This is a genomic window from Curtobacterium sp. PhB25, assembly GCF_004365375.1.
Taxonomy (GTDB): domain Bacteria; phylum Actinomycetota; class Actinomycetes; order Actinomycetales; family Microbacteriaceae; genus Curtobacterium.
On sequence record NZ_SODR01000001.1, the window covers coordinates 811,549 to 868,562 of the forward strand.

General features: G+C 72.6%; 52 protein-coding genes and 1 tRNA gene (1 of these 53 running past the window's edge). 32 read left to right on the forward strand and 21 right to left on the reverse strand.

The genetic code is table 11. The features are described from left to right. Positions 1–274 precede the first annotated feature (274 nt). From EDF51_RS03705 to EDF51_RS03715, 3 genes are all read left to right on the forward strand, one after another. A tRNA-Arg gene (locus EDF51_RS03705) sits at positions 275–346 on the forward strand. A gap of 253 nt (positions 347–599) precedes the next feature. Beyond that, positions 600–4,484 carry a Pls/PosA family non-ribosomal peptide synthetase gene (locus EDF51_RS03710; RefSeq protein ID WP_134193870.1) on the forward strand — a complete coding sequence of 1,295 codons (3,885 nt, stop codon included), beginning with the start codon at positions 600–602 and terminating at the stop codon, positions 4,482–4,484. 26 nt (positions 4,485–4,510) lie between these two features. Beyond that, positions 4,511–5,839, forward strand: coding sequence for a M1 family metallopeptidase (locus EDF51_RS03715; protein WP_235035812.1), 1,329 nt, complete (start codon positions 4,511–4,513; stop codon positions 5,837–5,839). Here EDF51_RS03715 and EDF51_RS03720 read toward each other — a convergent pair. Next, entirely contained in the window at positions 5,836–6,105 is a 270-nt protein-coding gene (locus tag EDF51_RS03720; protein WP_132100267.1) for a helix-turn-helix domain-containing protein, read from the reverse strand. The genes EDF51_RS03715 and EDF51_RS03720 overlap by 4 nt on opposite strands. 32 nt (positions 6,106–6,137) lie before the next feature. Between EDF51_RS03720 and map the strand changes: the two genes are divergently transcribed. Further along, complete coding sequence (gene map, locus EDF51_RS03725) at positions 6,138–6,905, forward strand: type I methionyl aminopeptidase (protein ID WP_134193872.1); 768 nt, start codon at positions 6,138–6,140, stop codon at positions 6,903–6,905. On the opposite strand, the gene EDF51_RS03730 is transcribed toward map, so the two are convergent. Both EDF51_RS03730 and EDF51_RS03735 read right to left on the reverse strand, forming a co-directional pair. Continuing rightward, positions 6,889–7,473 (reverse strand): 4'-phosphopantetheinyl transferase superfamily protein, encoded by a 585-nt coding sequence (locus tag EDF51_RS03730; protein WP_132100265.1) that lies wholly within the window; start codon positions 7,471–7,473, stop codon positions 6,889–6,891. The genes map and EDF51_RS03730 overlap by 17 nt on opposite strands. A 46-nt stretch (positions 7,474–7,519) precedes the next feature. Beyond that, on the reverse strand, positions 7,520–7,723 hold the full coding sequence (locus EDF51_RS03735) for a hypothetical protein (RefSeq protein WP_071255966.1): 204 nt from the start codon (positions 7,721–7,723) through the stop codon (positions 7,520–7,522). Positions 7,724–8,025: 302 nt separating this feature from the next. Here EDF51_RS03735 and EDF51_RS20395 point away from each other — a divergent pair, with 302 nt between their 5' ends. The 5 genes from EDF51_RS20395 (at position 8,026) to EDF51_RS03760 (ending at position 13,446) form a co-directional block, all read left to right on the forward strand. Next, entirely contained in the window at positions 8,026–9,933 is a 1,908-nt protein-coding gene (locus tag EDF51_RS20395; RefSeq protein ID WP_279432385.1) for a TPM domain-containing protein, read from the forward strand. A gap of 80 nt (positions 9,934–10,013) precedes the next feature. Further along, complete coding sequence (locus tag EDF51_RS03745) at positions 10,014–10,739, forward strand: PspA/IM30 family protein (RefSeq protein WP_133937057.1); 726 nt, start codon at positions 10,014–10,016, stop codon at positions 10,737–10,739. A 55-nt stretch (positions 10,740–10,794) separates the two neighbouring features. Further along, complete coding sequence (locus EDF51_RS03750) at positions 10,795–11,616, forward strand: arginase family protein (RefSeq protein WP_123294263.1); 822 nt, start codon at positions 10,795–10,797, stop codon at positions 11,614–11,616. Positions 11,617–11,671: 55 nt separating this feature from the next. Further along, positions 11,672–13,075, forward strand: coding sequence for an NAD(P)/FAD-dependent oxidoreductase (locus EDF51_RS03755; protein ID WP_123671673.1), 1,404 nt, complete (start codon positions 11,672–11,674; stop codon positions 13,073–13,075). Between the two features lie 2 nt (positions 13,076–13,077). Continuing rightward, a complete protein-coding gene (locus tag EDF51_RS03760) occupies positions 13,078–13,446 on the forward strand; it encodes a Fe-S oxidoreductase (protein WP_123294261.1) in 369 nt (122 codons plus the stop codon). A gap of 525 nt (positions 13,447–13,971) precedes the next feature. On the opposite strand, the gene EDF51_RS03765 is transcribed toward EDF51_RS03760, so the two are convergent. Both EDF51_RS03765 and EDF51_RS03770 read right to left on the reverse strand, forming a co-directional pair. Then, entirely contained in the window at positions 13,972–14,769 is a 798-nt protein-coding gene (locus EDF51_RS03765) for an ABC transporter ATP-binding protein (protein WP_243650039.1), read from the reverse strand. A 26-nt stretch (positions 14,770–14,795) separates the two neighbouring features. Beyond that, positions 14,796–15,713, reverse strand: coding sequence for a siderophore-interacting protein (locus EDF51_RS03770; protein ID WP_243834049.1), 918 nt, complete (start codon positions 15,711–15,713; stop codon positions 14,796–14,798). Positions 15,714–15,779: 66 nt separating this feature from the next. Between EDF51_RS03770 and EDF51_RS03775 the strand changes: the two genes are divergently transcribed. The 7 genes from EDF51_RS03775 (at position 15,780) to EDF51_RS03805 (ending at position 23,713) form a co-directional block, all read left to right on the forward strand. After that, positions 15,780–16,721, forward strand: a complete 942-nt coding sequence (locus EDF51_RS03775) for an alpha/beta fold hydrolase (RefSeq protein ID WP_166673227.1) — start codon at positions 15,780–15,782, stop codon at positions 16,719–16,721. A gap of 58 nt (positions 16,722–16,779) precedes the next feature. Then, positions 16,780–18,333 (forward strand): ABC transporter substrate-binding protein, encoded by a 1,554-nt coding sequence (locus EDF51_RS03780; protein WP_133937063.1) that lies wholly within the window; start codon positions 16,780–16,782, stop codon positions 18,331–18,333. A 28-nt stretch (positions 18,334–18,361) separates the two neighbouring features. Beyond that, complete coding sequence (locus tag EDF51_RS03785; protein ID WP_123339771.1) at positions 18,362–19,315, forward strand: ABC transporter permease; 954 nt, start codon at positions 18,362–18,364, stop codon at positions 19,313–19,315. Then, positions 19,312–20,199, forward strand: a complete 888-nt coding sequence (locus EDF51_RS03790) for an ABC transporter permease (RefSeq protein WP_133937065.1) — start codon at positions 19,312–19,314, stop codon at positions 20,197–20,199. The genes EDF51_RS03785 and EDF51_RS03790 overlap by 4 nt, the downstream gene beginning before the upstream one ends. Next, positions 20,196–21,038 carry an ABC transporter ATP-binding protein gene (locus EDF51_RS03795; protein ID WP_243834048.1) on the forward strand — a complete coding sequence of 281 codons (843 nt, stop codon included), beginning with the start codon at positions 20,196–20,198 and terminating at the stop codon, positions 21,036–21,038. Before EDF51_RS03790 ends, EDF51_RS03795 begins: the two co-directional genes overlap by 4 nt. Continuing rightward, complete coding sequence (locus EDF51_RS03800; RefSeq protein WP_134193876.1) at positions 21,035–21,817, forward strand: ABC transporter ATP-binding protein; 783 nt, start codon at positions 21,035–21,037, stop codon at positions 21,815–21,817. Before EDF51_RS03795 ends, EDF51_RS03800 begins: the two co-directional genes overlap by 4 nt. Before the next feature lie 291 nt (positions 21,818–22,108). Then, the gene (locus tag EDF51_RS03805; RefSeq protein ID WP_134193878.1) at positions 22,109–23,713 is read left to right on the forward strand and encodes a DUF4832 domain-containing protein; all 1,605 of its coding nucleotides are present in this window, start codon (positions 22,109–22,111) and stop codon (positions 23,711–23,713) included. A gap of 91 nt (positions 23,714–23,804) precedes the next feature. Here the strand turns inward: EDF51_RS03805 and EDF51_RS03810 are convergent, their stop codons facing one another. From EDF51_RS03810 to EDF51_RS03825, 4 genes are all read right to left on the reverse strand, one after another. Then, entirely contained in the window at positions 23,805–24,464 is a 660-nt protein-coding gene (locus EDF51_RS03810) for a ThuA domain-containing protein (protein ID WP_159574208.1), read from the reverse strand. Then, positions 24,461–26,359, reverse strand: coding sequence for a heparinase II/III family protein (locus tag EDF51_RS03815; protein WP_134193882.1), 1,899 nt, complete (start codon positions 26,357–26,359; stop codon positions 24,461–24,463). The genes EDF51_RS03810 and EDF51_RS03815 overlap by 4 nt, the downstream gene beginning before the upstream one ends. A gap of 48 nt (positions 26,360–26,407) precedes the next feature. After that, complete coding sequence (locus EDF51_RS03820; protein WP_166673484.1) at positions 26,408–27,391, reverse strand: hydroxyacid dehydrogenase; 984 nt, start codon at positions 27,389–27,391, stop codon at positions 26,408–26,410. A 284-nt stretch (positions 27,392–27,675) separates the two neighbouring features. Further along, entirely contained in the window at positions 27,676–28,779 is a 1,104-nt protein-coding gene (locus EDF51_RS03825; RefSeq protein ID WP_132100255.1) for a substrate-binding domain-containing protein, read from the reverse strand. A 109-nt stretch (positions 28,780–28,888) separates the two neighbouring features. Here EDF51_RS03825 and EDF51_RS03830 point away from each other — a divergent pair, with 109 nt between their 5' ends. The 3 genes from EDF51_RS03830 to EDF51_RS03840 are packed head-to-tail and all read left to right on the forward strand — an operon-like array spanning position 28,889 to position 32,465. Beyond that, positions 28,889–29,872, forward strand: coding sequence for an ABC transporter permease subunit (locus EDF51_RS03830; protein ID WP_133937079.1), 984 nt, complete (start codon positions 28,889–28,891; stop codon positions 29,870–29,872). After that, positions 29,869–30,762, forward strand: a complete 894-nt coding sequence (locus EDF51_RS03835) for a carbohydrate ABC transporter permease (RefSeq protein WP_123294247.1) — start codon at positions 29,869–29,871, stop codon at positions 30,760–30,762. Before EDF51_RS03830 ends, EDF51_RS03835 begins: the two co-directional genes overlap by 4 nt. Positions 30,763–30,809: 47 nt before the next feature. Continuing rightward, the gene (locus EDF51_RS03840) at positions 30,810–32,465 is read left to right on the forward strand and encodes an extracellular solute-binding protein (protein WP_134193885.1); all 1,656 of its coding nucleotides are present in this window, start codon (positions 30,810–30,812) and stop codon (positions 32,463–32,465) included. 168 nt (positions 32,466–32,633) lie between these two features. Here the strand turns inward: EDF51_RS03840 and EDF51_RS03845 are convergent, their stop codons facing one another. Together EDF51_RS03845 and EDF51_RS03850 are read right to left on the reverse strand one after the other, a co-directional pair. Continuing rightward, complete coding sequence (locus EDF51_RS03845; RefSeq protein WP_133937083.1) at positions 32,634–34,079, reverse strand: amidase; 1,446 nt, start codon at positions 34,077–34,079, stop codon at positions 32,634–32,636. Positions 34,080–34,151: 72 nt separating this feature from the next. After that, positions 34,152–35,018, reverse strand: coding sequence for a 3-hydroxyacyl-CoA dehydrogenase NAD-binding domain-containing protein (locus EDF51_RS03850; protein ID WP_134193887.1), 867 nt, complete (start codon positions 35,016–35,018; stop codon positions 34,152–34,154). An 80-nt stretch (positions 35,019–35,098) separates the two neighbouring features. On the opposite strand from EDF51_RS03850, the gene EDF51_RS03855 reads away from it, so the two are divergent. From EDF51_RS03855 to EDF51_RS03865, 3 genes are read left to right on the forward strand one after another with little or no spacing between them, the layout of a single operon-like run. Then, positions 35,099–35,863 (forward strand): acetoacetate decarboxylase, encoded by a 765-nt coding sequence (locus EDF51_RS03855; RefSeq protein WP_123294243.1) that lies wholly within the window; start codon positions 35,099–35,101, stop codon positions 35,861–35,863. 9 nt (positions 35,864–35,872) lie between these two features. Further along, positions 35,873–36,556 (forward strand): TetR/AcrR family transcriptional regulator, encoded by a 684-nt coding sequence (locus EDF51_RS03860; protein WP_134193889.1) that lies wholly within the window; start codon positions 35,873–35,875, stop codon positions 36,554–36,556. After that, positions 36,553–37,440, forward strand: coding sequence for an alpha/beta hydrolase (locus EDF51_RS03865; protein ID WP_134193891.1), 888 nt, complete (start codon positions 36,553–36,555; stop codon positions 37,438–37,440). Before EDF51_RS03860 ends, EDF51_RS03865 begins: the two co-directional genes overlap by 4 nt. A gap of 99 nt (positions 37,441–37,539) precedes the next feature. Here the strand turns inward: EDF51_RS03865 and EDF51_RS03870 are convergent, their stop codons facing one another. Next, on the reverse strand, positions 37,540–38,439 hold the full coding sequence (locus EDF51_RS03870; RefSeq protein WP_134193893.1) for an NmrA family NAD(P)-binding protein: 900 nt from the start codon (positions 38,437–38,439) through the stop codon (positions 37,540–37,542). 98 nt (positions 38,440–38,537) lie between these two features. Here EDF51_RS03870 and EDF51_RS03875 point away from each other — a divergent pair, with 98 nt between their 5' ends. Continuing rightward, entirely contained in the window at positions 38,538–38,876 is a 339-nt protein-coding gene (locus EDF51_RS03875; RefSeq protein ID WP_134193895.1) for a hypothetical protein, read from the forward strand. Between the two features lie 101 nt (positions 38,877–38,977). On the opposite strand, the gene EDF51_RS03880 is transcribed toward EDF51_RS03875, so the two are convergent. Together EDF51_RS03880 and EDF51_RS03885 are read right to left on the reverse strand one after the other, a co-directional pair. Continuing rightward, positions 38,978–39,283: an EthD family reductase gene (locus tag EDF51_RS03880; protein WP_134193897.1), complete on the reverse strand. Its 306-nt coding sequence runs from the start codon at positions 39,281–39,283 to the stop codon at positions 38,978–38,980. Positions 39,284–39,367: 84 nt separating this feature from the next. Then, positions 39,368–39,784 (reverse strand): HIT domain-containing protein, encoded by a 417-nt coding sequence (locus EDF51_RS03885; protein ID WP_123937737.1) that lies wholly within the window; start codon positions 39,782–39,784, stop codon positions 39,368–39,370. An 81-nt stretch (positions 39,785–39,865) separates the two neighbouring features. Between EDF51_RS03885 and EDF51_RS03890 the strand changes: the two genes are divergently transcribed. Then, positions 39,866–41,530, forward strand: coding sequence for an ABC-F family ATP-binding cassette domain-containing protein (locus EDF51_RS03890; protein WP_133937095.1), 1,665 nt, complete (start codon positions 39,866–39,868; stop codon positions 41,528–41,530). A gap of 64 nt (positions 41,531–41,594) precedes the next feature. After that, positions 41,595–42,509, forward strand: a complete 915-nt coding sequence (locus EDF51_RS03895) for a L,D-transpeptidase (RefSeq protein WP_133937097.1) — start codon at positions 41,595–41,597, stop codon at positions 42,507–42,509. Here the strand turns inward: EDF51_RS03895 and EDF51_RS03900 are convergent. Together EDF51_RS03900 and EDF51_RS03905 are read right to left on the reverse strand one after the other, a co-directional pair. After that, on the reverse strand, positions 42,506–43,033 hold the full coding sequence (locus EDF51_RS03900; RefSeq protein ID WP_133937099.1) for a gluconokinase: 528 nt from the start codon (positions 43,031–43,033) through the stop codon (positions 42,506–42,508). The two genes, EDF51_RS03895 and EDF51_RS03900, sit on opposite strands and share 4 nt — an antisense overlap. Further along, positions 43,030–44,580, reverse strand: coding sequence for an SLC13 family permease (locus tag EDF51_RS03905; protein WP_208320946.1), 1,551 nt, complete (start codon positions 44,578–44,580; stop codon positions 43,030–43,032). The genes EDF51_RS03900 and EDF51_RS03905 overlap by 4 nt, the downstream gene beginning before the upstream one ends. A 206-nt stretch (positions 44,581–44,786) precedes the next feature. Between EDF51_RS03905 and EDF51_RS03910 the strand changes: the two genes are divergently transcribed. Beyond that, positions 44,787–45,485, forward strand: coding sequence for an FCD domain-containing protein (locus EDF51_RS03910; RefSeq protein WP_131846445.1), 699 nt, complete (start codon positions 44,787–44,789; stop codon positions 45,483–45,485). Between the two features lie 352 nt (positions 45,486–45,837). On the opposite strand, the gene EDF51_RS03915 is transcribed toward EDF51_RS03910, so the two are convergent. The 5 genes from EDF51_RS03915 to EDF51_RS03935 form a co-directional block, all read right to left on the reverse strand. Continuing rightward, positions 45,838–46,440, reverse strand: a complete 603-nt coding sequence (locus EDF51_RS03915; protein ID WP_123294233.1) for a GNAT family N-acetyltransferase — start codon at positions 46,438–46,440, stop codon at positions 45,838–45,840. Between the two features lie 9 nt (positions 46,441–46,449). Then, a complete protein-coding gene (locus EDF51_RS03920) occupies positions 46,450–47,133 on the reverse strand; it encodes a uracil-DNA glycosylase (protein WP_133937101.1) in 684 nt (227 codons plus the stop codon). Positions 47,134–47,138: 5 nt separating this feature from the next. Continuing rightward, positions 47,139–47,858 carry a Type 1 glutamine amidotransferase-like domain-containing protein gene (locus EDF51_RS03925; RefSeq protein WP_111086446.1) on the reverse strand — a complete coding sequence of 240 codons (720 nt, stop codon included), beginning with the start codon at positions 47,856–47,858 and terminating at the stop codon, positions 47,139–47,141. Further along, entirely contained in the window at positions 47,855–48,388 is a 534-nt protein-coding gene (locus tag EDF51_RS03930) for a phosphoribosyltransferase (protein ID WP_173168683.1), read from the reverse strand. The genes EDF51_RS03925 and EDF51_RS03930 overlap by 4 nt, the downstream gene beginning before the upstream one ends. A gap of 69 nt (positions 48,389–48,457) precedes the next feature. Next, the gene (locus EDF51_RS03935) at positions 48,458–49,231 is read right to left on the reverse strand and encodes an SDR family oxidoreductase (RefSeq protein WP_133937103.1); all 774 of its coding nucleotides are present in this window, start codon (positions 49,229–49,231) and stop codon (positions 48,458–48,460) included. Between the two features lie 143 nt (positions 49,232–49,374). On the opposite strand from EDF51_RS03935, the gene EDF51_RS03940 reads away from it, so the two are divergent. The 6 genes from EDF51_RS03940 to EDF51_RS03970 all read left to right on the forward strand — a co-directional run. Next, entirely contained in the window at positions 49,375–50,463 is a 1,089-nt protein-coding gene (locus tag EDF51_RS03940; RefSeq protein WP_123937729.1) for an acyltransferase family protein, read from the forward strand. Between the two features lie 279 nt (positions 50,464–50,742). Further along, positions 50,743–52,074, forward strand: a complete 1,332-nt coding sequence (locus EDF51_RS03950) for a bifunctional o-acetylhomoserine/o-acetylserine sulfhydrylase (RefSeq protein ID WP_111086406.1) — start codon at positions 50,743–50,745, stop codon at positions 52,072–52,074. A 271-nt stretch (positions 52,075–52,345) separates the two neighbouring features. After that, positions 52,346–53,548: a homoserine O-acetyltransferase gene (locus EDF51_RS03955; RefSeq protein WP_134193899.1), complete on the forward strand. Its 1,203-nt coding sequence runs from the start codon at positions 52,346–52,348 to the stop codon at positions 53,546–53,548. A gap of 241 nt (positions 53,549–53,789) precedes the next feature. Continuing rightward, positions 53,790–54,947: an ATP-binding protein gene (locus EDF51_RS03960; protein WP_123294227.1), complete on the forward strand. Its 1,158-nt coding sequence runs from the start codon at positions 53,790–53,792 to the stop codon at positions 54,945–54,947. Further along, complete coding sequence (locus tag EDF51_RS03965; protein WP_123339799.1) at positions 54,944–56,269, forward strand: hypothetical protein; 1,326 nt, start codon at positions 54,944–54,946, stop codon at positions 56,267–56,269. The genes EDF51_RS03960 and EDF51_RS03965 overlap by 4 nt, the downstream gene beginning before the upstream one ends. 87 nt (positions 56,270–56,356) lie before the next feature. Next, positions 56,357–57,014, forward strand: partial view of a response regulator transcription factor gene (locus tag EDF51_RS03970; RefSeq protein ID WP_111086410.1) — the 5' portion only. 14 nt of this gene lie beyond the right edge of the window; the window shows 658 of its 672 coding nt (coding positions 1–658); the start codon lies at positions 56,357–56,359; the stop codon falls past the right edge of the window.

Genomic DNA, 57,014 nt, shown 5'->3' on the forward strand with positions numbered 1-57,014 from the left:
GCGCGTGGCGGGCCCGCACCGTGCCTCCCGTCCGACGGCCACCACGCACAGTGCCGGGCCCGCCACCCGGTGCGAGGTTGCACGCTTGGTGCGCGCTTGCAGCGCCGCACGGAGCGCGCAACGCAGCACGGGCCCGCGACGCACGCACGGTGCGGACGGGAGGCCCGTGGCGGGCCGGCACCGCGCCTCCCGTCCGCCCTGCAGTCGCGTCTCGTGCACGACACGCGCTGTCCAGGAGCCCGCGCCGGACCTGCTACGGTTGTTCCACCCCTTGGCCCCCATAGCTCAGGGGATAGAGCACTGCCCTCCGGAGGCAGGGGCGGAGGTTCGAATCCTCCTGGGGGCACTGGAAATTGCCGGCCAAGCTGCGGCGACCTTCCCCCGTTGAGACTTCTCCGGGTCCGTCGCCAGTCTCGTGGCGGATGTTGACGTTCGCGCGGATGATGAGCAGGAATGGTCGGGTCGGGGGAAGCGACTCGACAGTTTCTGCTCACAAAGCGCCCGCGCGCACCGCGCTACCCCGTGTTTCCCCGCGCGTCACGCGCACCCCCTAGGATCACGGGCCGGTCGTCCTGCACGCGACCGGGAAGAGGGAACCGATGACCACCGGCACCGGGAACGCGCAGCTCGAACTCGCCCGCGGCGGGCACGCCCCCGCTCCACGGACCCTGTTCGACGTCCTCGCGGCGACCGCGGCCACCCACCCCACCGCCACCGCGCTCGAGGACCCCGCCGGCACCGTCGAGTACGCCGCCCTGCTCGACCTCGTGCGCGCGCAGGCCGACGACCTCGCCCGTCGCGGAGTCCGACGGGGTGACCGGGTCGGGGTGCGGATCCCCTCCGGCGGGCGTGACCTGTACCTGTCGATCCTCGCGGTCCTCGCCGCCGGAGCCGCGTACGTGCCCGTCGACGCCGACGACCCCGAGGAACGCGCGACCCTCGTGTTCGGTGAGGCCGGCGTCGTCGGCGTCATCGGCGCCGGCGGCATCCTGCGTGACCGCGACGGCGGCGAACTGCCCGTGACCGACCCCACGGCGCGCGCCGAACTCCCCCACCTGGACGACGACGCGTGGATCATCTTCACCTCGGGGTCGACCGGGGTGCCGAAGGGCGTGGCGGTCACCCACCGCAGTGCTGCGGCGTTCGTGGACGCCGAGGCGCGGATGTTCCTGCAGGCGGCGCCGATCGGTCCCGGTGACCGGGTGCTGGCGGGGCTGAGTGTCGCGTTCGATGCGTCGTGCGAGGAGATGTGGCTGGCATGGGGGCACGGTGCCGCGCTGGTGCCGGCGCCGCGGTCGCTGGTGCGGACGGGGGCGGACCTCGGGCCGTGGTTGATCGCGCACACGATCACGGTGGTGTCGACGGTGCCGACGCTGGCCGCGCTGTGGCCGGACGACGCGTTGGAGCAGGTGCGGCTGGTCATCTTCGGTGGTGAGGCGTGCCCGCCGGAGCTCGCCGCCCGGATCGCGAGTCGCGACCGTGAGGTGTGGAACACGTACGGTCCGACGGAGGCGACGGTGGTGGCGTGCGGGTCGCTGCTCGACGGGAGCCAGCCGATCCGGATCGGGCTGCCGCTGGACGGGTGGGACCTGGCGGTCGTGGACGGTGCCGGGCAGCGGGTGGAGCCGGGCGGGGTCGGTGAGCTCGTGATCGGTGGTGTCGGGTTGGGGCGGTACCTGGACCCGGCGAAGGACGCGGAGAAGTACGCGCCGTTCCCGGAGCTCGGGTGGGAGCGGGCGTACCGGAGTGGTGACCTGGTGCGCTACGACCCCGAGGGGCTCGTGTTCCAGGGGCGTGCGGACGACCAGGTGAAGCTCGGTGGTCGGCGCATCGAGCTCGGGGAGATCGACGCGGCGCTGCAGGCGCTCGACGACGTGGCCGGTGGTGCGGCCGTGGTGCAGCGGACCCCGGCGGGCAACCAGGTGCTGGTGGGGTACGTGGCACCGGTGGCGGGTGCCACGGTGGACGTCGCGGCTGCGAACGCCCGGTTGCGGCGGGAGCTGCCCGCTGCGCTCGTCCCGCTCGTCGCCGTGGTGGACTCGTTGCCGACGCGGACGTCGGGCAAGGTCGACCGTGCGGCGCTGCCGTGGCCGTTGCCCGGGGCGACGGACGCCGCGATGCTGCCGGACACGGTGGCGTGGATCGCGGAGCGCTGGGCGGCGATCCTCGGGGTGCCGGTGTCGAGCGTCGACGACGACTTCTTCGCGCACGGTGGCGGGTCGCTGACGGCGGCGCAGCTGGTGTCCGCGATCCGCGAGCGGTTCCCGACGACGACCGTCGCCGACGTCTACGACCACCCGCGCATCGGCGCGCTGGCGGCCGCGTTGGACGAGTCCGGTCCGGTGGCGGCCGCATCACGCGACGTGACGCCGGTCCCGCCGACGACGGGCCTCGCGATGACGCTGCTGGGCTTGCCGGTGCAGGTGCTGCGCGGGTTGCGGGTCCTGACGTGGACGGCGCTGGTCGCGGCGGTGCTGCACGCGACGACGCTGCCGTTCCTGCCGGTGCTCCCCTGGCCGGCGCTCGTGGTCGCGCTGCTGGTGTTCGTGACGCCGATCGGCAAGATGGCGCTCACGGTCGTGCTGGCCCGGCTGCTGTTCGTCGGGGTCCGGCCGGGCGACCACCCGCGGGGCGGTTCGGTGCACCTGCGGGTCTGGCTGGCGGAGCGGATCGCCGAGGCGGTCGACGGTCCCTCGACCGCCGGGGCACCGTGGATCAGCTACTACGCCCGTGCGCTCGGGGCGCGGATCGGCACGGACGTCGACCTGCACACGCTCCCGCCGGTGACCGGGATGCTCACGATCGGCAAGCGTGCGTCGATCGAGCCCGAGGTGGACCTCGCGGGGCACTGGGTGGACGGTGACGTGTTCCGGCTCGGCCGGGTCCGTGTCGACGACGACGCCGTCGTGCACAGCCGCACCACGCTGCTGCCCGGTGCGCACGTGGGCGCGGGTGCCGAGGTCGAGGCCGGCTCGGCCGTCGCCGGCCGGGTGCCCGCCGGTCAGCGCTGGGCGGGTTCCCCCGCCGAACGCGTCGGGTCGGCCAGGCACGGCCGGGAGGCCCGTCCCCCGTCGCGTCGACGCTGGCTGCTGGCGTACGGGGCCGGCTCCGTGGCCGTGGCCGGGTTGCCGGTGATCGGGGTCGCGGTCGGGCTGCTGGTCGCCGTCGCCCTGGTCGGGCGTGCGTCGACGCTCGGTGACGCGGTGCTGCGCGCCCTCGCGACCGTGCCGCTCGCGACCGTCGTCGCCGGGGCCGTGTACGCGCTGCTCGTGGTGGGGTCGGTGCGGTTGCTCGGCATCGGGCTGCACGAGGGTCGCCACCCCGTGCGGTCGCGGATCGGCTGGCAGGCGTGGTCGACGGAGCGGGTGCTGGACGCGGCGCGGACGCTGCTGTTCCCGCTGTACGCCTCGCTGATGACGCCCGTGTGGTTGCGGCTGCTCGGGGCGAAGGTCGGCCGGAACACGGAGATCTCGACGGTCCTGCTCATCCCCGCGCTGACGCAGATCGCGTCCGGTGCCTTCCTGGCCGACGACACCATGGTCGCCACGTACGAGCTCGGTGGTGGCCGGGTGCGGATCGGCCGGTCGAAGGTCGGTCGGCGGGCGTTCCTCGGCAACAGCGGGATGACGGGCGCCGGACGCTCGGTCCCCCGCGAGGCGCTGGTGGCGGTGCTGTCCGCCGTGCCGAAGAAGGCCAAGCGCGGGTCGTCGTGGCTCGGCTCGCCCCCGGTGCGGCTGCGCCGTGCGGCGACGCAGTTCGACGAGGAGCGCACCTTCCGCCCGCCCACGCGGCTCAAGGTCGCCCGCGGTTGCTGGGAGCTGCTGCGGCTCGTGGCCCCGATGGTGTCCGCTGCGATCGCCCTCGGGGTGGCGGGCACCCTGCTCGCCCTGTGGTCGGCGGTCGGCGTCGGGTGGACGGTGCTGCTCGCCGGACCGGTGCTCATCGTCGCCGGGGCCGTCGCCGCGGTGGTGTCGACGATCGCGAAGTGGGCGTTCGTCGGCCGGATCACCGCCCGGGAGCACCCGCTGTGGTCGTCGTTCGTGTGGCGCAACGAGGTGCAGGACACCTTCGTCGAGACGGTCGCCCGACCCTGGTTCGCCGAGCAGGCCACCGGCACCCCGGCCCTGGCGGCGTGGCTGCGGAGCCTCGGCGCGACGATCGGCCGCGGCACCTGGCTCGAGACCTACTGGCTGCCCGAGGCCGACCTCGTCACGATCGGGGCCGGCGCATCGGTGGCGCGCGGGACCGTCGTGCAGACCCACCTGTTCCACGACCGGGTGATGCAGCTCGACACCGTGCGGCTCGACGCCGGCGCGACCCTCGGGCCGCACAGCGTCGTCCTGCCCGCCGCCGGCATCGGCACGGGCGCCACGGTGGGTCCGGCCTCGCTCGTGATGCGCGGCGAGCAGGTGCCCACCGGGTCCCGCTGGTCCGGCAACCCCATCGCTCCGTGGACAGCCGAACCGGCCACCGTGGCGGACTGACCGGCGCCATGGGGTTGACTGGGACCGTGCCGAACACCCCCGCTGCCGACCCGTACACCCCGCACAGCGGCGACCGACGCTGGAGCGCCGAGCACTACGACCTCCGCCTCGACTACCGCGTGGCCACGAACCGCCTCGACGGCACGGCGACGATCACCGCCCGAGCCCACGAACCCCTCGACCGGATCGTCATCGACCTGCACGGCCTGAGCGTCGAGCGCGCCGACGTCGACGGCACCCGCGCGAAGAAGGTGTCGAAGGCGGTGCACAAGGTCACCGTCACCCCGGCGTCGCCGATCGCTGCCGACACCACGTTCACCGTGCACCTGCGGTACCGCGGCAACCCGCGCCCCGTCCGCAGCGCCTGGGGCCAGGTCGGGTGGGAGGAACTCACCGACGGCGTCATCGTCGCGGCCCAGCCGACGGGGGCGCCCTCGTGGTTCCCGTGCAACGACCGACCGGACGACAAGGCGACCTACCGGTTCGAGATCGCCGCCGAGGCCGCGTACGACGTCCTGGCGAACGGTGCACTGCTCGGCAAGGAACGCGACCGCATCGGCACCAGGTGGACGTACGCGACCACCGAGCCGATGGCGACCTACCTGGCGACGGTGCAGATCGGGCGGTACCGCACGACGAGGCTCCGCGGCGCCGTCGTCCCCGTGACCCTGCACCACCCCGCCGACCTGGCGGCCGCCGCGAAGACCGACTTCGGGCAGGTGCCGGAGATGCTCGCGCTGTTCTCGGACCGCTTCGGCCCGTACCCGTTCGCGGCGTACGGCGTCGTGGTCACCGACGACGAGCTCGAGATCCCCCTCGAGGCCCACGGGCTCGCGGTGTTCGGCCGGAACCACGTCGACGGCGAGCACGGCACCGACCGGCTCATCGCGCACGAGCTCGCGCACCAGTGGTTCGGCAACTCGGTGACGGTCACCCGCTGGCAGGACATCTGGCTGCACGAGGGGTTCGCCTGCTACGCCGAGTGGTTGTGGTCCGAGCACCACGGCGGCGACACCGCCGACGTGCTCGCGGCGCAGTACCGGCAGGGGCTCCTCGACCAGCCTGAGGACCTCGTCGTCGGCGACCCCGGCGCGAAGGACATGTTCGACGACCGGGTCTACAAGCGCGGGGCCCTCGCCCTGCACGCCGTCCGCCGCACGTTCGGCGACGACGCGTTCACCGCCGGGCTGCGCAGCATCACCGAACGGCACCGGCACGGTTCGGTGACGGTGCCCGACGTGCTCAGTGCGTTCGCCGACGCCGCCGGCCGTTCCGTCGCGGACGTCCGAGCGGTGACCGGGCCCTGGATCGACGAGGCGTCGGTACCGGCGCTGCCCGCGCCGCGCGTCGACTAGCCAGCCAGCTCGCCGTCGGCCGGGTCGCAGCTGACCTCGGACCAGACCGCGTCGAGCGACAGCCCGACCACGCCGGCGACGGCCGCGATGGTCGAGAACGCCGGGGTCGCGATCCGCCCGGTCTCGATCTTGCGGAGGGTCTCGGGCGAGATCCCGGCGGCGAGGGCGGTGTCGACGATCGACCGTGGGCCACGTGCGCGGCGGAGCAGGGCGCCGAGACGGCGACCGCGCGCGACCTCGTCGGGGCGGAGCGGGAGACGGACCATCCCCACATAGTAATACCGGTATGATCATCCGCGTGATCGAGATCCTGACGCCCGCCGAGGTCGAGAAGGCCCGTGCCACCGGAGCCCTCGTCGGCACCATCCTGCAGACCCTGCGCGAACGGACCCGCGTGGGCACCAACCTGCTCGAGATCGACCGGTGGGCGAAGCAGATGATCGAGGCCGCCGGCGCGGACTCCTGCTACGTCGACTACGCACCGTCGTTCGGCCGCGGTCCGTTCGGCCACCACATCTGCACCGCCGTGAACGACGCCGTGCTGCACGGGCTGCCGCACGACCGGGCGCTGGCCGACGGCGACCTGCTCACCCTCGACCTCGCGGTGTCGCTGGACGGCATCGCCGCGGACGCCGCTGTGAGCTTCGTCGTCGGCACCCCGCGCGCCGAGGACCTGGCCCTCATCGACGCGACCGAGCGCGCCCTGGCCGCCGGGATCGCCGCCGCCGGCCCCGGCGCCCGCATCGGCGATCTGTCGCACGCCATCGGGACCGTGCTCGAGGGTGCGGGCTACCCGGTCAACGTCGAGTTCGGCGGCCACGGCATCGGCTCGACCATGCACCAGGACCCGCACGTGTCGAACACGGGCCGCGCGGGCCGCGGCTACACGCTCCGGCCCGGCCTCCTGCTCGCGCTCGAGCCGTGGGTGATGGCAAATACCGACGTGCTCGTCACCGATGCCGACGGTTGGACGCTCCGCAGTGCCACGGGAGCCCGGACGGCCCACACCGAGCACACCATCGCGATCACCGAGGACGGCGCCGAGGTGCTCACACTCCCCCGCTGAGCGTCCCCTCGACCACGACGGGCAGCCCGCCGGCCGCGACGACGAGCACCAGGTCGGGCGCCGGCCGGTGGACCGTCACCGGGTGGTCTCGCCCCTCGAACCGCGCGGTGCCGGCAGCGACGTCCACGTCGACCGACAGCGGATCGACGCGCAGACCCCGACCGTCGCGCTTCAGCACGGCCTCCTTCGCCGCCCAGCAGGCCGCGAGCAAGCCGGCATCACCGGCCGAGCGCTCGCGTTCGCCGGGCGTGAAGACGTCGAGCGGTGCTGCGCCGACGCGGGACACCCGCTCGAGGTCGACGCCGACCGTGCCCGGCGTGACCGCGAGCGCGAGCACGCCGGTCGTGCGCGACAGACTGACGCCGAACGCCGTGCCGTGCACCGTGGCCCAAGGACGACCGTGGTCGGTCCCGGCACAGTGTGGGCAGACGCGCCCCGCGCGCACGGCGGCCGTCTCGACTGCCGCAGCCGCCGCGACGGCGGCGACCAGGGCCTCCCGGTCGGCCGCGCGGTCCGGACCCGTCGCGCACAACGTCACCACGACGGCCTGGAGGCCCGACTCACCCACGCACGCAGCCTACGGTGCGCGGATGGCCGGCCCAGGGCCGTGGTCGCTACGCGTGCGTGAGTGCGATCAGTGCGACGTTCATCGTGCTGTAGAGACCCTCGGATCGGGTCGCCTGGCGGACGCGTCCGCGCAGCACTTCGTAGCGGCCGTCGTGCTCGCGCACGAAGCCGATCACGCCGGTCGCCGGCGTCGATACGCGGTGGTAGCCGTCCTCGAGCGGGACGACCTCGGTACTCGTGGTTCGCTCCATTGCAGTTCCCTTCCGTTCGTCGTCGAACAGTGGCGCCAGCCTACCCCGCTCCGGGGGACAAGACACCCATGGATCGGCTTGTCCACAGTGTTCGCCGAGAGTCCGTCCGTCGCTTGCGCGCCGTGGATAGACTCCGGGCGACGGCGCTCTCAGGGCGCCGTTCGGGACGGCGTCGACGGCGCCGACCGGCGACGGACGGAGGACGGATGCGAACGGTCCAGCGCGGATCGGGCACAGGCGGGTCGAGGACGGAACGGGGGACAGCGCGGCTCTGGGGTCGCGTCACGGCAGCAGTCGTGGCGATGCTGATCGTCCTGGCTCCGGCGGCGACCGCGCAGGCCACGGCACCGGTCGACCTGGGTGGGGCGTACGTCCTCGACGAAGCCGACGCCCTCAGCTCCTCGCAGCAGGCGCAGGTCGAACAGGCGGTGCAGGACCTGTACGCCGAGACCCAGACGCAGCTGTACGTCGTGTTCGTGCCGACGTTCACCGATCCGACGGACCACACCGCGTGGGGCTCCGCGGTCATGGAGCAGAACCAGATCGACACCGACGGCATCCTGCTGTCGGTCGCCGTCGACGACCGCAACTACGACGTGCAGCAGACGAACGAGACCGCCATCTCCGAGTCCGACGTGCAGAGCGCCGTGAACGACTCGCTGCTCCCCGCGCTGAAGCAGGGCGACTGGTCCGGCGCGGCCGTGGCGTTCGCGAACGGGCTGACGGACACCCAGGCGCCGCCGAACCTGACCTGGCTCTGGATCCTGTTGCTCGTCGTCGTCGTCGGCCTGATCGTCGTCGTGCTCGTCATCCGCACCCGCAACAAGCGGAAGACCGCCGCGGCCACCCAGGCACAGCAGGAGTCCCTCGCCGACCTCGAGCGCACCGCCGGCGGCGCACTCGTGACGATCGACGACGAGCTCCGCACCGCCGAGCAAGAGGTCGGGTTCGCCACGGCCCAGTTCGGTCCCGACGCCGCGAAGCCCTTCGCCGACGCCGTCGCCGCTGCGCAGCAGGCCGTGCGCAAGGCCTTCACGTTCCGGCAGCAGCTCGACGACGAGATCCCGGACTCCCCCCAGCAGCGTGCCGACTGGGCGAACCAGATCATCGCGATCTGCCAGCAGGCGCACGCCTCGATCGAGGAACAGACCGAGTCGTTCGACAAGCTCCGGTCGCTCGAGGACGGCGTCGAGGAAGCAGCCGCCGCACTGGCCCAGGCCGTCGCGGAAGCGCCGGCGTCGGTCGGCGCAGCAGCAGCCGCGCTCGACCGCGTCCGAGCCAACTACACCGGACGCACCCTCGCGACCGTCGCCGACAACGTCGACCAGGCACACCAGGTGCTCGCCTACGCCACCGAGCGCTCGAACGCGGCCACCGCGGCGATCGCGGCCGGCGACAAGGGCGAAGCGGTGGTCGCCGTGCGCGACGCCCAGCACGCCCTGGCCCAGGTGCAGCAACTCACGAACAGCGCGGTCGCGGCCGAGGGCACCTTCACCGAGGCCACCGCACGCGCCGAGGCGATGCGCATCGACATCGAGGGCGACGTCGCCGCGGCCCGGACCCTCACCGTGGGCGGGCCCGACCTCGCCGCGGCCGTGACCCGGGCGCAGACCGTGCTGCGGCAGGGGTTCGACCCGAAGGACCCGATCACCGCGGTCGACGCCCTCACGAAGGCGAACACCGAGATCGACCAGGCCATCGCGGCCGCCCGGGGTGCCGAAGAGCAGCAGCGCCGGGCGTCCCGCGCCCTCGACGACGCCCTGCGCGACGCCCGGAACCGGATCAGCCAGGCGCGCGAGTACATCTCGCTGCACCGTGGCGGCATCGGACCGACCGCCCGCACCCGCCTGTCCGAGGCCGAACGCGCCCTCGACGACGCCGTGCAGCTCGCCACCACCGACCCCGGACAGGCACTGCAGGCAGCACGGGCGGCCGAGCAGTACGCCGCCGCGGCGATGGACTCGGCGAACGACGACATGGGCGGCTGGGGCGGCGGCGGCGGCGGCTTCGGTGGTGGCGGCGGCAACGGCGCCCAGCTCGGCGGCCTCGTCACCGGCATCGTGCTCGGCGGCCTGCTCGGCGGTCGCGGTGGCAGCTTCGGCGGCGGCTCCTTCGGGGGCGGCGGGGGCGGCGGCTTCGGCGGCGGGGGCGGTTTCGGCGGTGGCGGAGGCGGCGGCGGAGGCGGGTTCTCCGGCGGCGGCCGCTTCTGACCCCGACCCACCCGACGACCAGACCACACACCCGACAGACCAGACACACGACGTCAGACCTTCCAGGAAAGGGAACAGCAATGGCAAAGCAGACGATCTTCGGCCGCATCTCCACCCTCGTGCGGGCGAACATCAACCAGCTCATCGACAACGCCGAGGACCCGCAGAAGATGCTGGACCAGCTCGTGCGTGACTACACGAACAACATCGCCGACGCGAAGACGGCGATCGCGCAGACGATCGGCAACGTGCGGCTGCTCGAGCAGGACCACGAAGAGGACAAGCGCGCCTCGTCCGAGTGGGGCCAGAAGGCCGCCAACGCCTCCACCGCCGCGGACAAGTACCGCGCCGAGGGCAAGACGGCCGAGGCGGACAAGTTCGACAACCTCGCCAAGATCGCGATCGGCAAGCAGATCGCGGCCGAGCAGGAGGTCAAGGACGCCGAGCCGAACCTCGCCTCGCAGAACGAAGCGGTCGAGAAGCTCAAGACCGGGCTCGCCGGCATGGAGCAGAAGCTCGAGGAGCTCCGTGCGAAGCGCGACAACCTCGTCGCCCGCTCGAAGACGGCCGAGGCGCAGTCCAAGGTCAACGACGCCCTCGGCAACATCGACGTACTCGACCCGACGAGCGACCTCGGTCGCTTCGAGGAGAAGGTCCGTCGTGAAGAGGCCAAGGTCCTCGGGCAGCATGAACTGCAGTCGTCGAGCCTCGACGCCCAGTTCGAGAGCCTCGAGGACGTCGGCAAGGACGCCGAGGTCGAGGCACGTCTCGCCGCGCTGAAGTCGGGCGGCTCGTCGAGCCTCTGACGTTCCCGGACGACCTTCCCGGACGACGCCGGACCCCAGCTGACAGACTGAGACGATGCAGTTCCTCGTGGTCGGTCAGTGGCAGGGTTCGGCGTCGTCGCGCGCGATGCGCCTCGGGGACGGAGCGACCGCGATCGCGGCCGACCTCCCCCGTGCGTCCACCACCGTGGTCGACGTCCCCGCCGGCGCGGGCGACCGGCTCGAGACGGCCGTCGCCCGCTACACCTCCGTGCTCGCCGTCGCCGACCGCGTGGCCGAGGAGACCGGCGTCGCCAGCGAACCCGTCCTCGTCGTCGGCGGGGACGGTGCGAGCGTCCTCGGCGCGACCGTCGGCCTCGGACCGGACACCGCGTTCGTCCGCATCGCCGGGTCCAGCGGGTACCGCGCACTCAACCGCGCCCAGCCCGTCGCCGCCGAGACCGCAGCCCTCCGGATCCTGGTCGACCGCGCCGACGAGCTGTTCCCCGCGCTGCCGGTGCTCCCCGCCTCGTCGGTCGTGGTCGCGGGCGTCCGCGGGCTCGACGACGCCGAGGACGCCGCCCTCGACCGTGCCGGGATCACACGACTCGACGTCGACGCCGCCACCCCGGAGGCCCTCGCCGCCGCCGTCGACGCCACCGGAGCGACCTCGGTGTTCGTGCACGTCGACCTCGACGTCCTCGACCCGTCCGAGGTCGACGGCCTGCTCGAGCCGGTGCCGTTCGGACTCGACGGCGCGGGACTGGTCGAGCGGATCCAGGCCGCGACCCGCGGCCGCCGCCTGGCCGGCGCCGCGCTCACCGGATTCGCTCCCGTCGACCCGGAGCGTGCAGTGGACGACCTCGGCGTGATCCTGCGCGTCGTCGGGGCGTTGACCAGCGCCTCCCGGGTGGCCTGAGAACCGACCCGGCGCGCCGGGCGCACCCCATGCCGGTCCGCGTACGCTCGGCCTCATGACGGACTACGACCTCATCGTGATCGGCGCCGGCGCAGTCGGCGAGAACGTGGCGGACTACGCCCACAAGCGCGGCCTGGCGGTCGCGATCGTGGAGTCCGAACTGGTCGGCGGCGAGTGCTCCTACTGGGCGTGCATGCCGTCGAAGGCACTGCTGCGCAGCGGCCACGCCCTGGCAGCGGCGAAGCGGCTCGACGGCGCGAAGCAGGCCGTCACCGGCGAACTCGACGCCGCCCACGTGCTCGCGCGCCGCAACTCGTTCACCTCGGACTGGAAGGACGACGGCCAGGTGTCCTGGCTCGAGTCCGCCGACATCGCCCTGATCCGCGGCCACGCCCGCATCACCGGCGAGAAGACGATCGAGGTCGGCGGCGAGACGCACACCGCCCGTGCCGCCGTCGCCGTCGTGACCGGCTCGCTGCACGCGCTGCCCGACGTGCCGGGACTCGCCGAGGCGAAGCCGTGGGGCACCCGCGAGGGCACCAGCGCCCAGCAGGTGCCGGAGAGCCTGCTCGTGATCGGCGGCGGTGTCGCCGGCTCCGAGCTCGCCACCGCCTGGGCATCGCTCGGCGCGAAGGTCACCCTCGTCGCCCGGCACGGACTGCTCGGCGGCATGGAACCGTTCGCCGGCGAACTCGTCACCGATGCCCTCCGCGAGCTCGGCGTCGACGTCCGCACCGGCGTGAACCCCGTGCGGGTCGACCGCGACGAGCACGGGCTCGTCACCACCACGCTCGACGACGACACCACCGTCATCACGAGCGAGGTGCTGGCCGCCACCGGCCGCACCCCGCACACCGCCGACCTCGGGCTCGAGTCCGTCGGGCTCACCGCCGGCGACTGGCTCGAGGTCGACGACACGATGCTCGTGCACGGCACCGACTGGCTGTACGCCGTCGGCGACGCCAACCACCGCGCCCTCCTCACCCACCAGGGCAAGTACCAGGCCCGCGCTGCCGGCGAGGCGATCGCCGCCCGGCACCAGGGCACGCCGCTGCACACCGAACCGTGGGGCGCACACGTCGCGACCGCCGACCACGCCGCGGTCCCCCAGGTCACGTTCACCGACCCCGAGGTCGCGAGCGTCGGCCTGACCGAGAAGGCCGCGCGCGAGCAGGGGCTGAACGTCCGTGCCGTGGAGTACGACCTCGGCGGCGTCGCGGGTTCCGCGCTGCAGGCCGACGGCTACACCGGCCGCGCCAAGATGGTCGTCGACGAGGACCGCGGGGTCGTCGTGGGCGTCACCTTCGTCGGCCAGGACGTCGCCGAGATGCTGCACGCGGCGACGATCGCCGTCGTCGGCGAGGTACCGGTCGACCGCCTCTGGCACGCGGTGCCGGCCTACCCGACGATGAACGAGATCTGGCTCCGACTGCTCGAGACCTACGGTCGCCCGGCCTGAGCATGCGCGGACTGGCACGCCGGGCGCTGCTCGACTCCCCCGTGTCGCGGGTGGGCTGGCTGTTCGCCACGGCGGTGGGCCTGGCGATCGGTGTGCCGCTGTCGACCGGCCGCGTCCGCGTGGTCGACGGGCTCGTCGTCTGCTCGGGGCTGCCGCGGTGGGTGTTCCGTCGCGGTGGCACCTGCGTGGGTTCGGTGTACCTCACCCGGGACAACGACGGGCCCCGGGTGCTGCGGCACGAGCGGGTGCACGTCGAACAGTGGCGGCGGTACGGCATGCTCATGCCCGTGCTGTACGCCGTCGCCGGCCGAGACCCGCTCCGCAACCGCTTCGAGGTCGAGGCGGGGCTGGAGGACGGCGGCTACCGCTGACGGGTGTCCGTGCGCGGCGCTCTTCCTGCTGCGCTGCCCTGCGTTGCCCTGTGCCGTGTGCCGTGTGTGCCGATCGGTCACGACACCCCGTCGGGCTGGCGCCGAGTGGTCGCAGACCGTCGGCGGCTCCGGCCGCATCCGACTGTCTGCGACCGCTCGGCGCGGCACGCGCGGCGCGGCGTGACCTCCGGTGAGGGCCGGGCGGGCGACGAGACGTGACCGAACGGCGGACAGGAGGCACGGATCACGGCCGCCACGGGCCTCCCGTCCGCCGTGGTCCTGCCTACCTGCCCGGCTGAGGAGCGCTGATCGGTCGCGACACTCCGCCGGGGCGGCGCCGAGCGGTCGCTGACCGTCGGCCGCACCGGCCGTGGCCGACGGCACGCGCCCGCTCCGACGCCCTCCACCCCTGCCGCCGAGGTTCCACGACATGCCGCGTGCGTTGCGCCGAGGTTCCACGGGCGGCCCGGAGGTGGCGCGAGATGCCGAGATTTCGGAACCTCGGGGTGCGGAGGGGCGGGCGAGTCAGGCGGCGGGACGACGGGGAACGATGAGGGGCGTGCCGGTCTCGGGGTCGGGGACGACCACGCACGGCAGGCCGAAGACGTCCTCGACGAGGTCGGCCGTCAGCACCGCGGCCGGGGGCCCGGCAGCGACGATCGACCCCTGGCGCATCGCGATGACGTGGGTGGCGTACCGCGCCGCCTGGTTCAGGTCGTGCAGCACCGCGACGACCGTCCGACCCGCGGCGTGCAGGGCGGAGGCCAGCTCGAGCACGTCGTACTGGTGTGCGATGTCGAGGAACGTCGTGGGCTCGTCGAGCAGCACGATGTCGGTCTCCTGCGCCAGGACCATCGCGATCCACACCCGCTGCCGCTGCCCGCCGGAGAGCTCGTCGACGCTCCGGTCCGCCAGCTCCACGGTCGACGTCTGCTCCAGGGCGGCCTGCACGGCACGCCGGTCGGACCCGGACGACGGGTGCAGCAGGTCCTGGTGCGGGAACCGCCCGCGGGACACGAGGTCGCGCACGGTGATGCCGTCCGGTGCGATCGGCGTCTGGGGCAGCATGCCGACCCGCCGGGCCACGGCCTTCGGACGGTAGGAATCGATCGGCGCCCCGTCGAGGTACACCGTGCCGGCTCGGGGCTTGAGGGTGCGCGCGAACGACTTCAGCAGCGTCGACTTGCCGCACGCGTTCGGACCGACGATGACGGTCAGTTCACCGTCGGGGACGTCCACGTCGAGCCCGTCCACCACGATGCGGTCGTCGTACGCGAGCGTCAGCCCACGCACGCCGAGCGCGGTCGTGGGGACCCCGACCACGCTGGTCGGCAGTCCGCCTGCGGCGTTCAGTTCTCGGCCTTGCCGTGCCGCCAGTACCCCATGAACGCGACCTGCTTCCGGTCGATGCCGACGCCGCGCACCAGGTGCCGTCGGAGCTCCTTGACGCAGCCGGCCTCGCCCGCGATCCAGGCGTAGACGGGGCGCGACTCCTCGGTGGCCGGCACGTCCCAGAGGACCTGCTCGTCGACGTCGACGTCCGCCAACTCGACGGTGTCCCCACAGGCGGGACCCGCTGCGACGGGTGCAGCACCGGCGACGACCGTCGACGCCCACGCGTGCACCTGGTCGGTCATGCGGACGCCGTGGGTCGCACCGTTCCGGGCGATCCAACGGACCTCGACCCCGGCGGGCGCGGTCACGGGCAGCCGGTCGGCGTCGGTCGGCACCTCGATGAAGACGTGTCCGACGGTCGAGACGTCGAGCGCCTCGAGGATGGCGCAGATGGCCGGGGCGGCGGTCTCGTCCCCGGCGAGCAGGATGCGGTTCGCGTGCCCGGGTGCGAACTCGGCGGCACCGGTCGGCAGGTCCTCGGGCGATTCCGGCACACGGGGTCCGACGATCCGGAGTTCATCGCCGACCCGGCAGGACGACACCCACCGGGATGCGGGTCCGGCGTCGCCGTGTGCGACGAAGTCGATGTCGAGCTCACGGGCGTCGGGCCGGAACGAGCGGACCGTGTAGGTGCGCAGCGGGTTGCGTTCCGCGTCCGGCAGCGCACGCCAGGCGGCGTACCAGTCGTCGTCCTCGGGCAGTTCGGAGAACCCCACGCCGTCGAGCGGCAGGACGACCTTGATCCGCTGGTCGAGCCCGACCGAGGAGAAGTCCGCCAGGGCATCGCCCGTCAGCGTCACCCGGACGAAGTGCGGGGTGAGCGACGTGACCGCTGCCACACGGACGGAGAAGACGCGGTACCGGGTTGCCACGGATCCGAGTATGGCATGCCTTACCTAACGTCTCCAGACCCCGCAGACGGTGCGAAGATCGGTTCCGTGCCCGATGCCCCCGACGACGAATTCGCAGACCTGGCCGCCCTCGCCCGCGCGAGCGGCGTGACGGAGCCGCTCCGCGCATCCAGGCAGGTGGTCCGCACCGATGACGGGCAGGAGACGTCCGCCATCCGGTGGGGCGACCGGGAGGCCCGGATCACCTACCTGCACGGGCTCGGCATCGACGCCCACAGCTTCGACCAGACCGCGCTCGCCGTCGGCGAGCCGGCGGTCGCCCTCGACCTGCCCGGCCACGGCCGGTCGTCGTGGCGGGACGACGCCGACTACGGGGCGTCCGTGACGGCGCCGACCGTGCTCGCCGCGCTCGACGCGCTCGAGGTGCCGCCGGGGATCGTCGTCGGGCACTCGCTCGGCGCGATCCTGTCGGCACGACTCGCGGCCACGGCTCCGGAGCGGGTGACCGGGCTCGTCCTCGTCGACATGTCGCCGGACTTCGCGCAGCGGGCGGTCGACCGGATCGCCCGCGCGCTCGAGGCCGAGGAGCCGTTCGCCACCCTGGACCAGGTCGTCGACCGGGCGATCGAGGCACGAGTCGGCGACGACCGGCACGTGCTGCTGCGTGAGGCGCGCCACACCACGCGGCTCGGTGACGACGGAGCGCTCGTGCGGCGCCACCACTTCCCGCACCTGCCCGCCGGCCGCACGTCGTCGGTGGGGCGCTTCGCCGACGCCTGGCCCGATCTCGAGGCCCTGCGCGTGCCGATCCTGCTCGTCCGCGGCGACCGCGGGTACGTCTCGCCGAAGCTGCACGCCGCGTTCGCCGAGCGGCTGCCAGAGGCCGAGATCGTGACGGTCACCGCACGGCACGCGGTGCAGAACCAGGCGCCCCTCGAACTGGCTTCGGCGATCCGGGCATGGGCCGCACGTCACGGATTGTTGCACCGGATCGATGAACCGTCGCGGGACCGTACCGGCCCCCGGTAACCTCGTGCGAGCGCGAGCTGTGACCATCGCCCTCGCGTCCGGAAGGAACCCACACCCCATGAGTCCGCTCCTGTCCCGCCGTACCGCCCGGGCTGCGCGCACCACGCGCCTCGGACGTGCTGCCCTCGCCGCCACCGCGGTCGCCGTCGTCTCCGCCCTCGCGCTGACCGGCTGCTCCGGCTCGTCGAACGAGGACGGCGGCGCCGACGCCACCGTCCGCGTCGGCCTGGTGCTCGAACCGACCAGCCTCGACATCCGCACGCAGTCCGGTGCAGCGCTCGACCAGGTGCTCATCGACAACGTGTACCAGGGGCTCGTCGGCCGGACCGCCGACGGCGACATCCGCGACGTGCTGGCCTCCGAGCACGAGGTCTCCGACGACGGCCTGACGTACACGTTCACGCTGCGCGACGGCATCACCTTCCAGGACGGCAAGGACGTCACCGCGGCCGACGTCGTGTGGTCGCTGGAGCAGGTCAAGTCGAACGAGACCTACGTCGACTCCGCCAAGCTCGCGGGCGTCACCTCGATCACGTCACCGTCGACCGGTGTGGTCGAGCTCAAGCTGGCGAAGCCCGACTCGGACCTGCTCTGGAACCTGACCGGCCGCTCCGGGCTGGTGCTCGAGAAGGCCGCGACGAACGACCTGTCGGACACCGCGAACGGCACCGGCCCGTACGAGGTCGCGAGCTGGAAGCAGGGCGACTCACTCACCTTCGACCGCAACGACGACTACTGGGGCACGAAGGCGAAGGTCGCGAAGATCGTCTTCCGGTACATCACCGACCCGTCGACGGCCGTCAACGCCATGGCGAACGGCGACCTCGACGTCCTCAACCCGGTCGACGGAACGCTCAAGAGCCAGCTCGATGGCAACTCGGACATCGCGCTGCACTCCGGCAAGACGACCGACAAGTACACGCTCGCGTTCAACGACCAGAAGGCGCCGTTCACCGACAAGAAGGTGCGCCAGGCGATCCGGCAGGCGATCGACCCGAAGGCCCTCATCAAGGCCATCGGTGGCACGGGCGTCGAGCAGGGCGGCCCGATCCCGGAGCTCGACCCCGGGTACGAGGACCTGACCGACATCGACGCGTACGACCCCGACAACGCGAAGCAGCTCCTCGCCGCCGCCGGTCAGGAGAACCTCAAGCTCACGCTGACGTACGCGAACATCTACCCGGCGACCATCGGCGACGTGCTCAAGTCGCAGCTCGCCGACGTCGGGATCACCCTGACCGTCAAGCGTGTCGACTTCGCCACCTGGCTGTCGACGGTGTTCCAGGCGCCGAAGTCGGGTGAGCGCGACTTCGACCTGTCGATGGTGGACCACGTCGAGGCCCGCGACTTCGGCAACTGGGCGAACCCCGACTACTACTTCGGGTACGACAACGCCGAGGTGCAGTCGCTGTACGCCGAGTCGATCGCGGCCACCGACGAGGACGCCAAGGTCGACGCCCTGCGGAAGGCAGCGAAGATCGTGAGCGAGGACGCCGCCGGCGAGTGGCTCTACACGGCCACCGAGATCACCGCCGTGCGCACCGGCGTGACGGGCTTCCCGGTCGACGGCGGCAACTCACGACTCGACCTGTCGAAGCTCGCCGTCAAGTGAGACGACCCGCGCCCGGGGCTCCGAGCACGTGACCCGGTTCCTGGTCGGCAGGCTGCTGCTGTTCGTCGTCGGGCTGCTCGTCGCGAGCGTCATCATCTTCGCGACCCTGCGGGTGCTGCCCGGCGACGTCGCACAGGTCGTCGCCGGCACCCAGTCGACCCCGGCGCAGGTCGAGCAGCTCCGGCAGCAGCTCGGCCTCGACCGGCCCGTCGTGGTGCAGTACCTCGACTGGATCGGCGGGGTGTTCCGCGGCGACCTCGGCCGGTCCCTGGTGACCAACGGGCAGGTCGCGCCGGAGATCGCGCAGAAGCTGGCGATCACGCTGCCGCTCGCGGGCATGTCACTCGTCACCGCGCTCGTGATCGGCGTCCCCCTCGGGGTCGTCGCCGCGGTGCTCCGCCGTCGACCGGGCGGCGCCGTCATCGGGTTCGTGGCGCAGGCCGTCGCCGCGATCCCGGTCGTCTGGGCCGGCATGCTGCTCGTCGCGCTGTTCGCCGTCACGCTGCACTGGCTGCCGACACAGGGCTTCCCGCTCGACGGCTGGTCCGAGCCGGGGCGTGCGTTCGCGTCGCTCGTGCTGCCCGCCCTGACCATCGGCGCGGTCGAGGGCGCCGTCATCCTGCGCTTCACCCGGTCCGCGACGCTGTCGGTGCTCGACGCCGACCACGTCCGCACCGCGGCCGCGATCGGGCTGACGCGCACGCAGGCGTTGCTCCGGCACGGGCTGCCCTCGGTCGCCCTCACCGTGCTCGCCGTGCTCGGGGTGCAGATCGCCGGGCTGCTGGTCGGGGCCGTCGTCGTCGAGCAGCTGTTCTCGCTGCCCGGGGTCGGTCGCATGCTCGTGACCGACGTCGGTCGCCGCGACGTCACCAAGGTGCAGTCCGAGCTGCTCGTGCTCACCGGGCTCGTGCTGCTGGTCGGCTTCGCCGTCGACGTCGTGCACCGCGCCCTCGACCCACGCCAACGCGAGGTGTCCGGATGATCCGCCGCCTGCTCTCCCGCCCCACCGGGGTCTTCGCCGTCGTCGTGCTCGGCCTGCTCGTGGTGCTCGCCGCCGTGTCGCTCGTGTGGACGCCGCAGGACCCGTTCCGCGCCGATCCGTTCCACCAGTGGGAGGGCCCGAGCGCGGCGCACTGGTTCGGCACCGACGCCGCCGGTCGCGACATCGCGAGCTACCTGCTCGCCGGCACCCGCACCACGGTGCTCGTCGCCGTCGGGGCCGGGGTGATCGCGAGCGTCATCGGCATCGTCCTGACCGCGATCGGGTCGCTCACCGCCCGCTGGGTGCGCGAGGGCACGGCCGTCCTGCTCGACATCCTGGTGGCGTTCCCGACCCTGCTGACCGCGATGCTGCTGACCGCGGTGTTCGGTGGGTCGCTCGGGGTCGTCATCGTGAGCGTCGGACTGTCCTTCGGCGTCACGATCGCTCGGGTCGCCCGCGGCGAGATTCGCCGAATCGCCCGCAGCGACTACGTCACCGCGGCCCGGGCCTCCGGTGTCGGTGGTGTCGGGGTGCTGTTCCGCCACCTGGTGCCGAACGCCGCGCCGCTGTTCACCGTGCAGCTCTCGCTCGCGATGGCCACCGCGGTCCTCGCCGAGGCCGGGCTGTCGTACCTGGGCTACGGCGCGGGGTCGGACACGGCGTCGTGGGGCAACCTGCTCTCCGACCTGCAGACCTACATCGGCGTGCACCCGTGGAGCGCCACCTGGCCGGGAGCCGCGATCGCGCTGGTCGTCGCCGCGCTCTCCCTGCTCGGTGACGCGATCCGCGACGCCACCGACCCGCGGTTGACGACGAACGACCGCGCAGCGGGCGGCGACCGTCGCACCGACCCGGCCACGACCACCCCGGGGGTGACCGCATGACCGACCGCAGCCACAGCCGCAGCGACACCGGCAGCCACAGCGACACCGGCCCCGGCGGGCTCGCGGTGGTGGGGCTCTCCGTCCGCATCGCGGGGCGGACGATCCTCGACGACGTGACGTTCACCGTGCCTCCCGGCGAACGCGTGGGCGTGATCGGCGCATCCGGATCCGGCAAGTCCATGACCTCGCTCGCCCTGATGGGCCTGGAGCCCGCCGGCGCGACCGTCACCGGCAGCATCCGCCTGGACGGCACCGAACTCGTCGGCCTGACCGACCGGGAGCGCGCGGAGCACCGCGGATCCGGCATCGGCATGGTGTTCCAGGAGCCCGGCACCGCCCTCGACCCGCTGCGCCGCGTCGGCGCGCAGATCGCGGAGCCGCTGCGCCTGCACCGCGGACTCGACCGGCGGGCGGCACGCGCCGCGGCGACCACCCTGGCGGCGGACGTCGGACTGCCGGACCCGGAGTCGCTGCTGCGGCAGTACCCGCACCAGCTGTCCGGCGGGCAGCGTCAGCGGATCTGCATCGCGATGGCGATGGCCGGGCAGCCCGCGTACCTCGTGGCCGACGAGCCGACCACGGCGCTCGACGTCACGACCGAGGCGCGGATCCTGGACCTCTTCGAAGGACTACCGGCCGGCATGGTCTTCGTCACGCACGACCTCGCCGTGCTCGCGCGGATCGCCGACACCGCCGTCGTGCTCGACGGCGGACGGGTCGTCGAACAGGGCTCGGTCGCGTCCCTGCTCGCCGCACCGCAGCACCCCGCGACCGTCGCGCTCGTCGACGCCGCGCGCGCCACCGCCCGTCGTGCCCGTCCGTCCGGAGGCTCCGTATGACCGCCATCCTCGAGGGGGTCGGGCTGCACCGCACCTACCGGCTCCCCCGCCGGGGGCCCTTCGAACCGGGCCCCGTCCGCACCGCCGTCGACGGCGTCGACCTGACGGTCGCCCCCGGCCAGCGGCTCGGGATCGTCGGCGAATCGGGGTCCGGCAAGTCCACCCTGGTGCGGCTGCTCGCCGGCCTGGAGGCACCTTCCGCGGGTTCCGTGACCGCCTCCGGTCGTCCGGTGGTGGCGTCCGGTTCCGCGGCCGCGATGCGCTGGTTCCGTCGCGAGACCGGGGTGGTGTTCCAGGACCCGTACGCGTCCCTCGACCCGCGGATGCGCGTCGGCGCGATCGTCGGCGAACCGCTGCGGGCGCTCCGGATCGACGGGGACCACCGGGTGCTGGTGCGCGACGTGCTGGATCGGGTCGACCTGCCGGCGGATGCTGTCGACCGGTACCCGCACGAGTTCTCCGGCGGGCAGCGGCAGCGCTTCGCGATCGCCCGGGCCGTGGTGCACGGGCCGCGGATCCTGTTCGGCGACGAGCCGATGAGCGCCCTCGACGTGGTGGTGCGGGCACGGGTCATCGAGCTGTTCCGCTCGCTCGCCGACGACCTCGGGCTGACCCTGGTGCTGGTGTCGCACGACATCGGTGTTGTCCAGCGGCTGTGCGACACCGTCGCGGTGATGTCGGCCGGGCGCATCGTGGAGCACGGGCCGGTGTCGGTGCTCGATGCGCCGGCGCACCCGGTGACGCGGGCGCTGGTGGAGGCTGCGCCGACGCTGCCGTAGGGGCGGGGCGGGGCGGGGCGGGCGGGGCGGCACGCGATTCGCGACATCCCACGAGTCGATCAACGCGTGGCCTGTCGGAACATGCACACGCACCGCATGCACGTGCATGATGCGACGATCCACGAGGTGATCGACGCGTGCTTCGTCGGAACATGCACACGCACCCACCTCGCTCCCAGCACATCGGCCTGGGGTGTGCGACTCCTGTTCGACTGGGCGGGACTCCTTGCCCACTGAGCGGGACGCCGCGACGATCGACCTGCACCGATCGCTTCTCGAAGGGGAGAACGCATGAGCAAGTCGCACGACATCACCAGGCGCACGGCACTCGGACTCGGCATCGTCGCCACCGCATCGGCAGCGAGCGGGGTGCTCGGCAGCACACCGGCGAGTGCCCACGGCCGCGCCCACCCCGGCGCAGGCGCAGGCCCCGCCGGCCCCGGCCCCGGCCACCCCGGTCGCCCGCACCTCGCCGCCGCGGTCGAGCGGGAGTTCGCCGCCGACACCACCACGGTCCTGCGGAACCCGCTCAACGGCTGGGCGCTGTACGGCTCGTCGGCACCGCCCGCGAACTACTGGACGCAGTACGACGACGTCCCGCTGCCCGACGGCACCACGGTCACGGTGTCCGACCACGCCTCGGTCATGTACATGCGGGTCTCGTGGACGATCCTCGAGCCGTCCGAGGGCGTGTACGGCTGGGACACGAACGCGGCGTTCGCGGGCATCCTCGCCGAGGCCCGTCGCCGTGGGCTGCGGCTGGCCTTCCGCGTCGTGGTGGACAGTCGCGACAAGTCGTCGGACTTCACGCCCGCGTGGGTGCGTGCCGCCGGGGCCGCCGGGTACGAGACGCAGACCGGCAGCAAGACCGTGTGGAGTCCGTACCCGGACGACCCGGTGTTCCAGGCGAAGTACGCCGCGTTCGTCGCGGCCTTCGGCAAGCAGTACGACGACCCGGCCACGACGGACTTCATCGACGGGTACGGGCTCGGCAAGTGGGGTGAGGGCCACTCGATGCTGTACCAGGACGCCGCGAACCGCGAGCCGGTGTTCGACTGGATCATCGACCTGTACCAGGAGCACTTCACCCGGGTGCCGCTGGCGTTGAACTACCACCGGATGATCGGGGGCCCGAAGGACTGGGGCGCCCCGGACCCCGAGAGCGAGCGGATGCTCGACGGCGCGTACGAGAAGGGCTACGTCCTGCGCCACGACGCCTTCGGCATGACCACGTACTACGCGGACTGGGAGAAGTCGATGGCCGCGAAGTGGCGGTACCGGCGGCCGATCATCATGGAGGGCGGGTGGGTCACGGCCCAGCACGACGTCACGCAGGACCCGCGCGGGTACGTGACGACCGCCGACGTCCGTCAGGGCGAGTTCGACGACTCGGTCGAGGCGCACGTGAACATGATGGACCTGCGGAACGGCGAGGCCCTGTCGTGGTTCGCGGCGCAGACCTTCCCGTTGACGCAGCGGTTCGACGCCGAGGGTGGCTACCGCCTGCACCCGTCGCGCGTGGTCGTGCCCGGTTCGGCGTCCGCCGGCGCGACGGTCGACGTCACGCACGAGTGGACGAACACCGGGTGGGGCTACCTGCCCGACAACCTGCCGGTGTGGAACGGCAAGTACAAGGCGGCGGTCGCGTTGCTCCGTGCGGACGGCAGCGTGGCGGGGACGTTCGTGGACAGCGCGTCCGATCCGTCGAAGTGGTTGAAGGGGTCGCCGACGTCGTACGCGTTCCGTCCGTCGCTGGCCGGCGTCGCGGCGGGTGCGTACCGGTGGGGCATCGCGATCGTCGACACCACCGCGGGCAACGCCCCCGGCATCGAGCTCGGTGCGCAGGGCACGCAGCAGGCGGGCTGGCTGGTCGTCGGCGACGTCACCATCGCCTGAGACGCGACTGCCTGGAGGCCCGGTGCCGGCCCACGAGACCGGCACCGGGCCTCCAGGCAGTCGCCCCCACCCCGTCAGCGCAAGTGGAACGTCAGCGCAGGAGGAACGCGAGGGCGCGCGTCAGGAACGCGCGGTGCTCCGGCGACGCGAACGACGCGGCGGAGTGGCCGAGCGCGTCGTAGACGGTGGTGCCGCCGCCGGGTCGTTCGTGCACCCAGGCGAGCGGGTGCCGCTCCCCCTCGTGCTCGTGGTCGAGCAGGACCCGCACCGATGGCGAGACCCGCAGGTGCGTGTAGCGCTCGTCCTCCAGGGTGAAGTCCGGCAGGCCGGCGGTGATCGGGTGCGCCGCGTCGACCACCCGGACGGTCGCGGGCCCGAACGGCGGGTGCATCGTCGTGCCGCGCTCCCACACCCCGCCGAGGGCACGTTCCCAGTGCGGGTCGTCGGCGAACGACGTCGCGGCGACGTGCAGCACGAGCAGGGGCACGTCGCTCGCGAGCAGGCGGTGGAAGCCGGCCCGGGCGTCGGCGAGCGGGACGGGGCGGTCGTCCCGGGGCAGCCCGACGTCGACGACGACGAGTGACGGCAGGGGTCCGGTCGCGAAGGCGGCCAGGGCGGTGTCGACGTCCTCCGGTTGCTCGAGGGCGACGCCGGCCGACGCAGCGAGCGCCGTGACCGCGGCGTTCGTCTCGGCGAAGGGGTGCCACGGGTCGGTCCAGCGTCCGGAGCCGCCGAGCAGGACCGCGCTCACGGTGTCGCCCGGGTCACGGTGAGCGCGTGGTCGCCGTCGGCGGACGCCTGCCGCGCGACGAGCCGCACACGGTGCACCGCCGGGCCCCAGACCCGCTCGAGCTTCGCGTCGTCGACGTCCCGCCGCTCGACGTGCACCGCGAACCGTTCGGTGTCGACGGACAGCTGGGCGGGGCCGACGCGCAGCCCGCCGTCGACGGGCACGGGTTCGTCGCGGGTCATGAGCACCAGGGTCATCGTGCCGGGCTCCGCGAACGTCCAGGTGTCGCGGACGACCACGCGTGCGGCGGCGCGGTCACGGGGCACCGCCCGGTCGAGTGTCGCGGTGCGGTGGAGCGATCGCAGTCCGCCGGTCGCCGGGTACGCGGCGGTCAGGTCGGCGGACCACGACGCGACGTCGCCGTCGTCCTCGAACACCGTGCCGGTCGCGCGGAACGCGGCACCCTCGTGTTGTTCGACGCCGTTCGGCAGCGGGACGGTGTGCCAGGCACTCCGCATCGTCCAGATGCCGTAGCGGTGCTCCGGCATGAACGTCTCGCGGCGGTACACGCCCACCCCGACGTCGATGAGCACCGGTTCGCCGTCGAGCGAGACGATCACCCCGCCGGCGTCGTTGTGGTTGTGGCTGACGTCGTTGTGCCCGCCCTTCACCGCGAGGACGAACCCGTCGGTCGCGCCGTCGTGGGCGCGGGCGACGGCGACCTCGGTGCCGGGCAGCCACAGCGACGCGGGCATCCCGGGCTCGGCCGGGCCGTCGGTCCACGAGGGGTCCCGCAGTTCGGCGAGCGTCCGACGGAACAGCGCGGCGAGCTGCCCATCGAACCGCAACGCGTGCTGCCGGCCCATCCACCGGGCGTGCCGCACGACCCGGTCGTCGTCGACGCGCTCCCCGAAGCGGGCGAGCAGGTCCCAGTTCGCGTTCTCGGCCAGCGCCGGGGAGCCGTCGGAGTGGTTGACCTGCGTCGCGGCGCCGATCTGCATGCCCATCGGGAACCGGGCCATCGCGGCGACCGGCTCGACCGAGAAGCCGTCGAACGCGCCACCGGTGAGCTCCTCGACCAGGTCCAGGGCCTCGAACAGGGTCGCGCCGGCCCACCACCAGTACGTGGCACCCTCGTCGCAGCTGCCGTCGGCGTCGTAGCCGGCGCGGAACCGGTCGAGGATCACGAGCGCACGGTCGATCGTCGCGGCGAGGCGATCGCGGTCGGGCTCGACCACGGCGGCGCACACGAGCACGTTCGACACGATCCACGGCGCCCAGTTGTTCGGCGGCTCGTCGACCCCGTGCCAGAAGTACACCTGCTGCTCCCACGGGTCGAGCACGCGGCGGCGGATCTCGTGGTGGACGTGCGCGCGGATGCCGGGGCGGTCCTGCTCGAGGCGCTCCCCCGCGATCGCGTCGATCGCCGCGAGCATGCCGCCGACGTAGGCGTCGGACAGGTCGAGCACGTCCCGACCGGGCACGGGCAGGAACGGCCGGCTGCCGTCCTCGGGCAGCGCGTAGTGCGACGGCAGGCACCAGGCGCGCAGCTCCAGGATCCGCCAGACCTGGTCGCCGAGCACGTCCGCCCACTCGGCGTCGCCGGTCACGCCGAGTGCCAGGGCCGCGGTCGCGGCGGACTCGAGCAGGTTCCGCTGGGCCCGCTCGTACGGCTGGCGGTTCCCGTCGCGACTGTACGTCGCCCACAGGGCGAGGGTCGGGAAGGTGACCGCCGCGGCGGCGCGACGGTCGTGCGCGACCGCGAGCAGGGCCTCCCGGTCGGCGTCCGCGACGTGCGCCCACGCCGGGCGGTCGCTGACGGGAGGCGCGGGTCGCCACGTGCGCGGACGGAGCGCCGCGCGCGCTGCCGGGGTGAACCGGTCGGTGAAGGACGGGGCGTCGACGGTGACGGTCATGGGGTGGGTCTCCGGGTGGTGACGGTGGTGGACGGGTGCTGGCGGGCCTCAGGCCTGGACGGCGAAGCCGTCGGGGACGATGGGGTCGGTGAACGCGCCGGTGGCCGCGAACGCGATGGTCTCGCGCACCGCGTTGTCGGCGAGCCGACGCAGCTCGTTGCCCAGGGACCCGGCGATGTGCGGCGTGATGAAGGTGTTCGGCGTCGACCGCAGTCGGGCGTCCGGTGGCAGGCGTTCCGGCTCGGTGACGTCGAGGACGGCGGCCAGGTCGCCGCGGTCCAGGCGGTCGGCGAGGGCGTCCTGGTCGACGATCGCCCCGCGCGCGGTGTTCACGAGCGTGGTCCCCGGCCGCATCCGACCGATCACGGCACGGTCGACGAGCCCCCGCGTCGACGGCAGCAGCGGCGCGTGCAGGGTGACGACGTCGCTCGAGGCGGCGAGGGTGCCGAGGTCGACGGCGGTGACGCCGAGCAGCGCGGCCTCGGCGTCGTCCAGGTACGGGTCGCTCACGAGCACGCGGACGTCGTAGTCACGGAGCCGTTCGATGACGGCCCGCCCGACGCGCGAGGCACCGACGACACCGACGGTCACGCCGTGCATGCCGACGACCGGCCACGAGCCCTCGACGTCGACCGGGGTCTCGTCCGAACGCAGCGCGGCGGCGCTGGCGAAGGCCCGCTTGGCAGCGAGCACGATCACCGCGACCGTGAACTCGGCGACCGGGACGGCGTTCGCGGCGGCACTCGACGCCACGGCGATCCGTCGCTCCCACACGTCGGTGTCGACGACGGGCTTGACCGACCCGGCGGAGTGCACGACAGCGCGGAGACGCGGCATCCGGTCCAGACGGTCCGCGGACAGCACGGGGCTGCCCCACCCGGTGACGAGCAGCTCGGCGTCGGCGAGCAGCGGGAGGTCGCACGGGTCGTCCGGGTCGAGCGGACGGTCGGCGACCAGCCGGACGGCCTCGGAGGCGTGCAGGGCGGCGAGGTCGCCGGGGTCGAACACCCGGGTGAAGGTCGTCTCGGGCATCACGAAGGCGACGGGGACGGGCGAGCGGTGCGCGTGGCCGCGTGGGGCGGGGGGCACGGGCACCGCCGGGGGCGCGGGCTGCGCTCGGGGCGCGGGCTGCGCTCGGGGCGCGGGCTGCGCTCGGGGCGTGACGGGGCGTGACGTCATCGTCGGACGGTTCCTCTCCGGGGGTACGGCGTCCCCATGCCAGCGTTCGGCGGTGTGCGGAGTCAAGCCGCGGGGCGCAAACGCTCACGAAGTGAACACGACGGGCGCGCGGATCGCGCGGATCGCGCGCCGGCCGCTCACGGACCGGGGACGACCGCCGCGGTCGACGCCCGCACGCTCAACGTCGGCGCCAGGGTCATGTGCCGACGGGCGAAGCCGACCTGCGCCGTCGCCGAGATGCGCTCGAAGCACATCGTGGCAGCGAACCGGCCGACGTCGTTCTTCGGGGGCGCGACCGCGGTGAGCGGCACCCCGGCGAGCGCCGCGACCTCGTCGTCGTAGGCGACCACGGACAGGTCGTCCGGGATCGACAGGCCCATCTCGGTGACGGTCTCGACGAACTCGACGGCGTACTGGTCGGAGTGCACGAAGACTGCGGTGGTCCCGGTGGCGAGGCAGCGCTCGATGAAGGCCCTGGTCGTGGCGCCCACGCCCTGGTCGTCCGGGATGACCTGGACCGGGGCGCCGGGGTCGAGGCCGAGTTGCCGGACGGCGCGGTCGTACCCGGTGCGGAGCTGCGGGGTGGTCGGGGTGTCGAACACGGCCATGCCGATGCGACGGTGCCCGAGTTCGGCGAGGTGGCGGACCGCGATGCCGGCACCGGACTCGTGGTCGCTGCGGACGGACTCGAGCGCGGAGCCGACCGGGGCCTCGACCACGGAGCGTTCGACCACGACGACGGGCATCGGTGCGTGGTCGAGGAGCTCGAGGGTCGTGAAGGCGTCGGCGACGGTGGTGGTGACGAGCAGCCCGTCGACGCCGGCGGCGATGAGGCGTTCGACCTGCTGGCGTTCGCGGGCGGGTTCGTAGCGGGAGACGCCGAGCACGACGCGGCCGCCCAGGGCCTCGGTCCGTTCGGCGACGCCGGCGACGATCTTCGGGAAGTAGTAGCCGGGGTCGGGGACCACGAGCCCGAGGGTGAAGAGCGCGCCGCTGCCGTCGGTGGTGTCCCGGTCGGGGCGGGGTGCGGGTCGGTGCGGTGCGCCCGCGGTGGGCAGGGTCTCGACGGAGACGGCGCCGCCGTGCACGCGCCGGAGCACGCCGCGGTCGGCGAGTTCGGACAGGTCGCGGCGGACCGTCATGGCCGAGATCCCCTCGCGCTCGGCGAAGTCCGAGGCGGACAGGGTCCCGTGCACGCGGAGCTCGGCGAGGATCCGTTCGTGGCGTCTGGTCGGGTGCATCGTCGCTCCCAGTGTTCGATTCGTGTGCGGGTGAATACCGCGGCTTGACCGTCATCATACGGACGCCACAGGATGACGAAACCCCCAGCCACGTGAGCAAAGGAGCCACATGAGCGCGACGCTGGTCGATCCGACCACCGAGCCCCGGACCACCCGGTCCGGCGGCGCCCCGGCCCCGCGGAAGGTCCCGTTCCTCGCTCGGCTGCGGCGCGACTACCCGCTGCTGCTCATGGTGGCGCCGGCGGTGGTCCTGCTGCTGCTGTTCGTGTACGTGCCGATGATCGGCAACGTCATCGCGTTCATGGACTACCAGCCGTACATCCCGATCGCCCAGAGCCCGTGGGTCGGGTTCACGAACTTCCAGCTGATGTTCGCCGACCCGGAGTTCTGGCGGGCGACGGTGAACACGCTGGAGATCACGTTCCTGCAGCTCATCCTGTTCTTCCCGGTGCCGATCGCGCTGGCCATCCTCATCCACTCGCTGGTGTGGCCGTGGCTCCGGGCGACCGTGCAGTCGGTGCTCTACCTGCCGCACTTCCTGTCGTGGGTGATCGTCGTGGGGTTCTTCCAGCAGTCGCTCGGGTCCGGCGGTGTGGTCAACCACACGCTGCGGCAGCTCGACATGGGGACCATCGGGGTCATGAGCGACCCGGAGACGTTCAAGCTGCTGCTGACGTCACAGGTGATCTGGAAGGACGCCGGCTGGGGCACGATCATCTTCCTGGCGGCGCTCGCGGCGATCGACGACAACCTGTACGAGGCGGCCGCGATCGACGGGTCGGGAGCGTGGAGCCGGTTCTGGCACGTCACGCTGCCGGGCATCCGTCCCATCATCGTGCTCCTGCTGATCCTGCGGCTCGGCGAGGCCCTGTCCGTCGGGTTCGAGCAGATCATCCTGCAACGGAACGCCGTGGGGGCCGATGCCGCCGAGGTCCTCGACACCTACGTCTACTACCACGGCGTCGTCGACGGGAACTGGTCCACGGGCATCGCGGTCGGTCTGGTCAAGGGCCTGGTCGGGTTCGTCCTCATCATGGCGGCGAACAAGGCCGCCCACATGCTCGGTGAGCAGGGAGTGTATTCACGGTCATGAGCACCATCGCCCGTCCGGTCTGGGCCGGAAAACCCACACCCGTCGTCCTCGCACTCAAGGCCGTCGCGATCGTCCTGATCCTCGCCGTCGTCCTGTTCCCGTTCCTCATCGTCTTCTCGACGAGCGTGTCGAGCCAGGCGGACGTCACCGCTGCCGGCGGCTACGTCGTGTGGCCGAGGTCGTTCGACCTGTCCGCGTACGTGCAGATCCTGTCCGGCGGGGTCGTCACCCGCGCCGTGGTGGTCACGTTGCTCGTCACGGTCGTCGGCACCGTCATCAGTCTGGCGTCGACGGTGCTCGCCGCGTGGGCGCTCAGCCGACAGGGATCGCTGTTCCAGCGGCCGCTGCTGACCTTCGTGCTCATCACGTTCCTGTTCGCGCCGGGGATGATCCCGCTGTACCTGATGGTGAAGCAGCTCGGACTCCTCGACAACTACTGGGCGCTGATCCTGCCGAGCGCGTTCAGCGTGTTCAACATGGTCGTCGTCCGCGGCTTCATGATGAGCATCCCGCAGGAGCTCATCGACAGCGCGAAGATCGACGGCGCCGGCGAGTTCCGCATCCTGTGGCAGCTCGTCCTGCCGCTGTCCCGCGCGGTCATCGCCGTCGTCGGCCTGTTCTACGCCGTCGGCTACTGGAACGCGTTCTTCAACGCGCTGCTCTACCTGTCGGACTCGACGAAGTGGACGCTGCAGCTGGTGCTGCGCACCTACGTCCTGCAGGGCTCCAGCCTGGTGTCCGGCGCCGGGTCCGACGCCTCGATGCAGCCGCCGGCGGAGTCGATCCAGATGGCCGTCGTGATGATCGCGATCATCCCGATCCTCGCCGCCTACCCCCTGGTGCAACGCCACCTCACCAAGGGCGTCCTGACGGGCGCCGTCAAGGGCTGACACGGCCCCACCACCCCACTGCCACCCGACGCTTCAAGGGAGAAGCCATGACCGACACCACCACCGGCGGCCTCAGCCGCCGGACCCTCATCTCCGGCGCCGCCTTCGGCCTCGTCGCCCTCGGCGCTGCCGGCAGCCTGACCGGGTGCTCCACCGGCGGCAACGCCGCGACCATCTCGGACCAGGTGGCGGCGCTGCCGACCTACGTCCCCATCACCAAGGGGCCGAAGCCCGACCTGCCCGGCAACGGCGTCGTCCAGCCCGTGTACTACTCGTACCCGCAGGACAGCGAGCTCTTCACCTCGGTCACCGGCAAGGTCGGCGACGGCGAGAAGACCACCGGGTTCGTCGTGACCTACGCGGCGCCGCCGCCGGCGCAGAACTCGTTCCTCGACTACGTCGGCGGCCTGACGGACACCGAGTACGACCTGACGTTCGTGCCCGGCGACTCGTTCGCCGCGAAGTTCGCGACGATGACCGCCGGCAACGACATCCCGGGCATCGTCGAGTTCCTGACGTTCGCGATGCCGCCCCGGTTCCCGCAGCTGCTCGACGCGAAGTTCGCGGACCTGTCGGAGCACCTCTCCGGCGACGCCGTCAAGGACTACCCGAACCTGGCGAACATCCCCACCGCGTCGTGGCGGAGCGCCCGCATCAACGGGAAGATCTACGGCGTCCCCGAACACCGGCCGCCGTTCGGGTCGGTGATGATCTGCCGCCCCGACCTCATCGAGCAGCTGACGGGCGCAGCACCGGCCCCGAAGGACAAGGACGAGTTCACCGAGCTGTGCACGGCCGTCACCGACGCCAAGGCCGGCCGGTACGCGATCGCCGGCCAGGGCGGGGCGAGCGGAGTCGACTGGGCGTACGACTTCATCGGCGCCACCTTCGGCGTGCCGAACCAGTGGGCGATGTCGAAGGGCGGCGAACTCACCCACAAGAACGAGACCGACGCGTGGCTCGAGACCCTCGCCTACGTCAAGAAGCTCTGGAACCTCGGCGTCTTCCACCCGGACACCCCGAGCCTCGAGAGCGCGAAGGCGAAGACGTACATCAACAACGGCACCGTGCTCATGCACCTCGACGGCATCTCCGCCCTACTCGACGTGTCGATGCCGAAGGGGATCGTCACGGGCGGCATCGTGCCCTTCGGAGCGACGGGTGGCCCCGGTGCGAACTACCAGGGCACGTCGAGCTTCTCGTTCGCCGCCCTGAAGAAGACGACGCCCGAACGCATCAAGGCCCAGCTCCGGCTCATCGACTACCTCTCCGCACCGTTCGGGTCGAAGGAGGCGTTCACGCTGACCCACGGCGAGAAGGGCGTCCACCACACCGGCAGCGGCCCGGACGCGACGCTGACGAAGGCCGGCGAGCAGACCATCAACGCCAGCGCGCTGTACCGCCTCGGCGCCGGCCCGCAGGTGCTGAACACCGCGGTCCGCATCGACGAGCAGCTGCGGCAGTCGCACCAGTACCAGACCAAGACGCAGGACATGCTCGTGAAGAACCCGGTGGACGGCTTCTACTCCCCCTCGGCCGCGGCGACGGCGTCGGCGAGCAGCGCGTTCAACAGCGTGTGCAACGACTACGTGCTCGGGTGGACGAACCTGGCGAAGGTGAAGGCCGCGCGGGCGACGTGGGTGTCGGCCGCCGGGGACAAGATGCGCCGCGAGTACTCCGAGGCGATCGAGAAGCAGAGCTAGCCCGGGCGGCGGCTCGCACGCGTTCTGCGACGTTCCACCAGTCGATCACCGGGTGCTTCGTCGCAGCATGCACACGCATCCGATGCACGTGCATGGTGCGACGTTCCACGAGTCGATCGACGCGTGGATCGTCGGAACCTGCACACGCGTCGACCCCCGCGCAGGCGGTCAGGCGGTCCAGGCAGCCGGGTGCCGCCGCTGCCAGCGCAGCCGCCGCTCGAGCTGGGCCCCGATCGCGAGCAGCACCCGCTCGCCCCCGGGACGCCCGATCAACTGGACGCCCATCGGCAGGCCGCCGCCGTCCGGGTGGTCGTCGGCGGTGACCCCGACGGGCAGGGTGATCGCGGGCAGCCCGGCCACGTTCGCCATCGAGGTCCACGGCGAGTACGCGCACTGGCGGCGGAAGTCCTCGTCCGGGTCGTCGCCGTACCAGCCGAGCGGCCGCGGGGTCAGTGCGAGGGTCGGTGACAGGACGGCGTCGAACCGGTCGAACGCACCGATCAGCGTCGCCGAGAACGTGTCGAGCACGGTCATCGCGTCGAGCACCTGCGTGCCGGTGAGCCGCTGTCCCCGCTCCACGAGCCACGCCACCAGCGGCGTGAGCGCCGTCAGGTCGATGCCGGGGACCATCGGCAGCCGCGCCGCGGAGCTCTCCCACGCCACCCGGAACGCGTCGGCGTACGGCGCCCGCGGCATCTGCACGTCCTCGACGCCGTGCCCCAGTTCGCCGAGCACCCGCACAGCGGTCTCGACGGCAGCGCGCGCCGCGGGGTCGACCACGACGTCGACGGTGTCGTCCCACGGTGAGCCGTCGAGCAGCCCGACGACGAAGCGTCCCTCACCGCGGACGGCCGCCGCGGTGAACGGGCCGTCACCGCGCGACGGCGTGACCAGGGCGTACGGCGACGGTTCCGGCAGGCCGGTCGGCGCGACGAGGGCGTCGAGCAGCATCCCTGCGTCCGCGACGGACCGGGTCAGCGGCCCGGCGACGGAGAGCCCGCCGACACCGGAGCGACCGGGCATCGACGGCACCCGCCCGCGGCTCGGCTTCAGGCCGACGAGTCCGGTCGCGGCGGCCGGGATCCGGACCGATCCCCCGCCGTCGGACCCGACGGCCGCGGGCAGCAGCCCGGCCGCCACGGCGACCGCCGCCCCGCTCGACGACCCCCCGGGCGCGCGGGTCGTGTCGTAGGGGTTCCGCGTCACGCCGAACCGCGTCTCCGACGACGAGGACATCCCGAACTCCGGCGACGCCGTCTTGCCGAGGCTCACCGTGCCGGCGGCGTCGAGCGCCGCGACGAGCGGGTGGTCGGCCCCGGCAGGGCGCTCCGGCAGACTCGCGGTGCCGGAGCGCGTGGGGACCCCGGCGCGGTCGTACAGGTCCTTGTCGGCGGACGGGAGGCCCCACAACGGTCTGGACGTCGGCACCAGGTGCCCGAGACGGTCGGCTCTCGTGCGCGCGGCGGTCGCCGTGACCGTCACGAACGCACCGAGGGCCGGGTCGAGGCGCTCGATGCGGGCGAGGTAGTGCTCCGTCACCTCGAGCGCGGTCGCCTCCCCCCGGCGGATCCAGTCCCAGAGTTCCTGCGCGGCGAGGTGGTGGAGTTCGAACACGGTTCCCGAGCCTAGGCGGCGACGGTGCCGGTCGTGCTTCAGTGCTGGTCGTACGTCAGTGCTGGCCGTACGTCAGTGCTGGTCGTACGCGTAGAAGCCGCGGCCGGTCTTCACGCCCAGGTGCCCCACGTCGACGTACTGCCGGAGCAGCTGCCGCGGACCCTCGGGCAGATGCGGGTCCTCCGCCGCGTAGTGCTCCTCGATGTCCAGGACGACGTCGAGCCCCACCTGGTCCATCATCCGGAACGGCCCCGCGGGCGAACCGGTGTTCACGGCGAACATGGCGTCGACGTCCTCCGGCGTGGAGACCCCGTCGGCGACGACGGCCAGGGACTCGCGCTTGATGGCCGCCCAGATGCGGTTGAAGATGAACCCGGTCGACTCCTTGCGGGCGACGAACGGCCGGACGCCGTAGGTCGGCAGGACCTCGAGCAGCAGGTCGATGACCGCGGGGTCGGTCTCCCCGTCGCTCATCAGGTCGACGGCGTTCTGCGCCGGCGGCATGTAGAAGTGCATGTTCAGCACGCGCTCGGGGTGCTCGACCTCGTCGATCACGAGTCGGCTCGCGTACGACGACGAGTTGCTCGCCAGGATCGTGTCCGCCCCGACGGCGCGGTCGAGCTGCCCGAACACCGTCGTCTTGAGGTCGAGGCGCTCCGGGATCGCCTCGACGACGAGCCACGAACCGGCGACGGCCTCGTCCAGGTCGTCGAACGCGCGGACGGTGCCGACCGCGCCCCCGTCCCGCGCCGCGGCGAGCGCCGGGAGCTCGCGCTCGACGTACTCGACGGCGGCCGTGCGGACCGGCTCGGCGAGGTCGTACACGCGCGACTCGCCGCCGGCGCTGGCGAACACCAGGGCGATGCGACGACCGAGGGTCCCACCGCCGATCACGGTGACGGGTCGGTTGCGGATGTCGGTCGGCAGGGAGAAGCCCATGGTGTCCTTCGTTCTCGGGTGTACGTTCGATACACAACGTACTCAGTACGGAACGTATCGCAACTCGACAAGGAGTTCCCATGCAGGCCTCGGACGTCCTCCGCCACGCCACCACCCCCCTCACCGGGCCGGTCTATCCGCTGCGCCCGACGCGCTTCACCGATCGCGAGTACTTCAACGTCGTGTACCGGACCGACCCCGACGCCCTCCGCGCCGTCGTGCCGGAGCCGCTGCAGGTCGACGCGCCGCTGGTCCGGTTCGAGGTCATGAAGATGGGTGACGTCGACGGCTACGGCCCCTACGTCGAGTCCGGTCAGGCGATCCAGGTCACCCACGACGGCGAGGTCGGCGAGTACCTGCACGCCATGTACCTCGACAACTCCGCGGCGACGCTCGCCGGTCGCGAACTGAGCGCCTACCCGAAGGTGCTCGGGACCCCGGGGTTGCGCGTCGACCAGGGCGCCCTCGTCGGCACGCTCGACCGCGGTGCCGAACGCGTGGCGACGGCGACCATGGCGTACCAGTGGGAACCGATGGACCCGGTCGAGGCCGCGGCGCAGATCACGGTGCCGACCTGGATGGTGAAGCTCGTCCCCGACGTGACGACCCTGGGGCTGCGCGCCGCCGACCTCGTGCGGACCGAGATCACCGACATCGTCGTGAAGGGGGCCTGGACCGGGCCCGCCCGTCTGCAGCTGTTCGAGCACGCCCTCGCGCCGATGGCCGACCTGCCGGTGCTCGAGGTCATCAGCGCCTCGCACGTCCTGACCGACCTGACGCTCGCGCCGGTGCGGTCCGTGCACGACTACCTGGCCGACCCGCGCCGGTCGGACGACGCCTCCTAGGATGAGCCGATGTCCCCACGAGTGAGCGACGACACCGCCGCACCCGCCCGCCCCACCCGGCGGCGCAGCAGCACCCGCGCGGAGCTCGTCCGCGCGGCCGAGGCGCTGTTCGACGAGACCGGCTCGGCCTCGGCCAGCGTCGAGGCGATCGTCGCGCGTGCGGGGTTCACCCGCGGAGCCTTCTACTCGAACTTCGCGACGACCGACGAGCTCTTCTTCGCGGTGTACGAAGCGCAGGAGGCCGTGGTCGTCGAGCGGCTCGAGGACGGCTTCCGGGCCGCGCTCGGCGCGACCGACCCGCAGTCCGTCGACGCGATCGTCTCCGGGGTCCTCGGCGGCCTGCCACCCGAGGGCAAGTGGTACGCGATCCGCTCGGTCCTGCTGTCCCGGGCGCGACACGAACCCGAGCTCCGGGCACTGCTCCGAGCGCACACCGACGCCTTCCACGCGGCACTCGAACCGCTGCTCGTCGAGTCGGTCACGGCACAGGGCCGGCGCCTCACCGTCGCCCCGGACGTCTTCACCCGGGCGGTCGTCGCCGCGCACGTCGGCGCGGTCAGCCAGACGGTGCTGTACGACGACGCCGCGACCATCCGCGTCGCCGCGGTGCGGGGTGCACTCCTCGGGCTCAGCGAGCCCGCGCGCGAGCCCGACGACACCGATGACACCGACGACACAGGAGGTACAGCGTGATCGTCCCCGAAGCCGCGGTCCCGCTGTTCCTGCGGGCCACGCACGCGAACGCGCCGTTCGTCACCGAAGCGGGAGCGCGCCGAGCCGTCCGCCGACAGGCCCTCCGCCCCGAGCCGTTCGGACCACCGAAGCGCCTCCGGCCCGACGTGCGCGTCGACGTCCACCGGCAGGGTGGCACCCCGGTGTACACCGTGACGCCGAGCCGCCAGCCACCGCTCCGCGACGTCGTGTACGTGCACGGCGGCGGGTGGGTCCACGAGATCGCCCCGCAGCACTGGGCGCTCATCGCCCAGCTCGCCGCCGAGGCGCGCGCCACCGTGACCGTGCCGATCTACCGACTCCTGCCGGACGGCAACGCTCGGCAGGCGCACGACCTGGTCCTCGACGTCGCACGCCGCGTCATCGACCGGCGCGGACGGGTGCAGCTGGCCGGTGACTCCGCCGGTGGGCAGATCGCGCTGTCCGTCGCCCAGACCCTGCGCGACCAGGGTGTCCCGTCGCTCCGGACCGTCCTGGTGTCACCGGCGCTCGACCTCGGCTTCTCGAACCCGCGCATCCCCGAGGTGCAACCGAGCGACCCGTGGCTCGGTCGCGACGGGGACCGTGTCCTCGGTCACCTGTGGGCCGACGGCCTGTCGATCGAAGACCCGGTCGTCAGTCCCCTGGCCGGTTCGTTCCACGGCCTCGGCCCGATGCTCGTCCACACCGGGACCCACGACGTGCTGAACCCCGACGCGCACCTGCTCGTCGCGGCCGCCCGGTCCGCGGGCGTGGACGTCACGCTGCGCGAACGCCCCGGCGCCCTGCACGTGTTCCCCCTGCTGCCGACGCGCAGCGGACGAGCAGCACGGCAGGAGATCGTCCGGGCCGTCCGCGGCGCCTGACCGTCAGCGCAGGACCCGGCCGGCGCGCGCCCGAGACGGCCACGGCGGCGGACCGCCGGCCGTCCTGCGCGACGCGGGGCGGACCTCCCGGTCGGACAGTCAGACGCCCAGGTGGGCGGCGAGCACGTCCCGGACGCTCGTCCACCCGTGCGGACCGGAGCGGTCGTCGTCGACGTGGTGGAGCTCGGCCTCACCGCTGAACATGCTCACGAAGTACTGCATGCCCTGCCAGGCCGGGAACGGTTCGGTGTCGTCCTTCGACAGCCGACGGCCGATCCGTGCCATCGCCGACAGCGTGCCGGTCGTCCCCGCCCACTGCAACCGGAACGGGGTGCCGGTCAGCCGGGACATCGTGTCGGCGATCGACCGTGCCGTGACGCGGTCGCCGGCGACCTCGACCACGCGGGGTGCGTCCGCGTCGAGTGCGACGAGCGCCGTCACGCGCGCGACGTCGTCCTTCGTGGTGAAGTCGAGGACCTGGTCGGCCGACGACCAGTAGAGCACCCGCTGGCGGTCGAACAGGATCAGCGGCGCCTGACCGGTGAGCATGTCCGTGAACGCCCCGTTCAGCACCGAGGTCGCACGGATCGGTGCGGCGTCGAGGGCGGCGGCGAACTCGCGGCGGAGCTCGAAGTTCCGGTTCGAGCCGGGCGTGATCGAACGGTAGTCGGCGGCGTAGTCCGAGGGGATGAACCGCGGGACGCCGGCCTGGACCGCGGCGTCGAGCAGGGCGCGCTGGGCGTCCACGATCACGGCGCGGGTGCCGCTGACCGTGGAGACGACGACGTCGACCCCGTCGAGCGCCGTGACCAGCGCCGGTGCGTCCGTGTAGTCCGCGGTGACGACGTCGATGCGGTCGTCGTCGGCGAACTGCCGCTGGGCGCCGGTGCTGGACGGGCGGGTGAGGACGCGGACGCGGGTGTCGTGCTGCAGGAGCTCGCGGACGATGCGTCCGCCGAGGTCTCCGGTGGCGCCGGCGACGAGGACGGTGGTGGTCATGGCCGCCACGCTACGGGTGCGCGGGTGCGGCGGGCACAGGTGCGCTGGCGGCGGCGCCGGTGCGCTGGCGCCGGGTTCTGTGGCCCTATCCTGCGGAGGTGGACACGACTCTCCCCTCCGGCACGACGAAGCGCCGGATCGAGCTCCGGCTCGCTCGCCCCCTGCTCACCTGGTTCGCCCGCCCGACCGTCACGATCGACGGGGTCGGACACCCGGCGCAGTGGGGCACCGGCACGTGGACCGTGGCCGACGACGGCCGGACCGTGATCGGGGTGTACCTGTTCAACCGGGCATGGCGCTTCGGTGCGGCGACGGTGACGGTCGGCGATGCCGAGGTGCTCGAGTACCGCGCGGGTGTGCTGCCCGTCGGCGCGGGGCGGTTGGCGCCCCTGCCGGTGCCGGGCCTGCCGGGCCTGCCGGGCCGAGATTCGCGCTGAGCGACACTCCACGCGGCGCGGGCCCCGAGGAGTGTCGCTGAGCCCGAAACCCGGGCCCGGCGCCCGGCCAGGCCCGGCACCAGGCCCGGCCCGGCCCGGTGCTACTCGTGCTCGATGTCGGAGAACAGGCCGGTGAACGTGGCACCCGTGCCGCCGAGCTGCTGGAAGAACGCCCCGGCCTCGGCGGTCGCCACCGCGTCGGAGGCATCCCCGTACGAGGCGAAGTACAGGTCGAGGGTGCGGTGCGCCGGTGTGGGCGTGCCGTCCTCCTTCGGCCAGACCTTCGCCGCCTCGAGCCGCTGCAGGCCGGGCAGCTTCGCGGCGAGTGCCTCGAGCTCCACGTAGGACTGCTCGAACGCCGACGGGTCGGTCGGGTTGTCGATGATCAGGGTGATCTTCGTGGTCATGGTGTGCTCCTGCGGGTGTCGGTGTGACGGGTGACGGTGCAGCGCCCACTCCACTCCGTTCCGCGCACCGCTGCCCGGGATCGGCTACTCGAACATCTCGGCGAGGAGTGCGTGCGGGTCACCGTCGACGACGTGTGCCGAGGGCGGCTCCGGCCAGTGCGTCGTGCCGTCGTCCGGCCAGCACGGCACGACGTGGAAGTGCAGGTGCCGCACGCTCTGCCCGGCATCGGCGCCGGAGGCCTGCAGCACGACGGTGCCGGTGGCGCCGAGTGCGCCCCGCATCGCCCGTGCGACACGCTGCGCGAGCGCGACGGTGGCGGCCAGTGCCACCGGGGCGGCACCGAGCAGGTCGTCGGCGTGCTCGACCGGTGCGACGAGGGTGTGCCCGGGTGCGAGCGCGGACCCGGGCAGCGGCGCGAACGCGACGGCGTGGTCCTCGCGCTCGACCCACACGGCCGGTTCGTCGCCGGCGATGATCGCGCAGAAGACGCAGGATGCCATCCGTCCAGTGTGCTGCACCCGGAGCACCGGGCGCTCCGAGGGCGGTGCCGTGCGCGCGCCGCCGCGTGGGACGATTGGCGCATGACCGCCACGCTCGTCGCCAAGGGCCTGTCCGGCGGGTACGCCGCTCGCACGCTGTTCGACTCCCTCGACCTCACGGTGGCACCGGGCGACGTGATCGGCGTCGTCGGCGTGAACGGTGCCGGCAAGTCCACCCTGCTCCGACTGCTGGCGGGTGTCGACGAGCCCCTAGCGGGCACGGTGTCGCTCGCACCGACCGACGCGTTCGTCGGCTGGCTCCCCCAGGAGCACGAGCGGATCGCGGGCGAGACCGTCGCCGCGTACATCGCCCGACGGACCGGCTCGGCCGAGGCGACCGAGGCCATGGACGCCGCGGCTGCCGCGCTCGGCGACCCGGACGCCGGCGACGCTGCCGCGGACCGCTACTCGACGGCGCTCGACCGCTGGCTCGCCGCGGGCGCCGCTGATCTGGAAGACAGGATCCCCGCCGTCCTGGCCGACCTCGGCCTCGAGACCGGAACCGATGACGACGGCGTCGGGCCGGACTCGCTCATGACCGCGCTGTCCGGTGGGCAGGCCGCTCGGGTCGGGCTGGCGGCGCTGCTGCTGTCGCGGTTCGACATCGTCCTGCTCGACGAGCCCACCAACGACCTCGACCTCGACGGGCTGGACCGGCTCGAGGGGTTCGTCCGGGGCCTGCGCGGCGGGGTCGTGCTCGTCAGCCACGACCGGGAGTTCCTGGCACGGTCGGTGACCAGCGTGCTCGAGCTCGACCTGGCGCAGTCGTCCAACCGGCTGTTCGGCGGCGGCTACGACTCGTTCCTCGAGGAGCGCGAGATCGCCCGGCAGCACAAGCGCGACGCGTACGAGGACTACGCCTCCACCAAGGCCGACCTGGTCTCCCGCGCCCGCACACAGCGCGAGTGGTCGAGCCAGGGCGTGCGCAACGCCATGAAGAAGGCCCCGGACAACGACAAGATCCGGCGCAAGGCCGCCTCGGAGTCGAGCGAGAAGCAGGCGCAGAAGGTCCGCCAGATGGAGTCCCGCATCGCGCGGCTCGACGAGGTCGAGGAGCCCCGCAAGGAGTGGCAGCTCGAGTTCACGATCGGCAGCGCGCCCCGGTCCTCGGCCGTCGTGGCCACCCTGTCCGACGCCACCTTCACGCAGGGCGACTTCACGCTCGGCCCGGTGTCGTTGCAGGTCGACGGCGGCGACCGCATCGGCATCACCGGACCGAACGGCGCCGGCAAGTCCACGTTGCTCCGGGCACTGCTCGGCAAGCAGGCGCCGACGACCGGCACCGCCTCGCTCGGGTCGAGCGTCGCCGTCGGCGAGGTCGACCAGGCCCGTGCGGCCTTCACCGGCGACCAGTCGCTCGCCGCGGCGTTCGAGGCGATCGTGCCCGAGTCCACCACCGCCGACGTCCGGACGCTGCTCGCGAAGTTCGGGCTGAAGGCCGACCACGTCGGACGGCCCGCGTCGGCGCTCTCCCCCGGCGAACGGACCCGCGCCGGACTCGCGCTGCTGCAGGCCCGCGGGGTGAACGTGCTCGTGCTCGACGAACCGACGAACCACCTCGACCTGGTGGCCATCGAGCAGCTCGAACAGGCACTGGAGTCGTACGACGGCACCCTGCTGCTCGTCACGCACGACCGGCGCATGCTGGAGACCGTCCGCCTCGACCGGCAGTGGCACGTCGACGCCGGCCGGGTCACCGAACGCTGACGACACCAGGAGCACACACCCAGACGACGAGCGCACGCTGGACCAGGAGCACAGGGGGATGCCGATGCGACGCAGGGGCTGGATCGCCGTGGTCGGGGCTGCTGCTGCGCTCGCCGTCGCGGCCGCCGTCGTCGTCGGGGTGACCGCCGACCGGCCGGACGCCGACCCGACCCACGTCGCACGGGCCACACCGACCGCGACGCCGACGCCGACCCCCACCCCGACGCTCGCGGCCGTCCCCCGAGCACCGTCGGCCGCCGCCCTCGCCGCCCTGCCGTTGGCGTTCCACGACGGCGTCGTCCCCGAACTGCTCGACGGCGGGGACGTCCGCCCCGCGGACACCTGGCAGATAGCCACCCCACGGCACGACCTCGTGGCCCTGTACGCCAGCCCGTCCAGCCGCGCCCGCCCGGTGGCCACCCTGTCGCACCGGGTGTCGACGATCGACCTGCCCGCCGCCACCGCCGTCTGGGGCCGGTCGCCCGGCGTCGACGGCGGCATGCTCCTCGTCTCGACCCCGGCCCGGAACCGCACCCCGGGCGACGGCGGTGACCCGGACGCGCCGAGCGCCACGTTCGCCTGGGCACGGGCCGCCGACTTCACGGTCGCCGACACCGACCGGATGATCCGCGTCGATGTCGCCCGGAGCACGGTCTCCGTCGTCACCCGGAGCGGCCAGGTCACCGCGACCGAGGCGGCCCGGCTCGGCACCCCCGAGGACCCCACACCGTCCGACACCGCCACCTACGTCGAAGCGGCGTACGTGGACACCCGCGTGACCTACACGCAGGGCAACCCGATCATCCTGACCGGCGCGCACTCGTCGCGGATCCCGTCGTACGGCGGCAACGCGGCACTGACGGCGCTGCACTACTACCCCGACCCGACCGGCAGTTCGCACGGGTGCGTGCGGATCTCGGCGGAGATGACCCGCACCCTCGCCGCCCTGCCCGTCGGCACCCCGATCCGGTTCAGCTAGCGGCCGCCGCCGAGCCCGAGCCGCTCGACGACCTCGGCGCTCTCCTCCTCCGGAGTGCGGTTGGCCGCGATCGTCAGGTGCGCCTCGTCGTCCTGCGGCGGCTCGAGCGTCGCGAGCTGGGACTGCAGCAGCGACATCGGCATGAAGTGGCCCGACCGCTGCGACATGCGCTGCTCGATCAACGCGCCGTCACCGGCCACGTGCACGAACACCACGCCGGGCGCCCGCAGCACGTCGCGGTACGACCGCTTCAGCGCCGAGCAGGTCACGACACCGTGGGTGCCGGCGTCGAGGTGCCCGCGGATCCAGCCGGCGACGACGTCGAGCCACGGCCAGCGGTCCTCGTCCGTCAGTGGCGTACCGGCGTGCATCTTGTCGACGTTGGCCTGCGGGTGCATGGCGTCGCCCTCGGCGAAGTCCCACCCGAGCTGCTCGGCGACCATCGCGGCGACGGTCGACTTGCCGGAACCGGAGACCCCCATGACGACCAGGACACTCGCATCCAGAGCGGAGTCGCCGCTCATCGGATGAAGACCCCGGCCAGCAGCACCCCGAGCAGACCGAGCACCGAGATGAGGCACTCGAGCACCGTCCACGTCTTGAAGGTCTGTCCCACGGTGGTGTTGAGGTAGCCCTTGACGAGCCAGAACCCGGCGTCGTTGACGTGCGACAGGAACACCGAGCCCGCACCGATCGCCAGCACGAGCAGCGAGGTCATCGGCGTGGACAGGTCGGCGGCGATCGGGGCCATGATGCCCGCCGCGGTCACGGTGGCGACCGTGGCCGACCCGGTGGCGACGCGCACCAGGGCCGACACGACCCAGGCGACGAGGAGCACCGAGACGCCGGAGTCCTTCACGGCGTCGGCGATCACCCCGCCGATGCCCGTGTCGATGAGCACCTGCTTGAACCCACCGCCGGCACCGACGATGAGCAGCACCCCGGCGACCGGGGGCAGCGCGCTCTCGAGCGACTTCGCCACGGCGGACCGGTCCATGCCGCCGCCGATCGCGAAGAAGACCATCGCGTAGATCGCCGCGATGCCGATCGCGATCATCGGCGACCCGAGGAAGTCGAGCAGGCTCACCCACGAGCCAGCGGCGTCGGGCATCGTGGCCTCGCGGACGGCCTGGGCGAGCATGAGGACGACGGGCAGCAGGATGCCGATGAGCGCGACGGTGAACGACGGGCTGCGGGGCTCGCTGATGACGCGCGTGAAGTCGCTCTTGCCGTTGGGAAGGGACGCGGTGTCCTGCGTGGCGGGGCCGCGCCGGGCCTCCCGTCCGCCCGAGGCGGGGTCCTGCGGACCGGACGCCGAGCCGGAGTCCGACCCACGCGACCCGAACATGTCGGGCGCGGGGATGTCGACCCAGCGGGCCGCGAACTGGGCGAACACCGGACCGGCCAGGATGATGACCGGGATCGCCAGCACGATGCCGAAGGCGAGCGTGGTGCCGAGGTTCGCGCCGACCGTCGAGATCGCGACGAGCGGGCCGGGGTGCGGCGGAACGAACGCGTGCATCGTCGACAGGCCGACCAGGGCGGGCACGGCGATCTTCATGATCGGCACGGAGCTGCGCTTCGCGACGAGCACGATGATCGGGATGAGGAGCACGAGGCCGACCTCGAAGAACATCGGCAGGCCGATCAGCGCACCGATCAGGGCCATCGTCCACGGCAGCGCGGCCTTCGACGACCTGCGCACCAGGGTGTCGACCACGCGGTCGGCGGCGCCGGAGTCGACGAGCATCTTGCCGAACATCGACCCGAGCCCGACCAGGATGCCGACGCTCGTCATCGTCGCACCGAAGCCGTTGCCGAAGCTCACGACGGCCTTGTCCGGTGCGAGCCCCGCACCGATGCCGACGCCCAGGGCACCGATCACGAGCGCGATGAACGGGTGCACCTTGAGCCAGGTGATGAGCGCGATGATCACGACGATGCCGACGAGGGCCGCGATGATCAGCTGCGGGATCGGCCCGGACGGGTCGACGGTCTCGGTGCCGCCGCCCTCGGCCGCGAGGACCGTGCCCACGGGGTGGGCGAGCAGGTGGACTGGAGCGTGAGGCATCGGTGCCCCTTCCTGGAGCCGCTGCCGCGCGGCTCCGTCGCCTTCGTGTCGAGGGGCAGCTGGCGCTGCGCGAGCCGACCCTCAATAATCTGATTAATCAGACTATACGACGATCCGCCGCGCGCCATCCGCCCTCGGACGCAGTCTGCCGTTTCGATGGGACCGACGTCACGCCGATCGCGCGACCCGTACTGCACGGAGGAACGATGCCCCCAGCCCGCGGACTCCACGCCCACGTGCTCGACACCCTCGGGCAGCGCATCGTCGACGGTGCGCTCGACCCCGGCACGGTGGTCCGCCCCGAGCTCGTGGCGGACGAGTTCGGCGTGTCCCGGTCGGTCGTGCGCGAGGCGCTCCGCGTCCTGCAGTCGCTCGGACTCGTCGAACCCCGGCAGCGCGTCGGCACGCAGGTGCTCGGCATCGGGTCGTGGGAACTGCTCGCCCCGACGGTCATCCGGTGGCGTGGCGCCTCGCCCGCCTACTTCGTGCAGCAGCGGGAACTCCTCGAACTGCGGCTCGGCGTCGAACCCGTCGCAGCGTCGCTCACCGCCGGCGGCTCCGGGGCGTCCGCCGTCCTCGACGCCGCGCAGGACATGCTCGCCGCCTGCGCGCGCGAGGACAGCCGCGCGTACCTCGAGGCCGACGTCCGCTTCCACCGCGCCCTGCTCACCGGCTCCGGCAACGCCGTCTTCGCGCACTTCGCCGGCACCGTCGAGGCGCTGCTGCGCACCCGCACGTCGGAGTCGCGCGACACCATCACGCGCTGGACGCGCGAGGCAGCACTCCGCCACGAGGCCGTCGGGCACGCGCTCGTCGCGGGTGACGGGGCCGCCGCGGCGGCCGCGACGACGGCGCTCGTCGGCGTCACGCGCGACGAGTTCATCGCGGAGGCCCCGCGGCCCTGACGGGGTGTGCGGGGTGCGGGGCGGGCGCGGGGCGGCACGCCGTGCGCTGACCGTCGAGGTTCCACAACGCGCCGTGCGCTGGTCGTCGAGGTTCCACAACGCGCGCGATCGCACGCCGAGATGCGCAGATCTCGGAACCTCGGCGCGGCCCGAGACGCGACCAGACGACGGACGGGAGGCCCGTGGCAACGCGCCCACGGGCCTCCCGTCCGACAGCCGCCCGGGTTCCACAACGCGCCGTGCGCTGGTCGTCGAGGTTCCACAACGCGCGCGATCGCACGCCGAGATGCGCAGATCTCGGAACCTCGGCGCTGCCTGAGACCGCACCGAACGACGACGGACGACGGACCGGCTACTTGCGCGCGAAGAGGCGGGGACCGCGCAACCGCAGGCGCATCGTCACCGTGCCGAGCCACCGGTCGTACTTGTAGCCGACCTTGCCCATCCGGCCGACCTCCTCGAAGCCGAGCCGCTCGTGCAGGCGGATCGAGGCCTCGGCCTGCCGGTCGGCGATCACGGCGACGACCTCGCGGACCCCGGCGGACCGGCACTCGTCGAGCAGGGCTTCCATGAGCGCACGGCCCAGCCCCTTGCCACCCGAGGCCGCTCCGAGGTAGATCGAGTCCTCGACCACCCGGTTCGACCGGTCGCGCGGGTTCCAGGCGTCCACGAGCGCGTAGCCGAGGATCTGCCCGGCGGGGTTCTCGGCCACCAGGAAGGGCAGCTTGCGCTTCCGGATGTCGTCGTAGCGCTGCTTCCACCGGGCGAAGGTGAACGCCGACGGGTCGAAGGTCACCGACGAGTTGCGGACGTAGTGCGTGTGGATCTCACGGACGTCGGGCAGGTCGCTCGCCTCGGCGGCACGGATCCGGTACTCGAACGCGGTCTCGCTCGCCGGCCGGGCACGCAGGTGTCGCGGCAGGACCCGCCGTCGCTGGTATTCCTCCTCGAGCACGTGCCGAGCCTACTGAGCGGGCAGCGACCAGTCGACCGGTGCCGCGCCCTGTTCCTGCAGCAGCGCGTTGACCTGCGAGAACGGCCGGCTGCCGAAGAAGCCCCGCGACGCACTCAACGGGCTCGGGTGCGCCGACGCCACCACCGGGGTGTCGCCGAGCAGCGGCCGGACGGACGCGGCCTGCGCGCCCCACAGCACGGCGACGAGCGGGGTCCCCCGGGCGACGAGTGCGCGGACCGCCTGGTCGGTGACGGCTTCCCAGCCCTTGCCGCGGTGACTGCCGGCGTCGCCCGCACGGACCGTGAGCACACGGTTGAGCAGCAGCACGCCCTGGTCCGACCACGCACGCAGGTCACCGTGCGCCGGCGGGGCCACGCCGACGTCGGCGCTGAGCTCCTTGTAGATGTTCGCCAGGCTGCGCGGCACCGGACGAACTGCCGGGTCGACGGCGAACGACAGCCCGATCGGGTTGCCCGGCGTCGGGTAGGGGTCCTGCCCCACCACGAGCACCTTCACGGCGTCGAACGGCGTGGTGAAGGCCCGGAGCACGTCGGCGCCGGCCGGCAGGTAGGTGCGGCCGGCCGCTGTCTCGTCACGGAGCCAGGCACCCATGCGGTGCACGTCGGCCTCCACCGGAGCGAGCGCCGACGCCCAGCCCGGGTCGACCAGGTCGGCGAGCGGTCGTGGTTCCACGACGGCTACGCGCCCATCGTGGCGACGGCCACCGACTCCTCGCCGGCCATGACCCGCCAGACGCTGCCGGTGCCCCGGACCTCGAGCGCGCCCTCGCCGACGACGAGGGCGGTGTCCTCGTCGATCGCCAGGCCGGCGGTGACGAACTCCGCCTCGGCGCTCGCGATCAAGCGGGCGAGGGTGCCGGCCTGCACCGCGTGGACGTCGATGGTCAGGTCGACCAGGCCGAGCCCTTCGCGGAGTTCGACCTCGTCGAGTCCTTCAGAGGCTGCCTCGGGGCAGATCTCGACGCCGCCGATGCGCCAGCCGCCCACGAGCGCGCGGTCGGCGGCGATCATCGCACCGGCCGAGTAGCCCAGGTAGGGCAGGCCGTCGGCGACGAGCAGCCGAAGCTGGTCGACGAGTGGGGCGATCGCGCCCAGGTAGTCGGGGGTGACGCCGCCACCGACGACGAGCGCGTCGACGTCGCTCAGGACGGTCGTGTCGAACACCTGGCCGGCCGCGACCTCGGTGACGACGACCTCGGCCGCGCGGGCACCACCGAGCACCTCGGCGATGTCGGCGGTCGACGACGGACTGCCGCCGTCCGGGCCGGCGACGGAGAGCAGGGCGATGCGCGGGACCGTCCGGCCGACGGCGGCCGAGCGTGCGGTGGCCTCGGCGAGGAAGGGCGCTGCGGCGTCCGAGGCGGCGAAGAGTCCGCCGCCGACGAGGTGGATGCTCACGACTCGGCCGTCACCGGTGCGAGGGCGCTCCACGGGAACGTGATCCAGCCGTCGACCCGGCGCCACACGTGGTCGGGCTCGAGGACGGTGCCGGGCTTCGAGTACAGGCAGGCGCTGCGGACGTCGGCACCGGCGTTCCGGATGATGTCGACCACCAGGCGCAGGGTCCGACCGGAGTCCGACACGTCGTCGACGACGAGCACGCGCTTGCCGGCGAGGCTCGGGGCGTCGAGCGCGGGTGCGAGCACGACGGGCTCGTCCAGGCGCTGCTCGACGTCGGTGTAGAACTCGACGTTGATCGAGCCGCACTCCTTGGTGCCGAGCGCGTAGGCCACGGCACCGGCGATGATCAGCCCGCCGCGGGCGACGGCGACGACGACCTCGGGCTCGAAGCCGGAGGACAGCACGTCCTTCGCGAGCAGGCGTGCGGCGTCACCGAACTCCAGCCATCCGAGCACCTCGGGCCCGCTCGTCACGGTCACGGTCGACTGAGCCGGGGCCGTGGGCTCGGGTTCGCTGCTGATCGGCATCCGTCCACGGTACCGGCAGGGACCCCGCGCCCGCGACCCGTGGCCACCGCCCGGGCGCTGCGCAGGCGATCAGCGCGGCGTGAGCGTGCCGCGCGCGAGCTTGTGCTGCGCCGACTGCGCGACCGGTCGGATCGTGACGAGGTCGAGGTTCACGTGCGGCGGCAGTTCCACCGCGTGCACGATCGCCTCGGCGACGTCGTCGGCCACGAGCGGGTCCGGCACGTCGTCGTAGACCGCAGCGGCCTTCTGCTCGTCGCCGCGGAAGCGGGTGAGCGCGAACTCGTCGGTCTTCACCAGGCCGGGGGCGATCTCGACGACGCGGATCGGTTCGCCGTTCAGCTCGAGCCGGAGCGCGCCGACCAGGGCGTGCTCGGCGAACTTCGCGGCGTTGTAGCCGCCGCCGTTCTCGTACGCCACGAACCCGGCCGTGCTCGTCACCGTGACGATGTCCGCTCCCCCGCTGTCGCGTGCACGGTCCCGCAGGTGCGGCAGCAACGCGGCGACGACGCGCTTCGTACCGATCACGTTCACCTCGAACATGGCCCGCCAGTCGTCGACGTCGGACTCCTCGACGCTGGCCGAGCCGAACGCGCCACCGGCGTTGTTGACGAGGACGTCGGCGCCGCCGAGCTCGGCGACGCGGGCGGCGAGCTCCTCGACGTCGGCGGCGCTCGTGATGTCCGCCACCAGGACCTCGGCCCCGGTCTCCGCGGCGAGCGCCTCGAGCTTCGACGCCCGGCGGGCGACGGCGAGCACGTCCCAGCCCCGCGAACGGAACAGCCGGACGGTGGCCGCCCCGATGCCCGAGCTCGCTCCGGTGACGACTGCGCGCCGTGCTGCCATGTGATCTGCCTCCTGCGTCGGTGTCGGGGCAACGGATCGCCCCGGTGTCGGGACGACTGCTCGCCCCGGTGTCGGGACGACTGCTCGCCCCGGTCCCCACCGTACCGACCCTCCCAGGTCACGATCCGGTAACGTGACCGACGATGACGACGGATGCCGCCCCTCCCGCACCCTCGGCCCCGGCGACGCAGCTCGAACCCGGCCGGGCACCGCGCCGTATCCCGATGTGGGACACCGCGCGGTTCGTCGCGGTGACCCTCGTGGTGATCGGCCACGCGATCCAGCGCCAGACGACGGCGAGCGAGCACGCCCTGGCGCTCTACACGTTCATCTACGCGTTCCACATGCCCGCGTTCGGTGTGATCAGCGGCTACTTCTCGTCGGCCGACACCCCGACGGCGAAGCGCATGCGCCGGACGATCACCGACATCGTCGTGCCGTACATCATCATGCAGACGATCTGGACCGTGGTGCAGGGCATCGTCGAGGGCGGCAAGGACTTCAACCCGACGCAGCCGACCTGGACCCTGTGGTTCCTGCTGGCCCTCGGCATCTTCAAGCTGATCCTGCCGTACCTGGCGCAGCTGCGGTGGCCGTTGTTCTGGGCCGTCGTGTTCAGCATCGGCGTCGGCTACTTCGACAACGTCGACTCCACGCTCTCGTTGTCCCGTGCGATCAGCCTGCTGCCGTTCTTCCTGCTCGGGTGGCAGGTCAAGCAGTGGGGGCTCTTCGACCGCTGGTACGAGGCCTCGCGCCGCACCGTGGTCCGGGTGCGCGTCGCCGCCGGCGCCGTGTTCGCCGCGTGGGCCGTGTCGTGCGCGGTGTGGATCCCGCAGTTCAAGGAGTTCGACCTGCACCACTGGTTCTTCTACGACGACTCGTACTCGGGTCTCGGCGAGGACGCGTGGTGGGCCGGCGCCGTCCGCTTCGGCCTGATGCTGCTCGCGACACTGCTGACCGCGTCGTTCCTGGTGCTCATCCCCCGCCGGAACATCTGGCTCACGCAGTTCGGTGCGGCGACGATGTACGTGTACCTGCTGCACACGTTCGTGCTCTACCCGATTCGCGAGTCCGGCGTGCTCGCCGGTCCGCACTCCGCGTGGCCGTTCGTGCTCCTGATGGTCGCGATCGCCTGCGCGGTGAGCCTCTTCCTCGCGCAGCCCTTCGTGCGGCGCGGGATGCGCTGGCTGCTCGAACCGAACGTCGGCTGGCTGTTCCGTCGCGACAATTGACATTTCCGCGCAAGCAGTCGTCTTCGCTGCGCTCAGTCGGCAGCGCGCGACGTCGCGGCAGGCCGCGACCGATCCCCGTGGTCGCCGCCGTCAGACGAGCGCGCAGGCTCGACCGGGAGGCCCGTGGTGCGTCGGGCGTGCGCGTTACGTCCCGAGGCGGGTGCGCTGGTACCAGCGCGACCACCTGCGTACCGTGACACCCGACGCACAGTCGCGCCGCGCCTCCAGGCCGAGCGCAAGGCGACCCGACGACCAGCCGCACCGGACAGGAGCACCAAGATGACCGAGCACGACGCCGCGCAGTGGCGGTTCGAGACCACGCAGGTCCACGCCGGCGCACAGCCGGACCCGACCACGGGCGCCCGCGCCACCCCGATCTACAAGACGACCTCGTACGTCTTCGCGAACTCGGACGAGGCCCGCGACCTGTTCGCCCTCGCCAAGCCGGGCAACATCTACTCCCGCATCATGAACCCGACGAACGACGTCGTGGAGCAGCGCATCGCGGCACTCGAGGGCGGCAGCGGCGCACTCCTCGTGGCGTCCGGCCAGGCGGCGGAGACGTACGCCGTACTGAACATCGCGGGTGCTGGCGACCACATCGTGTCGTCGTCGTCGATCTACGGCGGCACGTACAACCTGTTCAAGTACACGCTGGCGAAGCTCGGCATCGAGACCACGTTCGTCGAGGACCAGGACGACCTCGAGGAGTGGCGCCGCGCCGTCCGCCCGAACACGAAGCTCTTCTTCGCCGAGACCATCGGCAACCCGCGGATCAACGTCCTCGACATCACCGGCGTCAGCGACGTCGCGCACGAGTCCGGCGTCCCGCTGATCGTCGACAACACGATCGCGACGCCGTACCTGATCCGTCCGTTCGAGCACGGGGCCGACATCGTCGTGCACTCGGCGACGAAGTTCCTCGGCGGCCACGGCACGGTCATCGGCGGCATCATCGTCGACGGCGGGAAGTTCGCCTGGTCCCAGCACCCGGACAAGTTCCCGGAGTTCAACACGCCCGACCCGTCGTACCACGGCGCGGTCTTCGCCGAGGCAGTCGGCAACGAGCTCGCCTACATCGTGAAGGCCCGCGTGCAGCTGCTCCGCGACCTCGGCGCGTCGAACTCGGCGGACACCGCGTTCGCACTCCTGCAGGGCATCGAGACGCTGTCGCTCCGCATCGAGCGCCACGTGTCGAACGCCCAGGAGATCGCCGAGTGGCTCGACCAGCACCCGGACGTCGCGACCGTCGCCTACGCCGGCCTGCCGACGTCGCCGTGGTACGCCGCGGCGAACCGGTACGCGCCGAAGGGCGTCGGCGCCGTGCTGTCGTTCGAACTCAAGGGCGGGGTGCCCGCGGGCAAGGCGTTCGTCGACAACCTGCAGCTGTTCTCGCACCTGGCGAACATCGGCGACGTGCGCTCGCTGGTGATCCACCCGGCGTCGACCACGCACTCGCAGCTCACGCCCGAGCAGCAGCTCACGACCGGGGTGACGCCGGGCCTGGTGCGCCTGTCCGTCGGCATCGAGAACATCGAGGACCTGAAGGCCGACCTCGAGGCCGGGCTCGCCGCGGCCCGTGCGGTCTCGCAGGAAGGGCAGCGCGCCTAGCGTTCCTCCCGCCCGGGCACCGAGGCACGGCGCGCTCGATGCCTGTGCATGTTGCGACGTCCCACGAGTCGATCGACTCGTGGGACGTCGCTCGTTGCGCACGCATACGGTGCGTGTGCATGGTGCGACGATCCACGAGTCGAACAACGCGCACGATGTCGGAACATGCGCACGCACGCAAACGGCGAGCGCGGCCCGGGACCCGGCCACGGGGTGGGCGTGACGTAACACGGCGGCGGCGACCCGCGCCTCCCGGCAGACTGGACGCACCATGGACTGGCAGACGACCCCCGAGGACTCCGTGCCGTCCACCCTGGTGCCCGGCGCCGAACTCGGCACCATCGGCAAGCCGCCGGTCACCGGCGCCTGGCGCCCCGGGGACCACCCGGGTGCCCGCCACTTCGCGTCCCTCGGCGAGCAGTGGGTGCGCGGCGGGCGGCTCCCGGCCGTGCGGGTGGCGTACGAGTCGTGGGGCACGCTCAACGCGGCGCGCGACAACGCCGTCCTGCTGTTCCACGCGCTGACCGGTGACTCGCACGTCTCGGGCGCACCCGGTCCGGGGCACCGCACCGCCGGCTGGTGGGGCGACGTCGTCGGACCCGGCCTGGCGATCGACACCGACCGCTGGTTCGTGATCGCGCCCAACATGCTCGGCGGCTGCCAGGGCACGACCGGGCCGTCGTCGGTGGCACCCACCGGGGTCGAGTGGGGCTCGCGGTTCCCGTTCGTCACCGTGCGCGACCAGGTCGAGGTGCAGCGCCAACTCGCCGACCGGATCGGCATCGACGTGTTCGCGGCCGTCGTCGGCGGGTCGATGGGCGGGATGCACGCCCTCGAGTTCGCGGTGTCGCACCCCGCACGCGTCCAGCGGCTGGCGGTGCTGGCATCGACGGCGCAGACCACGGCGGACCAGATCGCGGCGAACTCCCTGCAGCGCTCGGCGATCCAGATGGACCCGGCGTTCGCGGGCGGCGACTACTACGAGGCCGACGCCGGCGAAGGCCCGCACCGCGGGTTGGCGCTCGCGCGGCGGATGGCGTTGATGACCTACCGGGCGTCCGACGAGCTGAACGGCCGGTTCGCCCGGTCGTGGCAGAGCGACGTGTCCCCGCTCGGCGACGACGGGCGGTTCTCGGTCGAGAGCTACCTCGACTTCCACGGCAACAAGTTCACCCGGCGCTTCGACGCGTCGTCGTACGTCACGCTCACGCATGCGATGGACTCCCACGACGTCGGGGCCGGGCGGGGCGGTGTCGCTGCCGCGCTCGAACTCGTGACGGCCCGCACGCTCGTCGTGGGGATCTCGAGCGACCGACTGTTCCCGATCGAGGACCAGCACCGGATCGCCGCGGGGGTGCCGGACACGCTCGACGGTGACACGGCCGCGGTGATCGAGAGCGAGTTCGGGCACGACGGGTTCCTCATCGAGCACGAGCAGGTCGGCGCGCACCTGCGGCGGTTGCTCGACGGCTGAGCGCGACACGGCGCGCCGGGGCGGCGGCACGCACCGGGGCGGCGGCGGTACGCACCGGGGCGGCGGCGGCACGCACGCCACCCGCGGCGGCACGCACCGGGGCAGCGGCACGCGCGGCACGGCGCGCCGAACACCCCCCAACGGGTGTCGCCCGTGGTTGGATGGCTGCGAGCCCGGACTGAACGAGGCTCGGTTTCCCCGCACGACCCGTCACACCAGCTCGTCACCAACCAGGACATCGATGGAATTCATCGCACAGGAACGCGACCGCTTGCTGCGGGCGACGACCCGTGTCGTGGGCATCGTCTGCGCGCTCATCAGCGTCGTCGGCGTGGTCTCCGCCGCCGCGGTCTCCGCCCTGCCGCTCGTGGGCGCCCTGCTGTGCATCGCCGCGATGGTCGCCGCGTTCGTGTTCTTCGGGCGCAGTGGCACCGTGTGGTGGACCGCCGCGATCCTCGTCACGGGCCTCGCCTCGCTCGCGCTGCTGTTCTCCGGCGTGGACGAGTCGGTCCGCCCGCTCGTCGCCAGCGCCGTCATGCCGCTCGCGGGCGGCTCGCTGTCCGCCCCGCTGATGGCGCAGCGCGGCCAGCCGTTCGGCCTCGGACTCACGATCGGCACCGGCGCGATCGTCGTCGTCGTGATGGTGTGGGCCACCGGCGGGCTCCTGTCGACGCCCGTCAGCGGCGCCCTGCTCGGCTGGGTGCTCATCGCGGTCGTGGCCGTGTGGATCTCGCGCAGCATCCCCCGCGTCGCCCGACGGATCTACAGCATCGGCACCGCGCACCGCGCTGAACGCCAGGCCAGCGAGACCGAGGCGCAGCGGCGGCAGGGTGCTCGGCTGCTGCACGACACGGTCCTCGCGACGCTCACGCTCCTCGCCCACTCCGGCGTCGGGGTCTCCGAGCAGGCCATGCGCGAGCAGGCCGCCGAGGACGCCAGACTCCTGCGCCACCTGCGACTCGGCGCGACCCCGCAGCCGTCGCAGTCGGGCGACTACTCGCTCACCCGCGAAGAGGAGTCGCCGCTCGGCCAGACCCTCGAGTCGGTGAAGCAGCGCTTCGGGCGGATGGGCCTCGAGGTCAGCTGGCACGGCACCGGCCAGGTGCTGCTGCCGTCGCACGTGCTCGACGCCTTCCTGCTGGCGCTGGGCGAGTGCCTCGAGAACGTCCGCCGGCACGCCGGTGTCGGCGAGGCGCACGTCACGATCGTCCACGACAACGACATGGTGCGGGCCATGGTCACGGACTCCGGCGTCGGGTTCGACCTGACCACCGTCAGCGCCGAACGACTCGGCTTCAAGGAGAGCGTCGTGAGCCGCCTGCGCGAGGTCGGCGGCGACGCGAAGCTGTTCTCCGCGCCGGGCTCCGGCACCACCGTCGTCCTGGAGGCACCGCGATGACCCGGGTCCCCGAGGACACCATCAGCCGAGGCCTGCCCGGCGAGTCGACCGGCCAGCAGCCGCCCCGCACCCGCCGCGAGGCGCGCGAGCGCTACCGCACCAGCGAGCGTCGGCAGGCCCGCGGGCTCCCCTCGACCTCGACCGGCGCACGGTCGCTCCGCCAGGCCGCCAAGCCCGGTGCCTCGCTCGGAGCCGGGTACCTCGGCCTCGGCGCCGCGGTGCTCACCGCGATCGAGGCCGTCTCCGGCATCGTGTACTTCCTGGTCCGCTGGTCCGACTTCTCCGACCCGTGGTTGCCCGCAGCCGCCTGGATGCTCTACATCGTCGCCGCGGTCGGTGTCGGCCTGAGCGTGCTGACTTACGGCGAGCGGTTGACCGGGCTGGCCTTCGTGCTGATCTGCGTCGTGCTCGCCTGCGTCGTGACCCTCGACTTCATCGGCATCTGGCCCGAGCACGACATCGCGCACACGGCGTCGGCGTCGATCGCCGCCGGGTTCGCCCTGTTGCCGATCGCGACGCTCCGACCCGCCCGCGAGGTCGCCGCGGCCATCGCGGTCCTCGGTCTGGCCTTCGTCGGCATGAGCGTCGCGTCGACCCCGATCACCAACGACACGCTGCCGGGCATCGTGTCCCTGCTGGCCCTGGTCGTCGTGCCGCCGTCGATCGCCCTGTACGTCGTGCAGCGGTTCCGGCAGCTCGTGCAGCGGGAACTCGACCGGGTGCTCGTGCAGAGCAACGTGCAGGCGCCGCAGTTCGCCGTCGGCATGCTCGCCTCGGACGAGCTCGCCCGACTCGACCTGGCCGCCGAGAAGCTGCTCGACGCCGTCGCGAACGGCACCGATCCCCTGCCGCTGTCGGACGCCTCGAGCTCCGTCGCGGCCTCACTCGCGACCGAGCTCCGCCTGCACCTCATCGAGGGCCGACGCGAGACCTGGCTCTACCACGCGATCACGGAGTCCGACCACCTCGGGCGTTCGGTGAGCGTCGCCGATCCGGGCGCCCTCGCCGGACACCTCTCGCCCGCCCAGCGCGACGGACTGCTGCAGGCTCTGTGGCAGATGGTCGGCGACGGCCGCACCGCCACCCCAGGCCTGCCGGTCGTCTCGGTCACGCTCGGCCCGGTCGGGTCCGACGGCCACCCCGTCACCGACGAGCGGATGGACGTGCCGGTCGTGATCGAGTCCCGCGGCGTCCAGCGCCGACGCCTCGGCCCCACCGCCTGGAGTGCCCTGCAGCGCATCGGTCCGTACACCGAGACCGTCCGCGACGGCGCGCTCCACATCGTCGCCCACTGCGTCGTGGACCGACATCCGTCGATGTAGCTGCCGGACACCCGGACAGCCTGCCCGTGCCACGTGCCCCTCCCTCCTAGGATCGGGCACGAACTGCCCCCGAGAAAGGACGCCCGCATGGCGACTCCAGAGGAACCCATCCGACTCGCACTGGTCGACGACCACAGGATGCTCCTCGGCGCGCTCACGGAGTGGATCCGGAGCGCCGCCGACGACATCACGTTGGTGGCCGCGGTCACGACCTGGCCCGAGCTCCTGACGAGCCCGGCGTTCCCGGTGGACGTGGTGCTGCTCGACCTGGACCTCAAGGACTCCATCCCGGTGTCGCTGAAGATCTCGACGCTCAAGACCGCCGGTGTGAAGACCGTCGTGATGAGCACCTACTCGGAGCCGAACGTCGTGCGCGAGGCCCTGGCGGCCGGCGCACTCGGCTACCTGGTGAAGAGCGAGGACGCCGACATGATCGTCGAGGCGATCCGCTCCGCCCAGCGCGGCGAGCAGTACGTCTCCGCCGAGCTCGACCTGGCCATCAACAGCGGCGACGTCGGTGGCGTCCCGAAGCTCAGCGCCCAGGAGCGCCGCGTGATGGCCCTGTACGGCGGTGGCGAGCCCGTGAAGAGCGTCGCGTACCAGCTCGGCATCTCCGAGGAGACCGCGAAGAGTTACCTCAAGCGCATCCGCGAGAAGTACCGCGTCGCGGGCTTCGACGTGGGCACGAAGGTGGCGCTCCGGAAGCGGGCGATCACCGACGGCATCATCGTGCAGGACGGCGGCC

What these genes read in the sequence shown, in the direction of transcription:
- EDF51_RS03710 (WP_134193870.1), top strand. Translation starts at nt 600, where the DNA reads ATGACCACCGGCACCGGGAACGCGCAGCTCGAACTCGCCCGCGGCGGG.
- EDF51_RS03720 (WP_132100267.1), bottom strand. Translation starts at nt 6,105, where the DNA reads ATGGTCCGTCTCCCGCTCCGCCCCGACGAGGTCGCGCGCGGTCGCCGT.
- EDF51_RS03735 (WP_071255966.1), bottom strand. Translation starts at nt 7,723, where the DNA reads ATGGAGCGAACCACGAGTACCGAGGTCGTCCCGCTCGAGGACGGCTAC.
- EDF51_RS20395 (WP_279432385.1), top strand. Translation starts at nt 8,026, where the DNA reads ATGCTGATCGTCCTGGCTCCGGCGGCGACCGCGCAGGCCACGGCACCG.
- EDF51_RS03745 (WP_133937057.1), top strand. Translation starts at nt 10,014, where the DNA reads ATGGCAAAGCAGACGATCTTCGGCCGCATCTCCACCCTCGTGCGGGCG.
- EDF51_RS03750 (WP_123294263.1), top strand. Translation starts at nt 10,795, where the DNA reads ATGCAGTTCCTCGTGGTCGGTCAGTGGCAGGGTTCGGCGTCGTCGCGC.
- EDF51_RS03755 (WP_123671673.1), top strand. Translation starts at nt 11,672, where the DNA reads ATGACGGACTACGACCTCATCGTGATCGGCGCCGGCGCAGTCGGCGAG.
- EDF51_RS03760 (WP_123294261.1), top strand. Translation starts at nt 13,078, where the DNA reads ATGCGCGGACTGGCACGCCGGGCGCTGCTCGACTCCCCCGTGTCGCGG.
- EDF51_RS03780 (WP_133937063.1), top strand. Translation starts at nt 16,780, where the DNA reads ATGAGTCCGCTCCTGTCCCGCCGTACCGCCCGGGCTGCGCGCACCACG.
- EDF51_RS03790 (WP_133937065.1), top strand. Translation starts at nt 19,312, where the DNA reads ATGATCCGCCGCCTGCTCTCCCGCCCCACCGGGGTCTTCGCCGTCGTC.
- EDF51_RS03795 (WP_243834048.1), top strand. Translation starts at nt 20,196, where the DNA reads ATGACCGACCGCAGCCACAGCCGCAGCGACACCGGCAGCCACAGCGAC.
- EDF51_RS03800 (WP_134193876.1), top strand. Translation starts at nt 21,035, where the DNA reads ATGACCGCCATCCTCGAGGGGGTCGGGCTGCACCGCACCTACCGGCTC.
- EDF51_RS03805 (WP_134193878.1), top strand. Translation starts at nt 22,109, where the DNA reads ATGAGCAAGTCGCACGACATCACCAGGCGCACGGCACTCGGACTCGGC.
- EDF51_RS03815 (WP_134193882.1), bottom strand. Translation starts at nt 26,359, where the DNA reads ATGACCGTCACCGTCGACGCCCCGTCCTTCACCGACCGGTTCACCCCG.
- EDF51_RS03820 (WP_166673484.1), bottom strand. Translation starts at nt 27,391, where the DNA reads ATGCCCGAGACGACCTTCACCCGGGTGTTCGACCCCGGCGACCTCGCC.
- EDF51_RS03825 (WP_132100255.1), bottom strand. Translation starts at nt 28,779, where the DNA reads ATGCACCCGACCAGACGCCACGAACGGATCCTCGCCGAGCTCCGCGTG.
- EDF51_RS03830 (WP_133937079.1), top strand. Translation starts at nt 28,889, where the DNA reads ATGAGCGCGACGCTGGTCGATCCGACCACCGAGCCCCGGACCACCCGG.
- EDF51_RS03835 (WP_123294247.1), top strand. Translation starts at nt 29,869, where the DNA reads ATGAGCACCATCGCCCGTCCGGTCTGGGCCGGAAAACCCACACCCGTC.
- EDF51_RS03840 (WP_134193885.1), top strand. Translation starts at nt 30,810, where the DNA reads ATGACCGACACCACCACCGGCGGCCTCAGCCGCCGGACCCTCATCTCC.
- EDF51_RS03850 (WP_134193887.1), bottom strand. Translation starts at nt 35,018, where the DNA reads ATGGGCTTCTCCCTGCCGACCGACATCCGCAACCGACCCGTCACCGTG.
- EDF51_RS03855 (WP_123294243.1), top strand. Translation starts at nt 35,099, where the DNA reads ATGCAGGCCTCGGACGTCCTCCGCCACGCCACCACCCCCCTCACCGGG.
- EDF51_RS03860 (WP_134193889.1), top strand. Translation starts at nt 35,873, where the DNA reads ATGTCCCCACGAGTGAGCGACGACACCGCCGCACCCGCCCGCCCCACC.
- EDF51_RS03870 (WP_134193893.1), bottom strand. Translation starts at nt 38,439, where the DNA reads ATGACCACCACCGTCCTCGTCGCCGGCGCCACCGGAGACCTCGGCGGA.
- EDF51_RS03880 (WP_134193897.1), bottom strand. Translation starts at nt 39,283, where the DNA reads ATGACCACGAAGATCACCCTGATCATCGACAACCCGACCGACCCGTCG.
- EDF51_RS03885 (WP_123937737.1), bottom strand. Translation starts at nt 39,784, where the DNA reads ATGGCATCCTGCGTCTTCTGCGCGATCATCGCCGGCGACGAACCGGCC.
- EDF51_RS03890 (WP_133937095.1), top strand. Translation starts at nt 39,866, where the DNA reads ATGACCGCCACGCTCGTCGCCAAGGGCCTGTCCGGCGGGTACGCCGCT.
- EDF51_RS03895 (WP_133937097.1), top strand. Translation starts at nt 41,595, where the DNA reads ATGCGACGCAGGGGCTGGATCGCCGTGGTCGGGGCTGCTGCTGCGCTC.
- EDF51_RS03900 (WP_133937099.1), bottom strand. Translation starts at nt 43,033, where the DNA reads ATGAGCGGCGACTCCGCTCTGGATGCGAGTGTCCTGGTCGTCATGGGG.
- EDF51_RS03905 (WP_208320946.1), bottom strand. Translation starts at nt 44,580, where the DNA reads ATGCCTCACGCTCCAGTCCACCTGCTCGCCCACCCCGTGGGCACGGTC.
- EDF51_RS03910 (WP_131846445.1), top strand. Translation starts at nt 44,787, where the DNA reads ATGCCCCCAGCCCGCGGACTCCACGCCCACGTGCTCGACACCCTCGGG.
- EDF51_RS03930 (WP_173168683.1), bottom strand. Translation starts at nt 48,388, where the DNA reads ATGCCGATCAGCAGCGAACCCGAGCCCACGGCCCCGGCTCAGTCGACC.
- EDF51_RS03935 (WP_133937103.1), bottom strand. Translation starts at nt 49,231, where the DNA reads ATGGCAGCACGGCGCGCAGTCGTCACCGGAGCGAGCTCGGGCATCGGG.
- EDF51_RS03940 (WP_123937729.1), top strand. Translation starts at nt 49,375, where the DNA reads ATGACGACGGATGCCGCCCCTCCCGCACCCTCGGCCCCGGCGACGCAG.
- EDF51_RS03950 (WP_111086406.1), top strand. Translation starts at nt 50,743, where the DNA reads ATGACCGAGCACGACGCCGCGCAGTGGCGGTTCGAGACCACGCAGGTC.
- EDF51_RS03955 (WP_134193899.1), top strand. Translation starts at nt 52,346, where the DNA reads ATGGACTGGCAGACGACCCCCGAGGACTCCGTGCCGTCCACCCTGGTG.
- EDF51_RS03960 (WP_123294227.1), top strand. Translation starts at nt 53,790, where the DNA reads ATGGAATTCATCGCACAGGAACGCGACCGCTTGCTGCGGGCGACGACC.
- EDF51_RS03965 (WP_123339799.1), top strand. Translation starts at nt 54,944, where the DNA reads ATGACCCGGGTCCCCGAGGACACCATCAGCCGAGGCCTGCCCGGCGAG.